Origin of the sequence: Paenibacillus sp. FSL H7-0756, assembly GCF_038006765.1 — a bacterium.
Taxonomy (GTDB): domain Bacteria; phylum Bacillota; class Bacilli; order Paenibacillales; family Paenibacillaceae; genus Paenibacillus_AQ.
In genome coordinates, this window is sequence record NZ_JBBOVT010000003.1 from 1,668,989 (window position 1) to 1,726,659 (window position 57,671).

Here is a 57,671-nt window from a genome sequence, read left to right on the forward strand (position 1 = left end):
GATCGTTTTGAGGAGGAAGTAAGAGGCAGTATTGATAAAAGCTTCGACGGGCCGATGCATGCCATCGCCAGAAGTCTTGCCGGATTGGAAGACAGCCATGAAGCGACTAACAAGGTGCTTCTATACCTGCTGGGCAAGGAGAATGAACCGGCGGTAGCGGAGGTGCTTGAGCATTTTCATGAGCGGTCGGTGTCGGTCTCCAGGCAGTGGATTATCACGGGGCAAAAGTACGGGGTGATTAAAGAAACGGTGAACCCTGATGAGATGGCGGAGCTGTTCGTTCTGCTGTCATTAGGTCTGCGTGTGCGGGCGTCCCTGCGCGCCTCTTCCAGGACCCTTTCTGCGAAAGAAATATCCGGTATTATGGCTGGTATTCTGAAGAATTGAGATGAAGCAATATGAAGTAACAAGAAGGGGAGAGGTTAAATGGTTCCTTTTATAGCGCTCATCGTATCCTTTTTACTGTTCCGGGGAATAGGTCTACTAGGCTTGACGTATTGGAATGACTGGCAAACCGCCCTTCAGTGGGCTGTAGCTGTGATGCTGCTTTTCGGAGCTTCGGCTCACTGGGGACGGCGGCGGCCGGATTTGGTCAGAATGGTGCCGCCTGCTTTTCCGCAGAAAGAATGGATCGTGACGATTACCGGGATGCTGGAAATGGCCGGAGCTATAGGTATCCTGCTGCCCGCTTTCTCAGCAACTGCTTCTGTATGCCTGATCTTGCTTCTTATTGCCATGCTCCCCGCCAATATCTATGCAGCACGCATGAATATGACAATCGGGGGCAAGCCTGTGCCAAAATTACCGGTCCGCATAGGAATTCAGCTCGTTTTTATCACTGCAGTGCTGCTCGCATCCCCATTACTCCACCTGCCTTAATCGTGGATAGACTCCAGCTCCTCTTTTACTAATTGCATCAAAAGCTTCTTGGATGAAGATAGATACTCATCGTTACGTAATTGCAGCAGGCCTACGGGAATGGAGGCTTCCTTCAGCGTGACCTGGAGTCTCACCACATTCGGTGGTAACGGCGTAGATTCGAGGACGGCTCCTACAAAATCGATTTGCTGGACGAAGCCCGCAATGGCAGAGATTTGACTTACGGTATGCAGAAAGGGAGTTTCGGTGTACCGGGAGAACTGCTTCGATAATTGGGAATGATATAGACAGGTAGCTCCCCCGGCAATGATTGGATAACCAAGCAATTCCTCGAAAGCGATCTCATCTTTTGCGGCCAAAGGGTGGTTGTTCCCTGCGATAAAAGATATCCGCTCCTGATACAAGGGTTCGAAGTGATACGAAGATAGGTCAACAGGCTCTCCACAGATGGCAAAATCCAATTGATTCTGAAGCAGGGCATGCGAGAGCGAAGCGGTGTTACCGATCACAAAATGGCAGGATACATTAGGCTTATGCTCCATGAACCGCAGCAGTGACTTTGGTAGTATCTGCTCTGTCAATGATTCCAGCCCTCCGATCCTGAGCGTTCCGATCTCCTCTTTTTGCAGAGCTTTTGCCTGGTCCGCAACATAGTTCCAATGTCGGATCAGACTGTCGATCTCAGCGGCAAATATTCGCCCCGAAGCTGTAAGCTCAGAATCCCAGCCCCGTTTGAACAGCTGGATGCCCAGTTCCTTCTCCAGACGTTGAACCTGATTGGTGATTGTGGATTGTGCGTAGTTCAGTTTGGCGGCTGCTTTAGAGAAGTTTCCTTCTTGCAGGATGGTTTGAAATGTAGTTAGTTCTTTTAGGTCCATTAGCAGATATCTCCATCGGGTAATTTGAATTAATGTATCATTTAATTCAATTATACAGAATAAGAGGCGAGGAGTACAATGAAGTTACACCAGTAAAGGAGTGAAATGACATGCCTTTTGTCAGAGTCAGTTACTTGGAGAACAAATACGATGACCAACAGCTGCCTATCATTAGCCGCGAAATTATGAGTGCTCTAAGGGAATATTTTAACGTGCCGCAAGATGATTTCTTTCAAGTCTACCATGCCCATAAAGCAAGCGAATTTTATTACAGTCCGAATTATTTAAACATAGAGCGAACGGATGGGCTGCTCTATATTCAGATTACGCTCAAATCCGGGAGAAGCAAGGAGCAGAAAAGGGGCTTTTACAGCAAGCTGGCCGAGACGTTGTCGAGCACACTGGGCATCAGGAAAGAAGACGTCTTCGTCGTGCTGGTCGATACAGAATTCGAGGACTGGACGTTTGGCAATGGCATCGCTCAAATGATTGAATGAATGATCATTTAAGGAAGAGAGGTATTGGAATGAAGCATCGGAAAATTGCATCGAATGCTCTTGAAGCATTTGGAGACATTGCTCCTTCGTTCGCGCGTTATTCGGAGGAGGTGCTCTTTGGGGAGGTATGGAGAAGGGAGCAGTTATCGCTTCGGGAACGCAGTCTCCTGACGATATCGGCCCTGGTTGCCGGTGGACTTACCGAGCAGTTACCCTTTCATATCCGTCTGGCCCTGGAGAACGGTCTATCCGAAGAAGAATTGATCGAGGCAATGACTCACCTCGCCTTTTATGGAGGTTGGCCGCGTGCCGCATCGGCGATACAGGTTGCCAAGGGGATTTTTGAGGAAATATAACCAAAAAAAGCGCATGTGAGCGAAAGCTCCGTGCGCTTTTTTTGGTTTAGACAATTTTTTTGATAAGAGGTTAGAAAATCGCTGTTTTTTCATTTTTTTTAGAGCTATACCCCAATTAGGTCCTGATGAATCGGTTTTTGTCGAGAATTGTTAAGAGTTTGTTTAGAGCTGTCTGATAGAATGGGCGCAGAAATGAAATTTTCTAAGGGGGCAGATGCTAGACTCCAGCAGAACTTGCAATATAGCGCACAGGATGAATGAACAAGGGGGAACGATACATTTGTTTAAGGGTAAGGGATTGAAAAAATATTTCTCGTTGTTACTCGTGATCAGCTTGGTTTGGACCGGAGCCTTTCCGGTATATGCGGGTTCAACGGACAATGGTGAGGCAAGCTGGGACAATGTTGGTCCGCTGCCAGACGACATCAACGTAAACGGAGTTGCTATAGGTTCAGATACTTTAGTTGCAGTGGGGGGAGAAGGGAAAATTGTTGCCGCAAGCAGCACTTCGACCTGGGCAGTTAGTAATTCTGGGTTAAGCGAGGATTTGAATAGTATTATTCATAAAGGCGCAGGCGGCGAATTCGTTGCAGTCGGTGACAATGGGATAGTCCTAACGTCAACAGATGGCGTGTCCTGGACACCCTCCGATGGAACCTTCGGTATGAACTGGAATGGAGTCAGTTACGGAGATGAAAAATTAGTTATTGTTGGAGATTCAGGATTTATCATGGAGAAAAGTGACACTGGCACTGACTGGGAGATAGTATACTCAGCCACTAATGAGAATCTGAACGCTGTGGCTTACAACAACGGTACGTTTGTAGCGGTGGGTGATAACGGTACAGTAGTAATGTCCAAAGATGGATCTGATTGGACTAAGGTGACAAGTAAAACAACCAACAAATTGAACGGAATCACCTTTGGCGGTGGAATGTTCGTAGCGATTGGTGCGTCTGGAACTATTATTACTTCTCCGGAAAGTTCGAAAGGCGCAGCAAAGGTCCTTGAATCGAAAGTGAACCTGAATGGAATAACTTTCGGAAACAGCGTATTTATGGCCGCAGGAGATGGAGGGAAAGTGTTTTCCAGCACCGATCTGGGGCAAACGTGGAAGCCAGAGACTACAAACGCAACGGCTAATCTTAACGGTATCGTATTTTTCCAAGGTCTTAATCAATTTATCGCAGCGGGTGATTCCGGAGAAATCATTATGTCTTATGTCATTCCCAACATCCCGCGGGTGCTCAGTCTGACTCCAGGGAATGATGAGACCGATGTAGAAGTAAATGCAAATCTGGAGATCATGTTTAATCAGCCGGTGACGGCAGCCACTGGAGACGACAATAATATTAAAATTTTCAAGGCTGCGGATCTGTTCACTCCGGTTGAAACCATCCCGGCGGATGACACCAGCAGAGTAACAGTAAATCCAGCTACCAATACGGTAGCGATTAATCCGGGCAAAAATTTTGATCCAGGGACGAAATATGCCGTTACAGTTGACGCGAATGCTTTTACTAACGGTGCAAGCGGCAATGCAGCAATCACAGCGGAAGAGTGGAGCTTCACGACAGTTGCTGGGCCGGGTGATACGAAAGCTCCGACTGTAAGTGATTATTCTCCTGTGCCAGGGGCGGTAGGAGTAGCCATTGACACAAATCTGACGCTCACATTCAGTGAGGATGTAACGACAGACAGCGGCAACATTGTGATTTATGACAGTACGGACGAAGGTAACCTAATGGTAATTCCGGTTAACTCAGCGGAAGTTACGGTTAAGGATAACGTGGTAACCATTGTTCCGTATGATGATTTTAAGTACAGTACTACGTACTTTGTAAACATCGATGAAGGAGCTTTCAAAGATCTATCAGACAATGCTAACTATTATGAAGGTATCTCGGATAAGGACACATGGCAGTTCACAACAGAAGAGGCGCCAGATACTGCACCGCCTGTGGTGAGTGGTTTTTCTCCTAAAGATGGAGCAACGAATGAAGAGATTGGCACCAACCTGACTCTTACCTTTAATGAGGATGTACAGAAGGGTGAAGGCCAAATTAAGATAATCAACAGCACGAACAGCGAAGTTCCTCCTGTGACGATCCCTGTTGGTTCTGATGAAGTAATCGTTGACGGCAAAGTTGTAACGATTAACCCCGAGGCTGATCTGGATTATGGTGCAAGCTATTATGTCCAGATTGATAATGGTACATTTACGGATATGTCGGGCAACAGCTATGCCGGTATCACTAACAATACAACCTGGCGCTTTAGTACCACCAGCGAACCGGATACAACCGCGCCAATCGTAAGCACATACTCCCCGGAGAATGGGGCAACAGAGGTAGCTATCGGAGCTAACCTGGAGCTTGCTTTTAGCGAGAATGTACAAGCAGGGGAAGGCAGTATTGTTATCTACAACAACTCGTCTGATAAAATAGCGGCTATCATTGCTGCGAAGGACGTAAGCATTCTGAACAATGTAGTCACGATTAACCCGGCTGACAATCTGGAATATGGTACAAGCTACCATGTACAGATTAGCGGAGATGCTTTCGCAGATCTATCCGGCAACTTGTACTCCGGTATCGCAGACGACACCACGTGGCACTTCACCACAACGGCTGCGCCGGATACTACAGCGCCAACTGTGACTGCATATTCCCCTGTACAAGGGGCAGAAGGTGTAGCGGCAACTACCCCATTGACTCTAACCTTCAGTGAGAGTGTACAGGCAGGGGCAGGCAATATTGTGATTTACAACAGTGCGAATCAAGAACCAGTGGCGAATATTCACGCCATTTCCACGAACGTAACCATTGAGGACAATGTGGTGACCATTCATCCGGCAGATGCTCTGAAGTATGGAACAACCTACAATGTACGAATTGGAAGCGGAGCCTTCCAAGATTTAGCAGGAAATCGTTACGCCGGAATCAAGGACAGCACCACGTGGCAGTTCACAACCACAGATGCACCCGATCGGATCTCGCCAACGGTGATTACCTATTCGCCGGAGCCATGGGCCACAGAAATAGCAGTTAACGCGAATCTGATCCTTACCTTCAGCGAAAATGTACGGGCAGCGGCGGGTACTATTGAGATTTTCCGCAGTACCGATGATATTCATCCAGTCTTGACGATTCCAGCACTTTCGGACATGGTAACCATTCTAAATAATGTAGTCACCATTAATCCGGCTGCCAATCTGGAGCATGGTACCAGCTACTTTGTGCGGGTCTCTGAAGGAGCGTTCACCGATAATGCAGGCAACAGCTATGCCGGTATTGCAGGTATCAACGCCTGGCGGTTTGTGACTACCAGTGCGCCGGATACAGCAGCCCCGGTAGTGACATCTTACAGTCCGGCAGGCAATGCAACGCATGTACCTGTATCGGCTGCACTCACATTGACTTTTAACGAGAATGTGCTTGCTGGAAAAGGCAATATTGAGATTGTAAATGCAGAGAATGGTGAAGTCGTTAAGTCGATTAAAGCGGACGACAAGACGCTAGTTTCGATTGCGAACTCAACCGTCAGCATCAACACGAACGGCCTGCTGAAGCAGGGCGGCAGCTATTACGTGCTTATACAACCGGGTGCTTTTACAGATGAAGCAGGTAACAGTTATGCAGGACTTGCGGATAGTAAGCTCTGGAGCTTCGCAACAGTTCCTGTTCCAGTCACGCCAACTGAATCTCCTACACCGGCACCGGGCGGCGGTTCAGGATCAGGTGGGGGAGCCCCGGCTCCTGTTCCAACACCAAGTCCTCAGACAGAAAGTATTAACGCAAACGTTGAAAACGGGGCTGCTCAAGGCTCCATGGTATCCTCCGTTGTCATTACCCGCACCAAGGATGCGAACGGCGTGAAGAGTGATACTCTTACGTTCACATTGGAGCAGGCGATCCGGGCAGTCAATGAGCTTAAGGCGGCCGGGTCCAATATTGCCAGAATCATCGTGCCTGATAAGAATGATGAAGTTGCCGGAACCAGACTGACCATTCCAGCAGCTTCCAGTAAGCAATTTGCTGATAATCAGATCATGCTGGATCTATTCACAGTGAATGCTGAGGTGAAGGTGCCGGGCAGCTCAATGGCTGGATTCGGTACAGATATTTATTTCAACCTCGTTCCACTGAAGACATCACAGCAGAGCGCAGAGGTTGAAGCACTTGCCAAAGCACAGGTGCAGAGTGTATCCCGCGGTGCGACAGTTACGTTAGTAAGCCGTCCTGTAACGATTGAGACCAATCTGCAGAGCCGTCCGGTTACACTGGTATTGCCGCTTGGCAACTCTTCGTTAACGGCGGAGCAACTGAAGGCACTGGCGGTCTTCATCGAGCACAGCGACGGCACCAAAGAATTGGTCAAGGGAGAGATCGTACCTTTCGGCCAGACCGGAAAGTCAGGCATTCAATTTAGCATCAGCAGATTTAGTACCTTTACCGTTGTACTTGCACAAGATCCTGCGGTACAGGTGAAGGCGTATATGACGGGTTATGCCGATGGTACCTTCAAGCCAGGCAACAGCATCACCCGGGCAGAAGCGGCCAGCATCATTGCCCGCACCTTCAGCCAGTCCGCAGTCACTGCTGGTGTAGCGTATTCCGATGTTCCTGCCGGACACTGGGCAGCAGAGGCTATCGGCCAGGTGACCAGAAGCGGCATGATGAAAGGTTACACGGACCGCAACTTCAAGCCGAACCAGATGATTACCAGAGCTGAGATGGCGACCCTTCTATCGCGCCTGATTACAAGCAGCGAAGGCCAATCGGCCGGCTTCAGCGATATTGCCGGACACTGGGCACAGGCCGCGATTGAGCGGATGTCCCAGGCAGGCATGATTACCGGCTATCAGGACGGCACATTCCGTCCAGACCAGACGTTAACACGTGCGGAAGCCGTAACCATCATCAACCGTGCTCTGAAGATCGCTCCGCTGACCAGCGCGGCCCAGAAATGGACGGATGTCCCGGCGAGCTACTGGGCATTCGGCAGCATCCAGGCAGCATCTGTAGATCATACTGCAGAATAAAATAATTACAGCAAAACAGCCCTTCCATCCGTCTTTGACGGGGAAGGGCTGTTTTGTGTGCGGCTGAAGCTATAGGCTGCCACGAGAGCACGTGGGCCCAATGTAATCGAAAAACCGACCACATTGGTCCGGCGTGGAGCGAGTGGGCCCAATGTAATCGAAAAACCGACCACATTGGTCCGGCGTGGAGCGAGTGGGCCCAATGTAATCGAAAAACCTACCACATTGGTCTGGCGTGAGGCGAGTGAGTCCAATGTGGTCGAAAAACCGACCACATTGGTCCGGCAGAAGGTGGCTCAGCGCTATCGGCCATATCACCCGCCCGCCAGGGGACGTTGTTCCTGATTATGCTGGCCGCTACTTACTCCCCAACTCCCACCGCAGATTCCAGTGGTAACGCTGGTCCAGCTCCTCGTGCCCGCTGAAATACTCTACAAGCCGTTCCACGCTGAAGCTTCCATCTGGCTGGCTCCGAAGCATGACGATGGCGCACATCCCCTTATCGTTGTTATGCTCGTCCAGCTGCACCTTAATCTCCGGCCCGCCCTGCTGGCTGATGGTTATAACGGCGCCAGCTTGCGACCAGTTCGTAACACCTTCATAGATAAAAGCAAAGATGACGATCCGGCTGATCTCGGACAGGTGATGGCCGTTAATCCGCAGATTCTCGCCTGTAGCGATGGAGCCGGTGCGGTCATCCCCGTCTAGGAGGATGTAGGGCGGCCGGTTTAAGCTGCCGAACGATTCGCCGAGCGCCTGGACCGTACCCTTAAGGCCGTTCTTCAGCTCGAACAGACAGCCGAGGTCCAGGTCAATGCCTCTGCTTCCGAACCACCCGGAGGATGGAGTCTGAAGCCAGTTAAGATTGATAAGAATCTCTCCTGCGGCTCCTGCTCCCTGCTGGAGACGGAGGGTCTCCCCGTGCCGCTTGAGTACGATGGTGTCCGGGTTCAAGGGCGAAGCGGAAGGAGCGGAAGGAGCGGCTGGTGCTGCGGGAGGCAATGAATCGACCGGCTTAGGCCGTGACCGCAGCTCCGGAAGAACAAAGGGGGAGTTGCGGGCAGGTTCGGCTGTTCTGGAAGCTTGAACAACGGGCAGGATGTCCTTGACCTGTATTCCGTAGCTGTGGCAGAGCGCGGCTAAGCCTCCCGCATAACCGGAGCCGACCGCGCTGAATTTCCATTCGTTCTGATATCTGTAGATCTCCCCTGCCACAATGGCAGTCTCCACGGAATAACCGCCGCCCAGGCGGTACTGGAGGAGCTCCGTTCCATCCGCAGCGTTCATAATGCGCAGATAGGGATCGGAGAGCAGCGAGAAGCTCTGCTGTCTTGATTCCGCCTCATAGATCGTCAGGGCAAAGGCAATCCGCTCAACCTCCGCAGGAATTAGACTAAGCTCTACAGCAATTTGTGTATCGTCAGCGGGTCCGCTATGGATTCGTTGCGCGGGCGGCAATATCACTACAGACTGGTCCGGGGCCGCAGGATTGCCATAGAAAATAAGATCCTTCTCTGTTGCAACCTTCTGCGACGCGGTAAGTAAAAAAACGGAGAAATCAATCTCGACCCCAGCCCTTGCCTCATTCCAGCCCATGCCTACGATGATGCGGCCGAGGAGAGGATTGTCTTTGGTTAAGCTGCATTTTTGCCCCTTGATAAGCTCAAGTGTCATGAGAACCAGCCTTTCCTATGAGTAGTTCAAGCATGTATAAGTGCGGGTGGCAGACTCAGAATCTGCCCCGGCTTCCGGCATCCAGATTGGGACCATTCAGATCCGTCAGGCGCTCCAGGGATTGCTCGTAGATCCGTACAATATCCTGTATCTTCTGGAACTCGGGGTCCGAGGGGCCCAGGTTGTCCATGAACATGCGCTGTAGAATTTCTTGGTAAAAGGAGATACGGCTCCCCACCAGCTTGCATTCGTAGTCAATGACCTCTTCAATCGAGTGCTGCTGAACGAATTCCATCAGGTCGTCTGCAGGATTACCGCGTGACTCGCGTTCATTGCGTGCGGCAACCGGCGCGCTGACATTATCCAGATTGACCGTGGAGCGTATGTCGGTGAACAGAATCCCTTCCTTGGCCAGCATCACCTGAAAAGGCTTGTGCTTGAACAGCTCCTGCGCAACCAGCGTGCACATTGCCTGATTCCTCAGCAGCATCCCGTCAAACGGATGTAGCACCCACCCGCTGTCATCCCGGAACAGGTTGAATGTAAAATATTCACCCCCATACTCATATCTCAAGTTGATAGCTGTCTCAGATGTAAGCTCGTATTGAAATGCATCCATTCTATTGCGCGCCTCCTGCTTCTACTTTGGATTTCTATTAGCATAGCAGAAAATGGGGAATCTTGGAGAGAGGATTTTAGCCTAAATGGAAGAACCTCTTGCGCCGCAAGAGGTTCTTCCATTCGCTGTCCATCCGTCTTCACGCCAAAGGGGGAAACTGCAGGGTGGCCCGCAGTCCATGGCCGGTGTTGCTCTCCAGAATCAGCTTCCCCTTGTGGGCTTCGGCAATGCGGGCGACCATCGGGAGGCCAAGCCCGTGGCCCTGCCGGACGGGGCGGGTCCGCTTCCCGGAGTAAGGCAGGAGGACCAGCTCAGGCAAAAGCTCTGCTGGAACCCCTGGCCCGTCATCGGATACAGATAGACAACATTCCCGCTCCTCCGGGCTGCGGGAAACCGTTACCGTAATCCCGCACCCATCCGGGTTATGCCGGATGCTGTTCTGGACCAGATTGCTTACTGCACGGTAGAGCAGCTTCTCATCTCCCATCACCTGCAGCCGCTCGTCCATAATGCACAGGTCCAGTGAATAACGCTCCTCCAGGCCGTTATTAATGAAGTCGGATACCACGGTCCGGGCCAGAGCGGATAAGCGTACCGGCTTAAGCTGCAAAGGTTGCATGTCATACTCCAGCATAGAGACGAGGTTCAGGTCGCTCACCAGCGACCTTAGCTGCTCGCCTTGGCGGCGGATAATGGCAGCCTGCTGGCGTTGCTCTCCGGTCAGGTTGTCTTGTTCCTCCAGATTGCTCGCGTAGCCAAGGATCATCGAGAGCGGGGTGCGGATGTCATGGGAGATCCCGGCGATCCAGTTGGATCGGGCTTCATCCCGTGATTTCAGCTGCGAGCTCCTGGTCTGCAGGGTAGCGGAAGCCGAATTAATGCTCTCGGACAAATCACTGAAGAGTCCGGCAGTCTCCAGGTTAACCGGCTTGTCTTTGGCCAGGGCATGAATGCTGTTGATCAGGGGCCGGATATTGCGGATCAGCCGGGTGCCGATGAACAAGGAGAGGGCCACGGCCAGTACCACATTGCAGATCAGGAGCAGCAGCACTCTTAAGGGAAGGGAGCGCAGCCAGTCCGTCATGTATCCGAGCTGATATTTTTCATATGAATATTTAGGATAGCCTACGACAATAAGTCCTTCTGGATGCTCCCAGATATACACAGGATATTCCAGCAAGTAGTAGCGTGAGAACTTCGCCACCTCTACGATGTTGTAAGCGTGCGGAATCTCCGGAGGCAGCTGCTCACTCCATGTCACCTTGCCTTCCGCGTTCAGCAGCATAGCCCAGGCCCGGTTCTGCTGAAGCAGGGCACCCTCCTTGGGATTAAGGGAATACTTGCCGTCAGACCCTTGCAGAGCTGAGGATATCTCCCGTACAACCTTTTCCGGTGAAGCCTCCTGATGCGTTTCCTTGAAGATCAGGGAACCCAGCAGAATCAGATTGAACAGGAGCAGAAGCGTAGAGACCAGCAGGGTAGAACCTACGAATTTGCGTAAAATACGGACCGCGCTGTCCATTAGAGCGCCTCCTGCACCAAGAGCTTATACCCAAGCCCTCTGACCGTCAGCAATTGTACCGGCTTCGAGGGATCGGCTTCGATCTTCTCGCGGATACGCCGCATATGCACCATTAAGGTATTCTCATACCCGTAGCTGTCATCTCCCCATACCGCCAGGCAGAGAGCATCGCTGGTCACAATCCGGCCGCGGTTCTCATAGAGCTTGACCAGAATGGCGTGCTCTTTAGCCGTCAGAGGCAGCTCCTGGCCGTCTCTTCGTACCACAGCGCTGTTCAGATCCACCACCTGCTCACCTGACCTGAAGACAGGCAGCCGTTCTGGAATCGGCGAGGCATATACCCGCTTCAGCACAGCGCTCAGACGCAGCATTAACTCCCTCGGCAGAAAAGGCTTGACGATATAATCGTCGGCTCCCAGGCCCAGCCCCAGCAAGCGGTCCTCATCTTCGCCCCGTGCCGACAGGAAGAGTACCGGCATATCGGAGAAGGTCCGTATGGCGGAGAGGAGCGAGAACCCGTCCCCATCCGGCAGCATCACATCGAGAATGGCGATATCCGGCTTCTCCTGGCGGCACATGGCGAGGGCACTGCTATAATCGCCAGCCGCATAGATGCGGTAATACCCTTCTTTTCGTAAAAAGAGCTCGATCATCTCACGTATTTTTGGCTCGTCCTCAACGATCATTATTTTGCGGTTCTTCATCGTATTCAATCGTCATCACCCATGAATTAGTATACACGATCAGGCGGTGAAGAATGGAGGAACCGGTGTATTTAAGGTAGGCGTAAGGTTATCTTCAGCCTGGAGCAAGGGAAGGCCTCTATGCTTGGAAGCAAGAGCCAACTTGAGAGAAATGGAGCTGAACTGGAACCTATGAACACTCAACCAATTATCGAGACACAGCAATTGACCAAGACCTATGGGGGAACGCCCCGGGTGGATCAGGTAAATCTAAAGGTGCAGCAGGGAGAGATTTTTGGCTTCCTGGGTCCGAATGGAGCAGGGAAGACGACTACGCTCAAGATGCTGCTGGGACTGGTGCAACCCACCCAAGGAACCGTTAAGCTGTTCGGCCAAGAGCTGCGGAACCACCGGCTGGAGATTCTGAACCGGACGGGTTCCCTGATTGAGTCGCCTTCCTATTACGGACATCTGACGGGCCTTGAGAATCTGAGAGTCATGCAGCGGCTGCGCAGCCTGCCTGCCAAAAATATTGATAAGGTATTGCAGATTGTCCGGCTGGATAATCACCGGCACAAGCCTGCCGGGCAGTATTCACTCGGAATGAAGCAGCGCCTGGGTCTGGCTATGGCCTTGCTGGCTTTCCCGAGTCTGCTGATTCTGGACGAGCCTACGAATGGGCTCGATCCTGCGGGGATCGGAGAGATCCGGGAGCTGATTAAATCCTTGCCTGCCCAGTATGACATGACGATTGTGGTATCCAGCCACCTGTTGTCGGAGATTGAGCAGACTGCTACATCGGTTGGCATCATCAGTGACGGCAAGCTGCTGTTCCAGGGGGCGATGGCTGCGCTTCAGGCGCAGAACCGGGCGGCGGTTCACTTTCGGATCGATGATCCCGCCCGGGCAGTCCGGATACTGTCGGAGCACGGGTATAGGCCCATAATGCAGGAGCGGCAGCTGGTGTTCAGCGCCATGCCGGACTCTGAGGTGGCCCGGGTCAATGAGATTCTGGTGTCCGGCCAGATTGCTGTGAGCCGGATCGTGGAGTCGAGGAAGAGTCTGGAGGATATCTTCCTGGATCTTACCGGAAAGGAGCGGAGCCTGTGATGAAAGCCTTGTTCCTGGAATACTACAAAATCCGGAGGAGAAAGGTATGGGCGATGTTGACCCTCTTTCTGGCCGCCGAGCTGGGCTGGGCGGCCATGTCCATGAGCATCTCGATCTCGCGGAGTGCGGACAATGCTACCTGGGAAGCGCTGATTTTCAGCCTCTCGTCCATGAACGGGCTGTTCCTGCCTATTCTGTCGGCGATTGTGGTGTCAAGGATTTGCGACATGGAGCATAAAGGGGATACCTGGAAAATGCTGATGACTACTTCTGTCGGACGCCAGACGGTGTATGCCGCCAAATTCTTCTGTGCCGGAAGTTTGATCCTTTACGGCATTCTGGCCCAGGTTGTTTTTATTGCCGGCTTCGGTATGTTCCATAGACTCGCAGAATCGCTTCCGGCAGGCCTGCTGCTGCAGTTCACTGCGGGTACTCTGATTGCCAGTCTGCTGATTATTGCGATGCAGCAATGGATGTCGCTGGCGGTGAAGAATCAGGCATTTGCCCTGTGTCTTGGCATGCTGGGCGGGTTCCTGGGGACGACCGCAAGCTTGTTCCCTGCCGCTGTCCGTCAGTTAGTCGTCTGGTCTTATTATTTGGATCTCAGTCCGGTGACTTATGTGTATAAGGCTTCATCAGGAACCTATGTTACCGGAAGCATACCTCTGATTCAGTTAAGTGCAGCTCTGATACTGACACTGGTTCTGTATGTTGCCGGGAATACCCATGTCTCCAAACAATCGGTCTAAGGAGGAGAACTTATGCTTAGAAGTGTTGCTGCCGAATGGCCCAAGCTGCGCCGCTCGCGGATGGGACTGGTGCTGGTCAGTCTGCCTGTGGTCAGCCTGATGATCGGCTGTGCTAATTTTGTGATGAACCGGGAGGCCTTGCAGGGAGAGTGGTATAGTCTATGGACTCAGGTAAGCTTATTTTATGGAGAGTTCTTCCTGCCGATTCTGATTGCCATCTGCTGCGCCTTTGTCTGCAGGCTGGAGCATGTGAACCGGAACTGGAACATGATCCTGGCTGCTCCGGTATCCATAACCAGTCTCTTTATAGCCAAGCTTGTTATTGTGGGCATGCTGATTGCCGGAGCGCAGACGCTATTCCTTCTAATGTATTGGGCGGCAGGACAGATGCTGTCTTTGACGGGGGCATTTCCAAAGGACATCATCCTGTGGACCCTGCGCGGCTGGGTGGCTTCGCTGAGTATTGCTGCCCTGCAGCTCGGCTTGTCCATCCGTATCCGCAGCTTTGCCACACCCATCGGAATCAGTCTATGTGCGGTTTTTGTGGGGCTGGGCCTGTATGTGCTCAAGCTGGGGCTGCTGTTCCCATATTCGCTGCTGACCATTGGCATGGGCGTGCTTACCCAGCCCGGACTGACGGCTATGGAGAATCTGCTATTCTTCCTGATGAATGGAGTGTACCTTGTAGTTCTGTCAGTCTGGTCGATTCGCAGATTGAGATATAAGGACGTAGGCTGATGCGGTAGCGGGCAGGCGTAGGAAGCGTTAAGCAGCAGAAAGCGGAGGCCGGGGGCCTCCGCTTATCTTTCGTACCCTATGAGGAAATGATGTGGAGGAGCCGCTCGAAACGCGCGCGTCTTCTTATTTGCTCATATCGTAATCCGGCATTCCAATGGTAGAGAACCACTGGCGGATCTGCTCCTGGTCCTTGGAGAAGGTAAGGCCCAGCTGAAGCAGGATTCTTGCCTTTTGCGGGAGTAAATCGCCTGCGCCGATGATGCCTTTGGCGCCTGTGTCATATACTGCGCCTGAACCCGCGCGTGTTGCACTTACGAATAAGACGCCCTTCTCGATAGCCGCCGTACGGGCTGCCTGCTGTGCGGTGGAGATGCCTCCTGCGCCGTGACCCGCAGTTACGATCCCCTTAACCCCTTCAATAGCCAAGGACGTAATGGGCGCAGCGGAGGCTTCTGTATAACTATACACAACATCGACTTTCGCCAAATCCTCCGGCTGGATCGTACTGAGATCAAAAGGAGTCTTCCACTTCTCCGTACCGGCATCCTTGACGCGGGCTGGCGCACGAACCGCACGAATCCGGTTCTCGTCTACCGTTCCCAGAGCGCCGTACCGGCCCCCGTCAAAGGTATCCAAGCGCAGCGCATCGGTCTTGGTAACTTCCCGGGCTGCAAAGAATTCATCATTCATCATCAAAACTGTACCATAGTAAGTGGTTTTCTGACTTGCAGCCAGCCGGATTGCATTCAGCAGATTAGCTTCTCCGTCGAAGGAGATCGTATTGGATTGTCGCATGGACCCGGTGAAGATAACAGGCTTGGGACTGCGGACAGTGAGATCAGTCCAGTAAGCCAACTCTTCCATGATGTTGGTGCCGGTAGTAACAACTACAGCATGAACAGCCGGGTTGGCCAGTTCCTTGTCGATAGCGATGGTAAGGTTGTATAAGTCCTTGGAGGTGGTTTGCGCCGAGCTGATATTGCTTAACTCAGTACTGGTGACATTGGCTATTTTGGATAGCTCGGGCTGTAGTCTTTGGATAATATCATTAATGGATACCTTTGGCGTGCCATACGTCTGAAACAGCTCTCTGGAAGGAGAAGTGGAGGTGATGGTTCCCCCGACACCGACTATTACGACATTCGGTATGATTCTCCCGGGAGTGGTGACTTCGGCGGCCTTCGTGATAGAAGGGAAGGATAACATGGTGAAGAGAACCAACAGAGCGGTAAAGAGACTTAGACTTCTTTTGTGCATAAGATTCATAAGTGACCTCCTCTTAATTTGATTTCTGTGTAAGTATATATGACATTATTCATAATTGTCAAAATGATAATTTTACTTTTATGTAAAATAAATTCATAAATATGCATAAAAATTTAATAAAAATTAATTTTATGTGATTATACAAAACATATAAATTACACATACATTACATTTAAGTCCGTAACGATGAGCGATCGCCCATCAGGTGTATAGAGGGAATTTCATCTGGAGCTGCAATTGCCGCACAAAAAGGCCGCTTTCATGCTCTTCCCCTCCTTAAAGCTGACGCGGATGGGTAGGGCAATAAAAGCGGCCGCTGCTTCACAACCTGCCTGTGGGAATACGGTCAATCGTCCGGATGTCCATTGCTCATCCAGCTATCCACGCGCAGGTTTCCGACATAGTCTTCACGCGCGGAGATTGCTGCGAGCTTCTGCTCTGCTTCATCACGGGTGGCGAAACCGCCGATGACAGCGGCGAAATCACCAGAGGCTGTCTTCAGGAAGGTAACATCGTCATCCAGATAGATCTCTTCCAGGATAGCCAGTGATTCTCCCGGAGGCATTCCTTCGCTGCGTACATAGTAGACTTCCTTAGATGCAGCGGCCTTGCCCTCTGCTGTCAGCTTCAGCTCAAGCGTACCCGGATTGCTGTACTCGGTAAGGGTATGGCGGGTGCCTTCCTTCAGTTCAACCACGAACCGCATGGCGGAATCATCCAGGATGATATTTCTGTACACATCACTGACCAGCGGTGAGGCCAGTATATCCTGCTCCAGCGCATCGTAAACGAAGCTGCGGACACCGTTAAAGGTAAAGATCAGACGGTTCGGAGCCTGCCTCTGGTCGACTGCATAGGAAGGCACACTTGCGGCTGAGCTTTCAGCTCTTTCACTCCTTTTTTGGCTTCTTGAAGCATTTGATTGACCATTAGACCGTCAAGGGGTGAAAATAGTTTCAACATCCTGCAAAAAGAATAAACCTGCGGGCAAAGAGCCGCAGGCTGTAGAAGCTTCTCGCTGAAACGGTACCGTCCTTTAAAAGGACGGCAAAGCCGTTTCCATTTGTCCCGAAGGATTACCTTGTCTCCAGATAGGCGATGCCCAGCGCCCCGGTGACCGGATTGCGGTAGGTCTCACACTCCACATCGAAGACCTCGCGGATTAATTCCTTCGTTAGAATATCCTCAGGGACTCCGCTGGCCGCGACCCGGCCTTCCTTCATAACATACAGATAGTCGCAGTATTCAGCGGCCAGGGTGAGATCATGGAGGGCGGCGAGAATGCCGATATCCAGCTTTCGGACGATATTCAGAATCTGCAGCTGGTATTTGATATCCAGATGGTTGGTCGGTTCGTCCAGAATCATGAATTCCGGCTGCTGGGCCAGCACACGCGCCAGAATGACCCGCTGCTTCTCGCCGCCGGATAAGGAATTATAGCTGCGGCCAGTATGCCCCTCCAGATTGACCTTGCGGAGTGCGGCCGAGACAATGTCAGCGTCCTGCTGGCTGTCGGTTTCCAGCATGCCTTTGTGGGGCGTCCGGCCCATTGCCACCATCTCACGAACGGTGAAGTCGAAGCTCAGCTCGTTGAACTGGCCGACTACGCCCAGCTTCCGGGCAACAAGCTTCGGGCTGGCCTTGATCACATTAAGCTCAGAGAGGAAGACATCGCCCTGGCGCGGTTTAATGACTTTATAGATGCTCTTGAGCAGTGTCGATTTGCCGCAGCCGTTCGGGCCGATCAGACCGACGAATTGCTTATTTTGCACCCTCAGCGAGACCTCCTGCACAATCTTCGCCTCACCGAAAGAGACGCTTAGCCGTTCAACATTCAGATTCATCAGCTTTTCCCTCCGAAGGCATAGCCTTTTCTAATCAGCATGTACATGAACATCGGCGCGCCAATCAGGGCGGTAATGATCCCGATCGGCAGCTCCACATTCGGTACGATGGTCCGGGCAATGACGTCCGTCCAGATCAGGAAGATCGCCCCGAACAGAATCGACGCCGGCAGCAGTCTGCGGTGGTCCGAGCCCACCAGTCCCCGCACCAGATGGGGGATAATCAGTCCCACGAAGCCGATCATCCCGCAGCTTGCTACCATAACGCCGGTAATCAGCGCTGTGAGAATCATGTAGACTCTGCGGTAGGCACCCAGATGAATGCCCAGCGTAACCGCCGCCTCATCTCCTAGCAGCATGGCATTCAGCACACGGAACTGCGAGAGGAACAGGATAACGGCGAGCAGGACGGTGATTGAGATCAGCGGCAGCTTGTCCCAGCTTGCGGCGGCCAGGCTGCCCATTGTCCAGAAGGTCACGGTCTTGATGCCTTCGGCATTGTTCGCGAAATAGACAATGAAGTTGGCGAAGGCGGTACATAGAGCGTTAATGACCATCCCGGCCAGCACCAGCTTGACGGAGGTCATTTTGCCGCCCGCACTGGCGAGTGTGAGGACCAGCAGAGAAGCGCCAACCGCCCCTGCAAAAGCCCAAAAGGCGACACCCGACTGCCCGAGCAGCCCCATCGAGCCGAAGCCGATCAGGATGGCGAAGGTTGCACCCAGCGAAGCGCCGGAGGAAATACCGAGTATGTATGGATCAGCCAGGGGGTTCTGTACCGCTGCCTGCATGATTGTTCCGCACAGCGTAAGTCCGGCGCCGATGAACATCGCCATCAGGACACGCGGGAAGCGGATTTTCCAGATAATATCGACGAACGAACCGGAGGTCAGGTCCTGCATATCTCCAATCTGAATCCCTGTGATGTGGTGAAGCAGAATCCGGTAGGATTGCGAGACAGGAATGTCCACCTGCCCGAAAGAGACCGCCGCCCCGGCAGACAGCAGGGTAATAATGAACAGGATGCCTATAACAGCCATGAAGCCGTAACGAGAATGGATGAGCGATTGCTTAGGCTGTGAAGGTACGGCTAGATCAGTATGCATTTGCATGTCTGTAATAAAGCTCCTTTATTGAAAGAGAATAAGAACATATAAGTGTTGGGACCCCGGCAAAGTATGCAGGAGAGTCATGAGGAGCATAGGATGTATGCCCGCGGCCAAATGTAATCGAAAAACCGATCACAATTGGACCGAGGGCACCACGTAGGCCAAATGTAATCGAAAAACCGATCACAATTGGACCGGGGGCACCACGTAGGCCAAATGTAATCGAAAAACCGATCACAATTGGACCGGGGGCACCACGTAGGCCAAATGTAATCGAAAAACCGATCACAATTGGACCGGGGGCGCCGCGTAGGCCGGATGTAATCGAAAAACCGATCACAATTGGACCGAGGGCACCACGTAGGTCGGATGTAATCGAAAAACCGATCACAATTGGACCGGGGGCACCACGTAGGCCGGATGTAATCGAAAAACCGATCACAATTGGACCGGGGGCACCGCGTAGGCCGGATGTAATCGAAAAACCGATCATAATTGGACCGAGGGCACCGCGTAGGCCGGATGTAATCGAAAAACCGATCATAATTGGATCGGGGGCACCGCGTAGGCCGGATGTAATCGAAAAACCGATTACATCCGGCCAGATACAAGGCAGCGCGACTACGCAGCGGTAGGGTCTTTTTTAATATACGGTACATTGAGAATGATTGTCAATGATAATAATTCTCATTGACATGTGGCTAAACTTTCTATATTCTACGGAGGTATTCCTTGCAAGGCCATAGGCTTAATGCCATTTCCGCAGGGGAACTAACGTACATACAGAAATGGGGACAAAGAGAATGAAGAAAATATTCAAAAGATATGTACCGCTGCTGGCGGTTCTGGTGATGGCGGTTATGCTGGCGGCTTGTTCTTCCAACGCAGGTAATGAGAAGGAAGCGGCGGCAACGGCTGCACCTGCATCGGCCAGTCCGGCACCGGCGGAGACTGCACCGGCGGCAGCCAAGACGGTATATCCGCTAACCACCCAGAACCACACGAATAACGGGGAAGGCACCGAATGGACGGCTAAATCGCAGACCTTCGATAAGGCTCCTGAGAAGGTAGTAGCGAATACGCAAGGTGCGGCGGAGCTGCTGATTAAGCTGGGGCTTACCGACAAAATGGTCGGAGTAGCGGCTCTCTACGGTGCAGGCGATCCAGCGGTTCAAGAGGAATTCAAGAAGATTCCTGTCATCTCCCAGGACTATGCCAGCAAAGAGCTGGTTGTAGGCGCAAGTCCAGATCTGGTGATGGGGCGCGGCGGCCTGTTCGCAGATGCGGATTGGGGAGTCGGGACGGTAGGCGGACTCAATGAGCTGGGCATCAAGACCTTCGTGCAGAGCACCAGTCTGCAAGGGGCAACGCTAGACAGCCTGTACAAGGATATTGAACAGTTAGGCCAGATCTTCGATGTGCAGGAGAAGGCCACGGCATACATTGCAGAGCTGAAGGAGCGTGCAGCGAAGCTGAAGGAGGGAGCGGCAGCTACTGGTGCCAAGACCTTCGCTTATGTATCTGATGCAGGCAACGGGGCTATCGCTGTCTATAGCGGGAACGTGGATACTTTTGCGGGAGATGTGCTGGGACTGCTTGGACTGACCAACAGCTATGCCGATGTGACCGGTGAGATCAGCAAGGAGCAATTGATCGCGACCAACCCGGATGTCCTGCTGATCTCGGTGTACACAGGCGGTATTGATGCCGACCAGTCGATAAAAGCGTTCTATGCCGATCCGTCACTACAGAGTCTGAAGGCGATCCAGAACAAAGCGATCTATAAGATTGACTTCAACCAGTTCTGGGGCTACAGCTATTCCATCTTTGACGGGGCGGAGAAGCTTGCGTCTGAGCTGGCTGCTGCGAAGTAAGCCGAAGCTAGAAGCTAATAGTAGTCTGATAAAAAAGCAGCCTGAACTGTCACTCTAACGGGTGACGTCCAGGCTGCTTTTGGCATTCTCATAGATATTCATTACGACTTGCTGGATCGGGAGTTCCTTGACGGAAATATCCGAGAAGGCATGCTTGCGGGAGATGCCTTCAATGAACTCGCTGATTGAAATCCGGGCGGTGTCTACCTCAAGCGTAATCTGGAGGTCGGAGGGGCGTTCCATTACCTTGGTCCAGTCATTGTCGAAAAGGGTGTCCCGCACAGACTCGTTAAAGGTAAAGCTTACGCGCTTCTTCTCTCCGAGGAACAGCTTCAGCCGCTGCAGCGAGTCATCAAACACCTTCTCGCCGTGATTAATGACAATCACCCGGTGGGCTAACTCCTCCACATCCTCCAGATCATGGGTGGTGAGAATGCAGGTCATGTTCTGCTGCTTGTTCATCTGGCGGATGAATTCGCGGATTTTGAGCTTAGCGATTACATCCAGCCCGATGGTCGGCTCATCCAGGAACAGGATGTCCGGCTGGTGCAGCATCGCCATCACGAACTCGCATTTCATGCGTTCGCCTAGCGACAGTACGCGGGTGGGCTTCTCCATCACTCCGGAGATATCCAGCAGCGTTGCCAGCTCTTCCAGCCGGTTGCTGAAATCCGTGGCTGAGATGCCATAGATCGCTTTGTTCATCTTGAAGCTGTCGATGGGCGGAATATCCCAGATGAGCTGGGATTTCTGGCCGAAGACCGCTCCGATGGTGCGGACATAATGCTTCCGGTCCCGGGCCGGGGAATAACCGAGTACGTCGATCTCCCCGCTGGTCGGGTAGAGCGCGCCGCAGAGCATTTTGATCGCAGTGGATTTGCCTGCCCCGTTCGGACCCAGCATCCCGCAGATTTCACCCCGCTCAATGGCGAAGCTAATATCGTTCACAGCCTGAACAGAGACCGCTTCACGCCGGAAAAAGCTCGCGAAGGTCTGCCCCATGCCTGCGCCCCGCTTATAGGTGGTATAGGACTTCGTTAAATGCTTGACATCGATCACCGGCATCAGCCGCCAACCCCCTCATATAATCTGATCATGTGCCGGTATACCCAAATGCCTGCCCAGAGAAAGACAAAGCAAGGCAGAATCGCGATAAAATCACCGGCCTGTACCCGGCCGAGCAATGCGGAGGCCGGGAGGTAGCCAACCATCCCCACGGGAATGATCAGCGTAGCTGCCGCCTGCACCGCCTTCGGGAAGATCGGCAGCGGATATTTGCCGACATGCAGCACACTGTCCGCCAGCTCGGAAATTCGTGAATTGCCGACCCATTTGAAGGACATCGCCGCCATCATCAGCGATAATCCGGCGAGTACAGCCGTCCCGGCCAGGAACATTCCAGTGAATTGCAGCCAGGCAAGGGCGGAGATAGCGCCGATATGCATAGCGGAGAAGATGAATAAGGCAGCCCCGCCAAGGAATAATCCGACACTCTCTACAGAGAAGGTAGTTGCAACAATGTAGAACAGCGGATTCAGCGGCTTGAGCAGAATGACCTCGAAGCTTCCCTCACGTACATGCGACATCGTTGTCCATAGCAATCCTCCGAAGACCAGACTGGAGAGACCGCTGGACATGGTGAATATAGATTGAATCAACAGTACTTCGTATAAGCTCCAGCCGGGAAAGCTGGTGCCCGCCCGGTAGATTAACAGCGTCACCAGCGGAAACAGAATGTTGCCTATGAGTGTAATCAGACTGCTGACGATGAAGTTCATCCGGTAGGCCGAAGCGGTCTGGATAGCAGAGTACATACACTGCTTGTATACATCTACATATTTTTTCATAACAGGAACGTTCCTTTCCTTCCGTGTATTCATGCGCCGACCGCCGTGAACTGCTTCATTGCCCGGCGGCGGACCCACTCATTACAGCCGAACATTACCAGTACAGCAGCGGCCTGCATGCCTACAGCTTCGGGAAGGGATAGCTCAAGACCGCCAAGTGAATAATGCCCGGTGAACACCATGGCAGGCATATAAGCAATGTACTGGAAAGGCAGGAACAGCTGGGTGACCTGTAGCCAGTGCGGGAAGAAATCAAGCGGAATCAGCGCCCCCGAGAAAATACCCGATACCAGCAGGAAGGCGCTGCGAATCCCGCCGGATTGCACCAGCCAGAAGGAGGTCAGGCCTATTGTATAATTGACATAGAAGTTCATAAGAAAGGCAAGCAGCACAGATACCAGTGTCCATGGGAGGCTCGCCGGCCGCATATCGATCCCGAAAATATAGATAAAGATCAGCAGGCAGGGCAGGAACTCAAATAAGAAGCCGAGCATCCGGTGCCCCAGCTTCTGGAACAAGGCGAAGGAACGGTGATGCACCGGGCGCAGATGGAAGGTGAGGAATTTGCCGGTGCGCACCAGCATCGACAGATTCCAGTCGGCAAAATCCATAATCAGATACCCGATCAGCGCCGTTGCCCCGAAATAGCGGATCATTTGCTGGAGATCAAGCCCGCCGAGTGTAGTTTGCCCGCCATAGACGGCGGTCCAAATGAAATATTGCACCATGAAATAGACCGGTCCGACAATAACAGAGACCAAGGAATGGGTGCGGTAAGCACTCCATTCCTTGTAAGTAACCTCTGCAACGGCCCGGCAGATGAGCCAGTTATGCTTGAGACGGTTCATTACATCAGTCCTGACCAGATCACATTGGTTACATTGAACAGGGCTTCCGCATACCAGTTATCATCCGTGAAGGGCACGAACCACACGGCCGTGAGCTGCTCCACCGGATCGATGACCATACAGCAGGCGCCGGCTCCTTCATGAAAATAACTGCCCTCGGAATACAGAAATGCGGGGCCTTTGCGCATATCCAGGCCAATGCCATAGCTCCGGTCTTTGACATTGTTACCCCAGCAGTAATCAGGTTTGCCATAGAGTGTGCGGGTGGTGAGCTTCTCTACGGCTTTACGGCCGATAATCCGCGTATCCCCCAAGGTACCCATGCCCAGGAGCATATTGGCGAAGCGGGTGAGGTCCGCAGTAGTAGAGACCAGTCCCCCGCCTGTGCTGGATACGTTCTTCCACAGCTTCTCTGCTGGAGGTTCTTCCTGCTGTACGCCATGGATCAGGTCATGGAGCTGCTTTTCTTTATGTTCATTTCTTATGATGAAGCGCTCCGCTAATTCGGGAGTCGGCTCCCACATCGTATCCTTCATGCCGAGCGGCTGCAGGATCTGCTCCTCTATGTACTGTTCAGCGGAAATACCTGTGACCTTTTTAATGATCTCACCAAGAATACAGAAGCCGAAGGAGCAGTATTGCCATTCCTCACCGGCCGGTTTGTCGATCCCGCAGCTCAGTGCAGCTGTGATCCAGTCCAGCTCGCCGTCCTCCGGATTGTACTTGTCGAAATATTCGCCAATCAGCTGCCAGTAAGACTTGTGATAAGGAATCATGCTGCCCGCACAGTCAGGGAACAGGCCGGAGGTATGGGTCAGCAGGCTGTAGATGTCGATTTTATTGAACGGCTCCACATTAAACGGTTCCAGAAAAGCGCCAACGGGAAGGTCAAACCGCAGAATACCATCTTCTACGAGCTTGGCTATCGCCACAGAGGTAACCGCCTTGGTGATGGATGCGATGCGATGAACGGTTGTCGGCAGCAGCGGGTCCGTCCGGTCCTTGCGGTAGGAGAGGGGGCCGATGGCACCGTTCATGAACGTCTTGCCGTACCGGGAGACGCTGTAAGCGGCGGCCTGGATTTTGTTCTCGTCGATCAATTTTTGAAAGAGGGCATGGAGTACCCCGATTCTTGATGCGTCATAGTGAACCTCTGCCGGTGAGCAGTCGGTAATGCCGGGAGTGTGCAGCATAAGTAGATGATTCCTCCTTAAAGTTAGTAGATAAATGAAAGCACCCTCACTTTTAGTATATATTCCATATAGTGGATAGTTCAATGGGGAGTTTATTTTATAGTCAATTTATCCGGTCAAAAGCAGGGGAGTAGAGGCGCCGCAGAGAAATACACACATATACATATTCACAGAATGGAAGGACAAGGAATGAAGTTATGACAACAAAGCCGTTAACCAAAAGTATTACGTTCATGCAAGCGCTGGCCCTGGTGGTCGGGATGATTATCGGATCGGGGATTTTTTTGAAGCCAGGAATTGTATTGAATCATGCGGGCAGCCCGTGGCTGAGTATTCTGGCCTGGGGTGTTGGAGGGATCATTACCCTGGCTTCGGCGCTGAGCGTGGCGGAGATTGCGGCCGCCATTCCGAAGTCGGGAGGTCTATATACTTATTTAAGTGAATTGTACGGCGGAGTGTTCGGGTATCTGCTCGGCTGGGTGCAGGCGGTCATCTCCTATCCGGCTTCTGTGGCGGCGCTGGCGATTGCTTTTGCTACCTATTCCGGTTACTTCCTGCCGCTGAACGCATGGCAGCAGAAGCTGCTTGCGGTGGGCATTCTGGCCTTCATTCTGCTGATGAATGTCATCGCGACGAAGTTCGGCGGGATCATTCAGACGGTGGCTACGGTCGGTAAGCTGATTCCGGTAGCGGGCATTGTGGGTGTCGGGCTGTTCTCGGATCTGGCTCCCGGCTTCGGAGGCATTAGTACAGCAGTTGTGGGTGCGGGCTTCGGGGCAGCGGTGCTAGGCACACTCTGGGCGTATGACGGCTGGATCAGCGTGACCAATATGGCGGGAGAGATCAAGGACCCGGCCAGAACGCTGCCCAAAGTCATTTCGATCGGTGTTATTTTTGTCATCGCCGTATATGTGCTGTTCAATATAGCGGTGTTCCAGGCGCTGCCCTATGACCAGATTGTGTCATCACAGACTCCGGGAGCCGATGCGGCAGAGGCCCTGTTCGGTAGCGGCGGCGGAGCGTTTATTACGGCAGGCATTATCGTCTCTGTGCTGGGGGCGCTAAACGGTTATCTCATGACCGCAGCGCGGGTGCCGCAGGCGATGGGGGAGCGGGGACAGCTTCCGTTCTCCAGGGTGCTGAGCAGCATTCATCCGAAGTTTCAGACACCGGCGAATGCGCTTGTTTTTCAGAGTGTGCTGGCGGTAGTCTACATCTTCTCGGGAACCTTCAATACGCTGACGGATCTGCTCGTGTTCGTGCTCTGGATCTTCTTCACCATGGGCGTGTTCGGCGTGTTCCTCCTGCGCAGGAAGCTGCAGCCCGTACAAGGCCGCTACCGCGTGCCGCTCTACCCGTTCACCCCGATTCTTGGCGTAGCAGGGGGGCTCTATATTCTAGCCAGTACAATTATCAGTGACCCGCTGCGCTCGCTTATAGGAATTGGCATCACGCTTGCCGGACTCCCGGTGTATATGGTGATGATGCGGAAGAATCGCGTGTAAACAGCAGTTCATAGCTGAGTGTGAGAAAGTTTTAATAAAACAGTTGACAAGCGCCCGTTCAAAAAAGTATACTATGAAAGTACTTTTGAGCGGACGCAGTCAGCTTAGAGATTATCGTCTAGAGAATCATACATAGACACCATACGGACTCTTAGCTCAGTTGGTAGAGCAGTAGACTCTTAATCTATTTGTCCAGGGTTCGAGCCCCTGAGAGTCCATCCCTTAAGAAACGGCAGAAATGCCGTTTTTTTGCTGTTTTGAGAGGTGTGTGCGGTAAACCGAATACATTGGGACCGGGGATGGCGCGTGGGCCGAATGTAATCGAAAAACCGATTACATTGTGGCGTGTGTAGGCGCGTGGCGCTACTGTAATCGAAAAACCGATTACATTGTGGCGTGTGTAGGTGCGTGGCGCTAATGTATTCGAAAAACCGATTACATTAGGTCGTGTGGAGGCGCGTGGTGCTAATGTAATCGAAAAACCGATTACATTATGGCGTGTGTAGGCGCGTGGCGCTAATGTAATCGAAAAACCGATTACATTGTGGCGTGTGAAGGCGTGTGACGCTAATGTAATCGAAAAACCGATTACATTGGGTCGTGTGTAGGTGCGTGGCGCTAATGTAATCGAAAAACCGATTACATTGTGGCGTGTGTAGGCACGTGGGCCGAATGTACTCGAAAAAGCGGATACATTATGCATCCGCAAATTCCGCAAGTAGGCTTACCCCTACATATGCTCGGCAAGCTGCACCTCGAACCCGTCCGGGTCCAGGATATAGAAGAAGCGCAGGCTGGGATTCGGCGCGATGGGGCCGCGGGCGACCGGAATTCCTTCCTTACTAAGTTCCGCCATAGCTTCGTCCAGCGATCTAACCTCGAAGCCTACAGACACTCCGCATTCCGGCTTCACCGGCGGGTCACTGCCCTCAATGAGCTCAAGCTTCGGCTGTCCCTCTATCCCCAGCATGACGATCTGTTTCCCTCTGCTTTCGAATCTGCGCTCCAGCGGAAGCCCTAGAATTCTGTGATAGAAATCAAGGGAAGCCTCCAGATTGCGTACCCTGAGTGTAATCCAATTCATCGTGAGCTCCATCATGATCCATCCTTTACTGTACAATTCAATTGTTGCTAATATTAGCTATCCGCATATTTTAGCACATTAGATCAGGAGGTTATAGTGATGAACAAGCCTCTATGCAGTTCATACTGGAACCGGAAACCCCGGATATGATAAGCTCATGGAATCAGGGCAGTCCTGAACTAAGGAGGGGAAAGATATGAGCAGCTTAATAGCAGGTGAGGTCTATTCCGGGTTTCAAGTGATACGCAAGGAGTACATACGGGAAATCGAATCCTCCGTATACACGCTGGAGCATCAGCAGAGCGGCGCACGGCTGCTCTATGTACAGAATCAGGATGACAATAAGGTGTTCAGTGTTACGTTCCGGACTCCGCCTGCGGACAGCACGGGAGTGTTTCACATTCTGGAGCATTCGGTTCTGTGCGGCTCGGACAAATTCCCGGTGAAGGAGCCGTTCGTGGAGCTGCTGAAGGGCTCGATGAAGACGTTCCTGAACGCTTTTACCTTTGGCGACAAAACGATGTATCCGGTAGCCAGCCAGAATGACCAGGATTTTGCCAATCTGATGGAGGTCTATCTGGACAGCGTCTTTCAACCGAATATTTACAGTCAGCCGGAGATCTTCGAGCAGGAGGGCTGGCATTATGAGCTGCCGCATTCCGGGGATGAGCTCATCTACAAGGGCGTTGTTTACAATGAGATGAAGGGCTCATATTCCTCGCCGGTGACGGTGCTGATTGACCGGATCAAAAAATCGCTCTACCCGGGTACGATATACCGTCACTCCTCCGGCGGTGATCCGCAGAATATCCCTTCCTTGACCTATGAACAGTTTCTGGAGGCGCACCGGAATTATTATCATCCGTCGAACAGTTACTTCTATCTGTATGGGGATCTGAATATCGAAGAACGGCTGCAGTTTATCCACGAGGAATATCTCAGCCGCTATACCCGCAAGGCTATGGATACTTCGATTGCTCTACAGGCACCGGTCGGCATTACCCAGCTTACGGCGGAGTACCCCATTCTGGAGACGGAAACGGCTGCGGACAAGACATACTTGAGCTTGAATTATGTAATAGGAACCTCTATGGACCGGGAGCTGAATCTGGCTTTTGCCATTCTGAAAAGCATGCTGATGGACAGCAACGCCGCCCCGCTGAAGCAAGCGCTGCTGGAGAGCGGCCTGGGCAAGGATGTGGTTGCCTTTTATTCAGATAGTATGGTTCAGCCTATGCTGGGTATTGCCTTGACGCATTCTAACCCTGAGGCTAAGGAAGAATTCGTGAATCTGGTCAGAGCGACGCTGAGCCGCCTTGCAGCAGACGGACTGGATGAGAAGCTGGTGCTGGCTGCGGTGAACAGCAAGGAATTTGAACTGAGGGAAGCCGATTTCAGTCAATATCCGAAGGGTCTAACCTATAATATGGAAGTCATGAAGGCTTGGCTGTATGATGGCTTGCCGTCCACGTATCTGGAGTACGAAGCGGCACTTACGGCGATCCGCGAACAAAGTTCGGGCCGCTATTTCGAGCGGCTGATTGAGACCTACCTGCTGAACAGTAACCACTGCAGTGTTGTTGTCCTCCAGCCCTCTCAGACTCTGGCGGGGGAAAAGGATGCGGCGGTCCGCAGCCGTCTGGCGTCATACAAAGCCTCTTTGGCCCCAGCCCAGCTGGATGATCTGGTGCTTAGCACGCAGAAGCTGCTGGCCCGGCAGAACACTCCTGACCCCGCTGAGGAGCTGGAGAAGCTGCCGAAGCTGACCTTGCAGGATATTAACCCTATCGCTCCGGCGGGGGTACCCACAATGGAGTATGTGCTGGATGGGGTTAAGGTGCTGCATCATGAAGTCGCTGCCGGTGCAATCGCCTATATCAAGCTGTACTGGGACACCAGCGTGCTTGCCGCGCAGCAGATTCCTTATCTGGAGCTGCTGGCGAGAGTGCTTGGACAGCTGGAGACGGAAGCCTACAGTATTGAGGAGCTGACCAGTGAGATTGGGATTTCGACCGGGGGCATCCGTTTTCAGAATGAGGTGTTCGGAGCCGGGAAGTCTGCGGAAGGAAGCTATCAGGCCAAATTCAGCGCGCGGATCAAGGTCATGCAGGGCAACATCGGCGGTTCCCTGAGGCTGCTGCACGAGCTGCTCTACGGCAGCAATCTGGATAATCTGTCCAAGCTGCAGGAGATTGTCCGCCGCGAAGCCTCCGGGATGGAGGCGATGCTGACCCAGAAAGGCAATGAGATTGCAGCCAGCCGGGTGCTGTCCTATTTCTCGGACCGGGGGATGTACGAGGAGCAGCTTGGCGGAGTGGCCTATTACCGCTTCATCAAGGAGCTTGCCCGCACCATTGACCAGCAGGCGGAGGGGCTTGCGGATACCTTGAAGGAAATTTGCGGGGTGTTGTTCAATACGCATAATCTGACGCTCTCCATCACCGGTACGGCGGATTCGTATGCGGAATTCGCCGCACATGTGCAGGAGCTGGACCTGAGCAGCCGGGTGGTAGAGTCCCAGCCGCTCTTGTCTGCACAGGACCAGGCGGTCAACGAAGGCTTCATGTCCGCAAGCCAGGTGCAATATGTAGTCAAAGGCTATGACTACAAGAAGCTGGGATTCGCCTATTCCGGCAAGCTTCAGGTGCTTAAGAAGATTCTCAGCCTAACCTACCTGTGGAATACGGTCCGGGTCAAAGGCGGTGCGTATGGCGGCAATCTGCTCCTGCGCCGTGACGGAGTGATTCTGTTCACTTCCTACCGCGATCCGAACCTGCTGGAGACGCTGGAGGTCTATGACCGGGCCTCTCAGTTTGCCGGAGAATATACGGCAGATGAAGCGGAGATGGAGAGGGCAATTATCGGGACTCTGGCTATGCTTGACCAACCGCTTAGTCCCGGCGCGCAAGGCCGTCAGGCAGACCGGCATTATTTCGAACAGATCACTGCGGAAGACCTTCAGCAGGAACGTAATGAAATCCTGTCGGCCAAAGCTGCGGATATCAGGAGCTATGCCAGTCTGCTTGAGGCGGTAACACAGCAGAATTACTTCTGTGTAGTCGGAGGCGAATCCAAGCTGAAATCGGCCTCCGGTGCCTTTGGCAGCCTGGAGGAACTGGTGAAATAAGCGGGAGCGGCTGCGATCAGCCAGCTAACACATGACGGGGTGCCTTAAGAGCTGTTTACACAGCCGGGGCGCCCTGTTTGCTGCGGGTTAAAGTTTTCTTTGAATATTTAACTATTTAGTTTTAGAATATAAAGATTACTGACTTCTAGGAGGAACAAGACGTGGAACTTGGAATAAGCACCTTTGTCGAGACAACGCCTGATGTGAATACCGGAGTGACTCTAAGCCATGCGGAGCGGCTGCGCGAAGCGGTGGAGGAGATCGTGCTTGCGGATCAGGTGGGACTGGATGTATACGGCGTGGGTGAGCATCACCGGCCTGATTTTGCAGCTTCATCGCCTGCTGTGCTGATGGCGGCGGCTGTACCGCTGACGACCCGAATCCGTCTGACCAGTGCGGTCATGATTCTGTCCTCAGCCGATCCGGTGCGGGTATTTCAGGATTTCGCAACACTGGACGGGATATCGGGCGGCCGTGCCGAGATTATGGTGGGCCGGGGCTCGTTCACCGAGTCGTTTCCTCTATTCGGCTATGATCTGAAGGACTACGAAGAGCTGTTTGACGAGAAGCTGGACCTGCTGCTCAAGCTGCGGGAGCCCGGCAAGGTGAGCTGGAGCGGCAAGCACCGTCCGGCTATTACGAATCTGGAGATCTATCCGCGTCCGGAGCAGCATCCGCTGCCCGTATGGATTGCGAGTGCGGGAACTCCGGAGTCTGCGGTCCGTGCGGGTACCCTGGGTCTGCCCTTTGCCCTGGCAATTATCGGCAATGTGAACCCTTCCGATTATGCCATGCATGTACGGCTTTATAAGGAGGCAGCAGCCAAGGCGGGTCATGATGTATCCAAGCTTCCAATTGCCTCACACTCTCATGGTTATGTTGCGGAGACGGACGAGCTTGCGGTAGAGGGTTTCTTCCCGTCCACACATGCACGTACGAATGTCCGGGCGGTGGAGAAAGGGCTCCCGCCGTATCACCGTGCGGATTACGATGCCGCCCGCAGCTTTGACGGTGCTCTATATGTAGGCGATCCGGACACAGTTGCCCGCAAAATCATCCACCTCTATGAGCATGTAGGGATTAGCCGCTTCCTGCTGCATGTCCCGCACGGCTCCATGCCGCATGCCCAGGTGATGCAGGCCATCCGTCTCTTCGGGACAGAGGTAGCGCCTAGGGTGCGGGAGGGCATTAAGCGGCTTAAGTGAGCATCTCTCCTGCGGAACTTTTATTCGGAATATACAGAAGAGGACCCTGCGGCACTAGGCCTGGGGTCCTCTTCTGTATATGAAGCTATGAGCTTAAATGAGCATGGATCTGATCAAGTAATCGAAGCCTTATATATGGCCTGGATCGATGCAGCGAGAGTGCTATTGAATTCGTCCTCGGATTGCTGATCGCTGAGCCCCTGGGATAAGGCGCGGGAGAAGCTGGCAATCACTCCATGCTGGCGGGCCAGCTTCTCGTTGGCTTCAGCCTGGGTATACCCTCCTGAGAGGGCTACGATCCGAACTACATGGGGATCTGCGGCGAGCCCGCTGTATAAATTATCCTCTGTCGGGATCGACAGCTTGAGCATGACCTTCATGCCATCTGGCAGCTCAGACAAGCGTGCGGCCAGTTCCCGTTTCAGCAATTGCTCTGATTCCTGCTTGTCGTTACTGAGGATATCTACTTCAGGTTCAATAATCGGAACGAGTCCGAAGGCGGCGATCTGCCGGGCCAGCCCGAACTGCTGCTCCACTACCTGCCGGATACCCTCCGGGTTCGCCTCATGGATCACGGAGCGCATTTTGGTGCCGAAGATATGCTTGCTGACTGCCCGCTTCAACAGATCATCGAGGGCGGGAATAGGCTTCATAAGCTGGACTCCGTGCTCAGGAGCGGCCAGTCCCTGGTCTATTTTGAGAAAAGGCACGACGCCCTTCTGCTCCCACAGGTAATCGGCGGTATATTGCCCGTCTATGAGGCGGTCCATCGTGTTCTCGAACAGAATTGCACCGAGAATATGCTCGCCTGTAAAGGCGGGACTCTGAATAATGCGTGTTCTCATGCTGTGAACCATGGTGTACATCTCTTCGTCCCCTGAATAACGGTCTTCCTTAATACCGTATTGCAGCAGCGCTTTGGGGGTGCTTCCTCCGCTCTGGTCCAGAGCAGCTATAAAGCCTTGGCCAGTGTGAATCCGGTCCAATTGTTCGGTATTCATGGTTAGTGTCATTCCCTTCTGCAAGATGAGATGGTTTCTGTACCCTGTCTAGTATAGCACTTGCGCATAAGGACATACATCCGGGTCCGGCAGAGCTTTCCATTTGCGCCTGAGAGATATGGTATGTTACCTTGTTCAATAGGATGGTATGATAGAAAGTGGGGTGAATTTAACTATGACAAACGAAACAACCAATGAGACTACGAATGAGCCGGTCAACGGGGAAGCGGAAGCTGCCGGGAAAGAAATGACCGAAGAGAATTGGAATGAGCTGCTCAAGGCTGTTTTTCATAACGGCATTGTAGCTCTCAAAATGAGCTTCAGCGATGTGGAAGGACAGGTGCTGAACCTGGACAACTACGGCCCGGTATTTGTATTCCGTGTGAAGGATAAAGATAACGCTGATTATTACTGCGGTTTCTTCCTTCGTGAGCTGGCTGGCCGCTTCCAGACCGGCAACAGTCCGGAGATCTGGATGGCATCCTTCTTCCACGAGATGATGAAGACCAAGGGAGGCAACTCCATGCCTAAGCCGCTTGCCAGTGAAGAGGAAGCCAAAGCTGCTGTCGACAATGTGCTGGTTCCGATGTGTATCGCCGCTGTAACGGAGGAGTTCGCACCGGAGCAGGTGCATGCCGGACTGGCCTGGAACGAGGAGCATGGACCGGTCTTTGAAGCAGGCTTCCCTGCAATCACGGACGGAAATAACGTCTGCGCTATCCCGCTCCATCTGCTACTGACGCATCTGCAGCTTAACCGTGATCCTTCGGAGCTGCTCGTGCAAGGGATGTATAAGATCCGCGAGGAGCACGGACTCGAGTAGTACGGCAATCACTCTTTGCAAAAACAGGAACCGCCTCCGTTGGAGAGCGGTTTTTTGCTGTGTTTGGGGGTGACAAGGAGTACTTTCCAAAAGGACAGCCCCTCCTTTCCGCCAGGTTCGCTGAATTGTCAAATTTCTGGTTCTTCCGGGAAGCAAAAGCGATATATATGGGATGTAGCAGAAGAAGGCGCTGCCATATTCATGTCCGAAACCGGTTGGGTAAGGTTTCAACTGCGCGAACGTACGCGTGCATTGAAATAAGCAGGGCAACTTCGAAACGCAAAAAAGGAGGACGAAGATGTTTAGAAGAGGTAAAGTCTTAAGCTTGTTCATGCTGTTCACGTTATTAATCGCACTGGTCCCAGCGGGAAGCGCAAGCGCAGCAACCTGGAATCTGGCCTGGAGCGACGAGTTCGACGGATCTTCCCTGAACACTGCCAACTGGACAGCCGAGATTGGCACAGGCACCGGGGGCTGGGGCAACAATGAATTGCAATACTATACCAACCGTTCACAGAATCTGAAGGTAACCGGCGGCAATCTGGTCATTACTGCGCAGAAAGAATCCTATGAAGGCATGAACTATACCTCGGCGCGGATTAAGACGCAGGGGCTTAAGAATTTCACATACGGCAAAATCGAAGCCAGAATCAAGCTGCCGTCCGGGCAAGGCTTATGGCCTGCGTTCTGGATGCTCGGCTCCAATATTAATACGGCCTATTGGCCGGCCTGCGGTGAGATCGATATTATGGAGCGGGTAAATAATAACGCAGCCGTTAACGGCACGGTGCACTGGGATGCAGGAGGCCATGCCGAATTCGGCAGGGTGTCCGGTAATCTGGACTTCTCTCAATATCATGTGTACAGCGTGGAATGGGATTCCAAGTACATCAGATGGTTCGTGGACGGCAACCAGTTCAATGAATTCTATATTGAGAATGGAACCGGCAATACAGAGGAATTCCAGAAACCGTTCTTCCTGCTGCTGAATCTTGCGGTAGGCGGCAACTGGCCTGGCGCTCCGAATGGAGCAACCAGCTTCCCGGCGCAGATGCTGGTGGATTATGTGCGGGTGTATCAGGCGGGCGCTCCTTCGAGCGGTATTGTCAGCGGCGGAGTCTACACCTTGATGAACAAAGCCAGCGGTAAGGTGCTGGATGTGACGGATGTCTCTACAGCAGACGGAGCCAAAATGCATCAGTGGACTAATTACACCGCCGCCAATCAGCAATTCAGAGTGGAGAGCACGGGAGACGGCTTTTACAAGCTTACAGCGATGCATAGCGGCAAACTGCTCGATGTGCCGAACGCTTCCACGGCAAGCGGAGTCCAGCTCCAGCAGGCGAATGACAACGGCAGTAACGCCCAGCGGTGGAGCATCGTCGATGTGGGCGGCGGATATTACAAGCTGATCTCCAAAGCCAGCGGGCTGGCCATGGATGTCTCGAACTCCTCTACAGCAGACGGAGCGGCCGTGCAGCAATGGACGGACAACGGAACCGACGCCCAGAAGTGGCAGCTTACCAAAATTAATTAGGGAGTGGAAGTTCCAAAGTCCAGATAAATAAGCAAGAAGCCCCGCAAGCCTGTCGGCTGGGCGGGGCTTCTTGCTGTAGTCTATTTCTTTGAGAACAGCTCGATGCTCTGCGTCTCCATAATTGGATTCCAAATGCGCCAGACCGATTGGGTAAGCGGCTGCGGGTAATTTGCAGCTTGACTGCCAAAAGATAAACTCATCTCGACAATTCCCGTACCATCTCTAGAAACCGTGGTTCCGCCGAAGTTGATTAGTGGTGTTTCCCGATTGGTTCTATCATGCACCCGGCCGTTCGCATCGGTGAATTTGTCGTCCAGTCCTACGCCGATGGACTCTGCCTGTACCGCCCCTTGTGAATCGGTATAATAAGACAGGCCGCTCACCTCACGCCGGAGCAGAATCTCTGCCGCCGTTGCATTATGTTCTTTTGTGGAGGTGACTATTTCCCAATCGTTTGTCGGTGCTTCGATCACTTGCTGCTTGTTCGGATCGACCACAAATTTCATACGGTCCGGCTCCAGCGCCGAGATACCGGCAATTTTCAGTGTGGTAGAGTCCGGCTGGTTAAGCCCGGTATACCTGAACACCAGCGTTGCCTGCGAGTTGTCTTTGTACACCTCGGAATTATCGGCCGTGATTCTGCCCGGATATACCAATTTCTCGGTTTGACTCCCGGTTGTTGCGGTCAGAACAGGATTCAGCAGGCTGAAAATCTGTTTGGTATTCGCCTTGTCATACTCCAGATCGACATAAGTATGGAACGGAGTATACTGTACTTGGTGCACTATAATCTGTTGACCGTCCACTGTAAGCGTGCGGTTCACAGGCAGCGTGCGCACCTGGTCTTTGAAATCGTCTGGATCAAGCTGAAACGATACCTCCAGGCTGGTCCGATACTTGTTGCTGCTGGAAGTGAGCGCCTGTTCGGACGTTCCGGTGAGAATTAGAGTGAACTTCAGATCCTTGGAATCAGTGATGGAAGCAGGATAGTTCGTAGAGTAAATAAAACCCTTGGTTTGGCCGGGTTGAATTCTGGAGTCGCCGCCGTACGCTATTTCCAGGGCTGCGCCCCGATGCGGATCTGGAACCTCATAATCACCGAATTGAATTTTCGTATGTGCAGGAGTAACTTCTTGATCCGTACCGTTGTGCACATTGAATAGGATATACACTTTACGGCCATCCGTGACGGCGCCATCCACATCCATACGGTATCCTTTGTTTGTTGCGCTTTGACGGACCGGTTTGACCAGATTTCGTTCCAGGATGTCGCCAAAGAGCCGGTTCGTTAACGGGTGTGTGCGATAGTCCGCAAAATCATTCCAGCTTGTGTTGCTGGACGTCTGCACTGAACCGCCGAGGACGGAACCGTCTGTACCTCCGGCCGGCAAGCCTATGGATGAGACAATCACAAAAATGGCTGCGGCCGCGGCTAATACGGCGCCGGCCCCATAGGAATAGAAACGCCGTTTGCTGCGTTTTTTCCCTTGCGCCATTCCACTGCGCATGGCCTTATAAATTTTCATTTCCTGAATCGTCTGGGCATCAAGATTGACCTCCTGGGCATCCTGTTTCAGAACGCGCTCTTCTTTTTCCAACATTTCTGCCACCTCCCACATACTCACATATATTTCCGCAACTGCATGAGCCCTTGACGCATCCAGGTCTTGATCGTGCCTTCCGGCTTATTCAGGACCTTGGCAATTTCGGCGTTCGTCATATCCTGGTAATACTTGAGCATCACGGCATGCCGGTATTTCGGCTTCATCCGCTTCATCGCCCGCTCCAGATCGAGACGATCGCTGCTCCTCATCTCCTGGGCTTCTTCCTCTTCAAGCTTCTCCGTCAGCACGACGCGTTTTTTACGCCTTAGCTCATCCATGCAGCAGTTGATGGTAATCCGGAGCAGCCAAGGTGTGAAGGCCTGCTCGTTCTTAAGCTGTTTGCGCTTCATCCAGGCCCGGCACGAGGCTTCCTGCACCGCTTCCAGGGCATCTGCTTCTGAGCGCAGATAGCTGTACGCGAGCGCATACAGTTTACGGTGCTCACTTGCAAGCCGCTCATAGAACACCTCTTCATCCATCAGCGCCAGCTCTGCTGTATTGGCTTTTTTCATTGTCTTCCCCCCATTCACCATCCCCTCTTCCTTGTTATGTTGGTCTATGGAAGAAGTCGTCCTCGAAATATGTTTTCATAAGTAAGACGCAGCAGACCGGAAAAACGATTGATTTTTTATTAAAACACATATAAGATAGGCCATCCAGTAGTTGCTGGCTGACTTAATAATACATAGACAACATAATTGTTCTACTATTAATATCCAGTTCCATGATATTGTTTATTGTAAGCGCTACGATTGTAGCGGAGAACGGGAGGCGGCCGATATGAAAGGTTCTCGAAGCTCCAGACTGTATCTGCTTCTGATCATACTGTGTATAATGCTGGCAGGTTGTTCACGGAACTCAGGCGAAGACTCTGAAGGTGCTCCAGACAAGGTTGAGACGGCACCGCAGCAAAGTCCCGGCGTTCAAAATCTAATTTTTTACAGTGAGGCCCTGGACCGGGAGATGCGGCTTAGTGCCTATCTTCCCGCAGGGTACAAGGCTTCTCAGCGTTATCCGGTGCTCTATTTCATCCATGGCTATGGCAGCAAAGAAACAGATATGTGGGGCGGGCTGGAGCTTCAGCAGAATGCAGACCGACTGATTGAGAACGGTCAAATCGAGCCGCTCATTATCGTCGCTCCCCAGATGGACAACAGCTATGGACTGAATGCTATAGCTAATCCGGGTGATCCCACAGCGCTGGGTGGTGAACGGTATGAGGATTATTTGGTGAAGGATGTTGTGAAGTATACAGATACGCATTTCAATACTCTGGCTGAGCGCGGTTCCCGCTATATTGGCGGCATATCGATGGGCGGTTTTATCAGCCTGCATTCTGCGTTCTTGCATAGAGACGTGTATAGCAGGGTTGGCGGGCATAGCCCGGCGCTGTTCCTGGATGACTGGTCTCTTGCCGGAGGGGAGAACGGTCTGGTCCAGTTTCTCTATCCGACGGAGGCGCTGCGGCAGGAGCGTGATCCGCTTCTTTTGGCGCAGAATAGGGACTTATCGAACTTGAGTATCTACCTGGACTGCGGAGCGGAGGACAGCTACCGGTTCTATGAAGGCACGGAGCGCCTGTATACCCTGCTTAAGGGGAAGGGCGTGCCGGTGGAATATCACCTCAGGGCAGGCCAGCATGACGGGGACTATTGGAAGAGCCATATGGACGAATATTTGAAATTCTATGCCGGGAGGACGAAGGAATCATGACGCTTACGCATTATAATTTGAATTTGGAAAAGCTGTGTGCTACATATAAGTTGGGCTTACTTAACTACGCCTATGAACCAGCCCAAGGGAGATGAAGCCGAAGTGGACAAGAATAAAGTTACCTATGAATCGGTTGACCAGTATATTGCGGACTTTGCGCCGGAGGTCCAGGAGCTTCTGCAGACCTTGCGTAAGGTCATTTCGGAAGCTGCGCCGGAGGCAGTGGAGAAGATCAGCTACCAGATGCCGACCTGGTTCCTGCATAAGAATCTGGTGCATTTTGCCGCCTACAAGACGCACATTGGGTTCTACCCGGCACCCAGTGGAATCGAAGCCTTCAAGGAGGAACTGGCGCAGTATAAAGGGGCCAAAGGGTCGGTACAGTTCCCCATCAAGGAGCCGCTCCCCTATGAGCTCATTGCCAGAATCGTCAAATTCAGAGTGGAAGAGAACAAGCAGGAGGCTGCAGAGAAGGGGAAGAAGAAGTAGCAAGTCAGTAGAAGTAATGAAAAGATTAATTTCATTGCAGGAGGTTCGAGATGAGAAACGAAGAATGTTGTCCAGAATGTGGAGGGACAAAATGGGGGGAGGGCAAGTCGCACGGCGAAGCTAGGGTGTATCCTATGAAAAAGATGCTAACATTAGGATCAGATGTTACTCATGTAATTTGTATAACGTGTGGATTTATTTTAAAAAGTTTTGTTAAAGAGCCACATAAATTTGAGGATAAATAAAATGAAGATCAGTAAAGAGCTGTCCCAAGTAGCCGTTTGATGGCTTTGGGACAGCCCCTAATCTTAGTTAGTTGGGGCGTTAGCGGTCAGTAGCTGCATAACCGCAGGTATTACTACCATTAGACTGGAGCAAAACAAGCATCAATTTCAGTCCCTACAGCGCCTTATCGTCTATGCTGTTCAGCCAGCCCTCAATCTCACCGATGACGGAGCCGATGCAGCCATCCTCGAACGGGGAGGTTAATCCGGCAAGCTTCACCAGCTCGGTGAAGGAGCGGCTGCCTCCGGCCTGGCAGAGCTTCAGATAATCCGGCCAGGCCGAGGTGAAGTCCTCGTTCGAGCGTTTCCAGAACTGGAAGGCGCAGAGCTGGGCCAGGGTATAGTCAATATAGTAGAACGGGGAGCGGAAAATATGGGCCTGCTTGTGCCAGAAGCCGCCTTGTTCCAGATAAGCATTACCGTCATAATCACGGTGCGGCAGATATTTCCGCTCAATGTCCCGCCAAGCCTGCTTGCGTTCCTGCGGCGTAGCTTCCGGATGCTCGTACACAAAATGCTGGAATTCATCGACAGATACGCCGTAAGGAATGAACTCCAGACTGTCAGCCAAGTGGTTGAAACGGTACTTGTCCGCCTCCTCCTTGAAGAACAGGTCCATCCATGGCCAGGCGAAGAACTCCATACTCATCGAATGAATCTCAGCGGCTTCGGAGGTTGGGAATGCATATTCAGGGACCGCCATATTCCGGCTGGAATACACCTGGAACGCGTGCCCGACCTCATGGGTCAGCACATCGATATCCCCGGCGGTTCCATTGAAGTTGGAGAAAATAAACGGAGCACGGTAGTCGCTGAAGAAGGTGCAGTAGCCGCCGAATTCCTTGCCTTTTTTGCTGACCAGATCCATCAGCCCGTTCTCCTGCATGAAGGTGAAGAATTCACCGGTCTGCGGGGACATCTCCTGGTACATCTTCGCACCATTCGCCACGATCCAGTCCGGGTCTCCCTTAGGGGTCGCGTTGCCGGAATTGAACTTAATGCCCTCATCGTAAAATTTCAGTCCGTCCAGCTGAAGGCGTTCGCGCTGGCGCTGCTTCAGCTTCCCCGCAACCGGCACGATATGCTCATGCACCTGCTTGCGGAAGCCCGCCACCATCTCAGCATTGTAATCGGTACGTCCCATCCGGTCATACCCGAGCTCCACGAAGCTCTTGTACCCCAGCTTGGCAGCGATTCCTGCCCGGACCTTCACCAGCTCGTCATAGATCCGGTCGAATTCGGGTTCATGCTCTGCCATGAAGGCATTGCGGGCCTCGAATACACCTTTACGAACTTCACGGTCCGTGGAAGAATCGAACGGAATCAGCTGTGCCAGCGTGCGTTCTTCGCCCTGGAACATGATTTTGGCGGACGCGATCAATTGGGAATATTCGGAGGACAGCTTATTCTCCAGCTGCAGATCTTCAATGACTTCAGGGCTGAAGGTGCGCAGTGAGATCTCGGCCAAGCTTAGGAGCTGTGTTCCCCATTCCTGCTCGAACTCGGCTCTATACTTGGAGTTGACGAGGGCTCTGTAATAATCCGTGATATACTCCTGGATCACCGGTCCGGTCTCGTCCATATAGTCCTGCTCTGCCTTGTAGAATGCATCCTCCGTATCGATGGAGTGGCGGACACTCACGAGGGTCTCCATCGTATCGAAGCGGCTGCGCAGCTTATTGATTGCTGTCACGGCAGCCTTTTGCTCCTCCAGATTGCCTGTCTCCAGGTCCTTCAGCAGAGTGGTGAACTCCTGCTTGAATTGAGCCACATCCGGTCGTTCGTATACATATTCTGAGAATTTCATTTGCTGCATCGCATCCTTTCTTTACCATATAGTTTCTATTATATAATCGGCGCGCGCAAAAAACTAATGTTCTTCCGGTAATATTTGATTATAGCTAAACGCTATACTCCTGGTACCGCAAACATCCGTTGTTGAACCGATATGGAGATTATTTTAGAATAGAGTTAATCTGCACCAATTATTGAATCCCGGGAGGTGATGGCCATGTTTCGGATGAGTCAGTATGTGAACGGCACGCTCCATGCAAAGCCTGTGGAATAACTAAGGCGAAAGCTTGGCATGGAGCGGATTTATTCGCCTGAAGTATGTTTTATGTAATACAGTTATTTACACAGGCTTTGCCCTTAAAAGATTAATATATTTTAAGGAGCGAGCCAGATATGCAATGTGTAAATGCAGCAAAGCTGTTGCCAGACCACCTGCTGAAGGAGATTCAGCAATATATTCAAGGGGAAGCCCTGTATATCCCGACCTGCAAGAGCAAACGCAAAAAATGGGGCGAAAGCTCAGGGGCAGCCGATTACTATAAAGTCCGCAATGCTGAGATCCGTAGCCGCTTCCAAGAAGGTGCAGAGTTGGACCAATTGTGTGAGCAATACGGGTTATCGATAGATAGCATCCGCAAAATCGTATATTCCAGGAACCCGCAGAGCTGATCTGCGGGTTTTTCAGGCTTGGGGAGGCGGGGCTGACCTGACCGGGAAAAGGGCGGGGCGGATGCAGTGTATGGTCAAGTGTGCATCGGCAAAAAGACAGCGTGTGATCAAGGGCATCGGCTAAACTGCTATGGCCAAGTGTTCTAAGCGGCTGCGGACTGAGATTCCGCTATTGTGGATTTTCAGGGCCAAATGGACCTTTGGCGGACTGACAATCCGCTATTGCTGTTCAAACAGGCTGTTTGGGTGACTTCTAGGTCGGATAGCGGAATCTCTGTCCGCGAAGCGCAGAAAAACCTTATTTTTAGCAAAATAGGCGCTTCTCAGTCCACGCCGGCAGACTCGTCCACCAAAAGCGGGGGGAGTCAAGATTAGCGGTTCTTACCAAAGTTAGACCCGGAGCTTATACGTGCGAATCCGCGTAGAACCACTCGCCACCTCCAGGATTTGCAACTCAACGAGATGATGAAGAATGCGCCTGGCTTGACGGTCACATACCCGCAAATGCGCCGCCAGCTCCAGCGGTGTCAGCGGGCGCAGAACGCGACGGGCCAGGCGGACAGTTTCTGCCTCCAGCCAGGATAAGGATGCGGTTACATCAGTAGCAGCGAATCTGCCAATGAACGCAAGCACGAGCTGCTGGCAGAGCTGAGGCTCTTCTGTAATAGACGGATAGGCGATGGGCAAAAAAGTCCAGCCGTCCAGCGCTAATAGACAATGCCGTCGGCATAAGTCTTTGAACCGCCCTGACATCAAGATCCCGTGCATGCGGACCAAAGCCTTGAATCTCAATGCCGCCCTTAGCACCGCCTGGCATATACGCCAGATCTAAGTAACGGTAACCGTTGTTGAAATCACGGACCTCCCACTCCGCATACAGAGACTTGAAATTGCCGACAGCGGGAAACCAGATGGAGCGCAGAAACTCTACGGTCCCGTGCCCCAACCCCTTATTAAGAAACTCCAACCTTATTGAACTTGTCTCCGCATGAATTTGTTCCTGAAGCCATTCCTCATATTGCTGCTCGAATCTCGACAATGAAGCTTCCCCTTTACAGTAGATTGGCCGTGAATCCGCAGTGAATCTGCAGTGAACCCGAAGCCGAACACAAGAAAAGCCGCCCCGATACAACGTATCCAGAGTCAGCTCCAGATAAACGTTCTATTGAGACGGCGTGTTCTTCACGGCCTATACCGGTATTATATCGTATTTCCCTTTATAACCGTTACCTTATATTGCAGAAGAGCCAACGAAGGAGTTGGACTTGGTTGCACCTTGTTGGACTTGGTTGCACTTTGTTGGATTTGGTTGGATTTGGTTGGACCAGCTTGAACCTGCCAAACCTGCAGCTTGAACCCGCTAAAGTGCAGCTTGCGCAAAGGCCATTGTATAAGTCTTTTGACAAAAATATACTGTAGCTGTAGGGAGAGAAGGCAGGAGGCGGTGGCGGTGGCGGTGGCGGTGAAAATCACGATTGAGCAGGTTCCGGAGGGCGGTGAGCCTGAAATTATTCTCAGGTGCAATGACCCGGATGAAGGCTTGCTGGCGCTGCTCTATTCGGTGAACGCAGGCGCAAGGAAGCTGATCGGTATGACCGGGCTACAGATGCACATCATCCATCCGCGTGACGTCTATTATTTCGAGGCGGTAGATCATAAGGTGTTCATCTACTGCCAGGAGAAGGTGTATGAGTCGAGGCTGAAGCTGTATGAGCTGGAGACGGAGTATGAGTCTGGCGATTTTTTCAGGGCCTCCAAATCCAGTATCCTGAATGTGGCGAAGATTGAGTCGCTCCGTCCGGTGCTCTACGGAAGATACGAAGCGCTGCTGCACAACGGTGAGAAGGTCTACATCTCCAGACAATATGTCCCGGTGCTGAAACGGAAGTTAGGGTTATAGCTGCGTCATCAAGACTCAAATAGGAGGAAAGCTCATGATTACAACCAGAAAGTATGTGTCTTTGTTCGTGAAGGATCTGCTGGTGGCTTGCGGGGGGCTGATGGTGCTTGCAGCGGTTGTGCTGGCTCTGAATGCTACGGAGATGATCCGGGGCTCGCTGCTGGTGCAGCTGTTCCTGGGGGCGGCGGCTTTTACCTGCTTCCGGTATGCGCTGGTGAATACGTATGAGGTAGATCCCAAAGTGCAGACGGTCAGCTTCTATCTCTGCTTCATCCTGGCCGATGTGCTGGTCATTCTCTGGCTGTGGCTGTTCGCGGACGGCCCGCTGATGGATAAGGGAGTGCTGGTGCCGTTCGTCATCGTTATTCTGGTGGTCAAAAGTATGGTGTACGCGATGATGCACATCGACGGGAAACGGGAAGCCAGGCAGCTTAATCAGAAGCTGAATGAGTATAAGCAGGGCGGAGATCAAACCAACGAAGAGCTTTAGGAAGCACTGGAGCCAGGGAGCATGAAAGCCATCTTGGAGGGGAAGCGGCCCGGGTGGCTTTTTGAGCATGAGTATGAGTATGAGAAAACCTAGGAATTTCTGTTACCTTTTGCTGACTGAACCGTAATAAGCCAAATGCTATACATAATCTTCCATGGAGATGATCTTATGCTGCTTCACAAGGTATCCCTGACAGAAATGATGAGCCGGATTCAAGAGCCCGGATATTCACCTGAAACTGTGCTTGACCCGTACTTGGAGCGTTACAGACAGCTTGAGCCGCATATCCATGCGTTTGTCCCTGAGGATGGGATTGAAGGGCGTCTGGATTCGGAAAAAGCTTTGCTGCAAAGGATTTACAGCGCAGATGAACGAAAACCGGCCCTATTCGGCATTCCTGTAGCCATTAAGGACCTGCTCCACGTGGACGGCTTGCCGACCCGGGCGGGATCGCAGCTATCCGCTGAGCGGTTAACCGGCGCCCAGGGGTCTCTGGTTACCAAGCTGCGTGCCCTCGGGGCCGTGATTGCAGGCAAGACGGTGACCGAGGAATTTGCTTACAACGGACCGATTGCAACGCGTAACCCGCATAACACCGCACATACTCCCGGCGGGTCCAGTGCAGGCTCCGCCGCAGCGGTGGCTGCAGGGCTCTGTCCGCTGGCTGTGGGCACACAGACGCTGCGTTCGGTGATCGCTCCGGCGTCCTTTTGCGGGGTGGTCGGGTTCAAGCCCAGCTATGACCGGGTTCCGCTGGATGGGGTGCTGCTGTTCTCGCCGTCTTTTGACACGGTAGGGTTCTTCACGCAGAATTTGCCTGATATGGAGGCAGCGGCGGCCTTGCTTGTCCCAAGTTGGCAGAACCGCTCTGCCGAAGTCTCCCGCAAGCCGGTTCTGGGTATCCCTAAGGGAGTCTATATGGAGCTGATGAGCGCAGAAGTCAAAGGGGTGTTCCAGGCTCAGATCTCAGGGCTTGAACAGCTTGGATATGAAGTCCGTTACGTCCAAATGCCGTGGGAGGATGAACTCATCTACGGAAATGCCATGCTGCGTTTCATTGAGGGGGAGCTGGCACGGGAGCATGAAGATAGATTCGCGGAACATAGAGTAGAATACGGCGTTCCCGTGCAGGAAGCGATCCTTAGAGGACAGCAGATTCCGGAGGAGGAGCTGGAGCAGTACCGCACCCGGCAACGGGAGCTGCGGCGTGATCTGATGGAGCTTATGGAGCAGGAGGGGATCGACCTGTGGGTCTCTCCGGCCCAAGGGGGGACTGCGCCGAAGATCGAGGAGCGGAATACGGGCTGGGCTGGGATGCCTGCGGTCTGGGGGTTCGCGGGAGTGCCTACGGTCAGTCTGCCTGCGGCAACGCTTGAAGGCCTGCCGCTCGGCTTCCAGTGCATAGGAAGATATGGAGAAGACGAGCTGCTGTTAGCCTGGGCGCGCCAGCTATGGCCGCAGCTGGCTGAGGAGTAACCGCTCCCCGTGAAATAAGGAGCGGTTACCAGGCGGGATATTTTGTTTTGGGGAGCTAAAGTCTCACTTTGTGGGGTTTCTTGGGCGAGCAGCGCCGCTTCAGGAACCGTACGTCAATCTCCCCGCTGCCGCCGGTATTCGGCTTCAGGCGGAGAGGGAAAGCATTACGCTTCAGCAAGAGCTTCACCTGGCGCGGCGTGAGGCAAGGACGGAGCTGCAGCAGTTGCGCGGCGGCACCGGACACGATGGGCGTGGAGATGCTGGTGCCGGACAGCTTGAAATACCGCTTGCCGACCTTATTGCGCGGCAATTCACGGACCAGCCAGGAGCCGGGGGCGCGCAGCGAGATCACTGAATCGCCGGGGGCGACCAGATCCGGCTTCACCCTGCCGCCGGGAGCGGGCCCGCGGCTGGAATAGACGGCAATCCGGTCATCCTTCTGCGTCAGCGTCCGCCGGTCATTGACGGCTCCGACGGTGATCGCGGAGGGGCTGATCCCGGGGGACTCGACGGTCCGGCGCCCAGGGCCGGCGTTGCCGGCGGCGATGACTACGGTGAGGCCGGCTTTGACGGCTTTTTCAACGGCCTGAACGAGAAGGTCATCCTTGACATGCGGAGCCACCGGTCCGCCGAAGGACATGGAGAGGATGCGCAGCTTCAGCTTTTTGCGGTGGGTGATGCAGTATTCAATGGCCTTGATAATGGTGGAGTCATAGCCGTCTCCATACTTATCGAGCACCTTGATTCCGACAATACCCGCTTCCGGCGCGGGTCCCCGGTACTTGCCCCGGCTGGACCAGCCGTTACCGGCGGCATCCCCGGTGATATGGGTGCCGTGTCCGTTGTCATCATACGGGCATTTCCGGTGATTGATATAATCCTTGAACGCCAGAATGCGGTTCACCGGCCGGGTCAGATCGGGATGCGGATAGACTCCGGTATCGAGCACAGCGATGTTGATGCCTTTGCCGGTAAGCCCTCTTGAGCGTCTAACCGCTGTAGCGCCTATGGATGGAGTTGCAATGTTGAGCGTAGCCTTCTTAATGCCGTCCAGATAGACTTTATGGACTCCATTCCAGCGGCATAAATGCTCCAGACATTTCAGGGATACCTGTGAAGCCACGGCCTGGTGCAGCCGCAGATGATGCTTGACCGGGAGGACATGCCGTCCCAAATGCTTCCTAAGTTCGCGGAGTCCCGCCGGAGTAAGCGGTTGTCTGAACTGTATAATCACCGGTATAGCAGCAGTTGAGGCAGCAGTGGAATAGGCTCGGCGGATCTTATGCTTCAGGGGCCGGTTGAGCTTGGCGGTGTGACGCCTGACCCATGATGGTTCACTCTTCATAATGTAATCACCTCTATGAAGCAGTGTATGCGGCCAGCTGCTCGGTGGGTACGAAACCAGGAATGAGTACAGCGATACATTTATGTAACTAACAGGCAATAACGCGTTTCGGCTGATTCTTCTCTTGCATTTACTACTGTATTCCAATAGAAAGTGGTGAAGCAAATGAAAGAATCAGAGAAGAAGGCATTGCTGGCAAAACGTCAATGGATGGCTAAAAAAGCAAGAGCAGCGGCGGTAGTAAGACCCAAAAGACGGCGGATCAGACAGGTGCTTAATAATTTCATCGTGCTTGCCGTGAACAATAACAATGTCCCATATGAAACGCAGGACTGGAAGGCTACACTGACCCGGAGCTCCGGCACTGTGATCACGGCTCAATTCGATGAATTCGGCGTCGCCCAGTTCAATACGATCAGTACGCTGACAACGGTCAGCTACACGCTCCGGATTATCGATGCGGATAATGTGCAGCGCACACAGAAGTTCGTCCCGTCGAACCGCGAGTTTTTTGTAGCACGCTTCTAAGTAACAACAGCGCGCCCGGATTTATTGAGGGCGCGCTGCTTTATGGTCATGTCTGAAATAATAGATGCTATAGAGAATCACCGGAATGATCAGGAAGTTGGCTAGCTGGATATAGAGCAGGTAATCGAGCAGCTTGAACATATTGACTGCCCGGTCCGCCTCGAAGTTCTTTGGGGGCGTTTGGCTTAGCGTAACGGACCCAGGGGCTCTTATCCGGGAAGAAAGTCGTCACTTGGGCGATTAACGGACCGCAAGGACCTTATCCCCTGCCATTCAGCTCCAAAACGTCTCGCAGAAAGACGATAAGGTCGCCTGAGTCCGTTACGCTGCACAAGGTGGCGTTCTCGTGGGGATAAGGTCTCTACGGTCCGTTAGATTTTTTGGGATCTTCTGTGGTGCCGCGCCAGCGGCACGGATGGCTTTGTGGGATTATTTTGCGGATGCGTGTTGAATAATATTCCGTTTGTCAAGCATTAAGGGGAGTTGGCGTTAAAATATTGGCTCCATGTACAATCCCGTTCACCGAATTCAGCTCTTATGACAATAAACCTTCCATCAATATTCAAAAGCGGGGGCATACCCTATATAATATCGCCATAGATGTATATCAGGGATTGTGAAACAGGATATAGTGAGCGGCAGCTATGCGCTGAAGATGCTCCGGAAAGGTCTGAGGAATGATGAGCCTGGAAGCCTTGAATGAACGTGTGAACACGGATCTCTCGTACCTCGCCTATGGCGGCGCGGACTGGGTTCGCCCTGTGGAGCATGCCGAAGGCCATGTCTATGATGTCGTCATTGTGGGCGGGGGCCAGAGCGGGCTTGGTGCGGCTTTTGGCTTGCTGCGCGAACGGATCTCGAATCTGCTGATTATCGATGAGAATCGTGACGGGCTGGAGGGGCCTTGGGAGACCTACGCCCGGATGGTGACGCTGCGTACGCCCAAAGCTCTGACCTCGATTGATCTCGGCATCCCGTCGCTGACCTTCCGTTCCTGGTGGGAGGCTCAGCATGGGGCGGAGGCCTGGAGTGAGGTGGACAAAATCCCGCGCGGGCAGTGGATGGAGTATCTGCGCTGGTACCGGCAGGTTCTGAAGCTCCCGGTACGTAATGAGGTGCGGCTATTGCTGGTCGAGCCTGGTGACGATGGGATCTACCGTCTGCAGGTTACAGGAGCGGGTGCGCAGGCCGGAACACTGCTGGCCCGTAAGGTGGTGCTGGCTACCGGCATTCAAGGCGGAGGGCAGTGGCATGTTCCGCCGATGATTGCAGATCATCTGCCGGAGCACTTGTATGCCCATACCTCCCGGCAGATTGATTTCGCCGCCCTTCGCGGCAAGCGGGTGGGGATTCTCGGCGGCGGGGCGTCCGCCTTCGACAATGCGAATTATGCGCTTCAGGAGGGCGCGGCGGAGGCCCAGGTCTTCGTCCGCCGGGCGCAGCTTCCGGGGGTGAATCCGATCCGCCAGATGGAGGGCTCGGGCATGATTGAGCGGTTCCATACCCTGGCGGATGCGGACAAATATGCGGTCATCTCGCATTTCTTCCAGTATAATCAGCCGCCGACGAGCGATACCTTCCGCCGCGCAGCGGCATGGCCCGGCTTCCGGCTGCATCTCGGCTCGCCGTGGCTGAAGGTGGAGGCTTCAGGGGAGCAGGCGGTGGTGACTACGCCCGCCGGAGAGTTCAGCTTCGACTATCTGATCGTCAGCACGGGCCTGCTCAGCGATCCTGCCCTGCGGCCGGAGCTGCGGCAGGTGGAGCCTCATATTGCCCGCTGGAGCGACCGGTACACAGCACCTGCGGGAGCGGCGAATCCGCTGCTGGACGCACACCCGTACCTTAGCCCCGGCTTTGCACTTCAGAGCCGGGATGAAGCAGGCCGCAAGCGGCTGCATGGCTTATTCGTGTTCAACTATTCCGCTCTGGCCAGCTGCGGGTTATCGGCATCGGCCATCTCGGGCCTGCGGAATGCGATTCCGAGACTGGTCAGCGGTGTGGCTGACCAGCTCTTCCAGGATGACCGGCAGCAGATCCTCCAGGCTTATTATGATTACGATGAGATTGAATTTACAGGCCAGTAAGACGGCCTGAAGAGGCTGTACCTGAGGCGGGCAATGACCTCTGGTGCAGCCTCTTGGCGTGCAGAGCGAATAGATGGGCCAGTGCCTGAGAGCTGACTGGCAGACGGGTCAGGCAGTAATTCTGGCGTACAGCGTGAAGAACAGCGCCAGCTCGCCCATGATCAGGACATCCGGTACATGGACTACAAGATCCAGCACATAGAAGCGGGCCAGAATGAGGGTCAGCAGGGCCAGCGGCTTCATTCCCAGCCGGTGCTGCTTATGCCTGTAGACCTGAAAGACCAGTGCCGTGGAAGCGAAATAGAGCAGCACGGAGCCGAACAACAGGTTCAGCATCTGCCCATAATGAAGCTGATCCAGGAACAATAGCTGGATTGACGCAGCAAGCATACATAGCGACAGATAAATGAACAGATGCCCGTAGATAATCGTCTGTCCGGCAGTCTGGATATGCATATCGACCTTCTTCTCCAGGTTGTCATAATACTGCCACCAGATGGCGATGATCAGCACAAAGGTGAGCGCAGCGAAACCGACAGATGGTCCGGTCCAGCTGCTGGACTGCAGCACGGCGAGGATACTGACCACGGATTCGCCGAGCAGGATCAACGCGAACAGGGAGAAGCGCTCCAGCAGATGATGGGTATTGGCGGGAGTCTTCACCAGAATCCTCCGTCCCGTCAGCGGGAGAATGATGTCCAGGATAATCCCGGCGTATAGTACCGCATACCTGAGCCAGGAATCGAAGAACAGGGAGCAAGCCGAAATCGCAAGTCCAATCCAGAAGCGTGATCCCAGATAACGGGCTGTGTTGCGTAAATGTCCGCTTTCTCTGGAATGGCTGTAATGATACTGGACCGCTGTCATGATCCGGAGCCCCAGGTAGCCGATCAGAAACGGCAGATAGTTGGCATCGAAATCCACAGACAGACTGGCCGTCATGATCAGCACGAAGAATAATTGAATGATCAGAAACACGCGGTGCGGGACGGTATCCTTCCCATAGCGGTTAACGAAGAGTGTCTGCCCGACCCAGGCCCACCAGATCGGAATGAAGATCAGTACGAATTTGCCGAGTGTCTCAAGGGACAGCGTCTCGTGTTCTACATGCAGCAGCACATGGCTGGCTTTGGAGACCGCAGCGACAAACAGCAGATCGTAGAAGAGCTCAAGCCAGGTAACCTTTTTGATGATCATTGCGTTAGTCCCCTTTGCCGTTTGTATGCCCGGAGCCGTCCGGTTTACAAGTATAATAATAGCTCTCCGCAGAAGAAGGCAAGAATATTTGTGATAACTGGAGAGGTTGCCCTGGCGGCAATTGACCTGACGGACACACTCATTGATAATAAAGAGGTTCATATTCTTGAGAGAATGGGAGTAGAAGCATGTCATATCGCACTATGGAAGAATGTATTATTGACCTGGAGAAGCACGGGCATTTAATTCGCATACATGAAGAGGTGGACCCGCATCTGGAGATGGCGGCGATACATATGAAGGTCTACGAGGCAGGCGGTCCCGCTCTGCTCTTCGAGAAGGTCCGGGGCTCGAAGTACCGTGCGGTCTCGAATCTGTTCGGAACGATTGAGCGCAGCAAGTTCATTTTCCGCGACACGTGGGAATCTTCGCAGGCGGTCATCGCCTTGCGCAGCAATCCCATGAAGGCGCTCAAGCAGCCTTTAAGGTATATCGGGACAGGCCTTGCCGCCCGTAAAGCGCTGCCGATCAAGAAGGGCAGCGGTGTGCCGGCCGGATTCGAGGAGATTAGGATCTCCGATCTTCCGCAGATTAAGCACTGGCAGGGCGACGGAGGGGCGTTCGTCACGCTTCCGCAGGTGTACTCCGAAGATCCCGATAAGCCGGGCATTATGAACTCCAATCTGGGGATGTACCGTATCCAGCTTAGCGGCAATGAATATGAGCTGAATAAGGAAGTGGGCGTCCATTACCAGATTCACCGCGGCATCGGCATTCATCAGGCCCACGCGAACAGACGCGGCGAGCCGCTTAAGGTTAGCTGCTTCATCGGCGGCCCCCCTGCGCATACGCTCTCGGCGGTGATGCCGCTGCCGGAGGGCTTAAGTGAAATGACCTTTGCCGGGCTGCTCTCGGGGCGTCATTTCCGCTACAGCTATGTAGACGGCTTCTGCGTCAGCAGCGATGCCGACTTCGTGATTACCGGAGAGATTCATCCCGGGGAGACGAAGCCGGAGGGGCCGTTCGGCGATCATCTGGGCTATTATAGCCTGACTCACCCGTTTCCGGTGATGCGAGTACACAAGGTTTATGCCAAAAAAGGGGCCATCTTCCCCTTCACAGTGGTCGGCCGTCCGCCACAGGAGGACACTGCCTTCGGAGAGCTCATCCATGAGCTGACCGGCGGGGCGATCCGCTCGGAGATTCCCGGCGTGAAGGAGGTACATGCGATAGATGCTGCGGGAGTGCACCCGCTGCTGTTCGCGATCGGCAGTGAACGGTATACCCCGTATCAGCAGCTTAAGCAGCCTGCAGAGCTGCTGACGATCAGCAACCGGATTCTCGGAACCGGCCAGCTCAGTCTGGCGAAATATCTGTTCATCACGGCAGAAGAGGACAAGCCGGTCAGCACGCATGATATCGCCGGGTTCCTGACTTACATCCTGGAGCGGATCAATCTGCGCCGCGATATTCACTTCCAGACGAACACAACGATCGATACGCTGGATTATTCCGGCACCGGGATCAACAGCGGAAGCAAGGTGGTCTTCGCAGCCGTAGGGGAACAGAAGCGGAGCTTGTGTACGGAGGTGCCTGAGGTTCTTCAGCAGGTAGACCGGGGCTGGGGTCCGGCGGCCATGATTATGCCGGGGATTGCCGCCATGCAGGGGAAGCCGTTCCGGGATTACGCCTCGGCGGCAGAAGAAATCTCCGCACTGAGTGCTGCCATTGCAGCGCAGGGGGCGCTTGATTCCTGCCCCATGATTATTCTGTGCGATGACAGCAGCTTCATGTCAGAGTCGCTGAACAACTTCCTGTGGGCGACCTTCACCCGCAGCAATCCTTCCCATGACATCCATGGGGTGAACAGCACGGTGGAGCATAAGCACTGGGCCTGTGATAATGTGATCATCGACGCCCGGGTGAAGCCGCATCAGGCGCCGCCGCTAATTCCTGACCCTGAGGTGCAGCGGAGGATTGAGCGGGTATTTAGTGAAGGAGCAAGCTTGGGTGGACTGCGGCGACGGTAAGGGGTGAAGCTGCCATTCCATAACCGCTGAAACCGCTGAAAAGAGGGGTTGTATGGCTGAGCTATTCGGAATGCTTTTCGAAGTTATGCTGGATCTTCTGCTCTACCGTAAGGACCGCAAGCGGAGGAGAGAACGAAGAAGAGAGCGAAGAATGGAGCGGAGAATGAAAAGGCAGGGGCGTTTGTAGACGCCCTGCCTTTCATTTGCCGGCGGCTGGATGGCAGGCGCATAAACGTCATTTTTTATATGATGACGTTTATGCGCTTTTTTGTCGTGGCCGAAAAAATGTTTGCGAAAAACCGAATTCATCGAATGTGAAGTGCAGCTGCTCAGTTCTGGCTGCCCGGCAGCGTATATGTCTGCACGATATTTTGACTGCCATCCATTCTGTGGATGTTGAAGCTCAACACATTGTCTTTGCGCCCGGTGAAGTAGATATAGTCTCCCGGGAACATGAAGTCGGGCTGCTCTACCTCGCGCTGGCGCTCCGAACTTAGCAGTTGCTTGTATAACAAAGTCTGCTCACCGCTAGCACGGTCAACGAGGGTCAGGAAGGCGGTGTCTGTAGGGCGGACCAGCAGAACATCGGGGTAGACGGCTTCGACATTGTAGTAGACATCCTGGGTAACGGTTGCACCCAGCAGCTTCGGTATATCTACCGTCTCGCTGACTGCTCCGGTTCCATCCTCAATGAGCCTTAGCGTGCGGCCGTCATTGAATACCAGCTTATCGCCGGCCCAGACCGGGGCTGTGCCGAAGGAGGTGTGGATATCCGTATGCCCCTGACGGATTACACTATTGTTCTTCACTAGATAGGTGTAGTACTCCGCATGCACATGGGGCTCGCCATAGGAATTGACGACTTGAAGCAGCGTCAGACCGGCAGGTGTGCGCTCGAAGGTGAAATCTACTACATCCAGTCCTCTACCGAGAACAGCAAGCTTATGCTTAGTGTTCTGCTTCGTTGTCAGATACAGCTCGCCGCTGTCCAGCGACAGGGAGTACACTCCGCCGTCGAACACTTCTGAATAACCGCGGTACATATGCAGACCGTTGGCCCGTATCGTATTCGTGGCGGCATCCCATCTTACGGGTCCGCCTTCAAGGGCCGCTACTACAAATTTGACAGGCACATACAGCTGCTTATCAGCCATATAAGGTGTGCCTCCAAGGGAGACCTTCTTCCCGTCCAGTACGCCGGTGGATTGACCAAGCTTCACACTGAAGCTTTTGTTCCACCCGCTGAAGGCAGCGGTTTTGTCCGCATTATTCCACTTGACCTCAAGACCCATGATTGTGGCCAGGTTAGCCGGCATATAAGAGATGCCGTTCTTGATCTGTGCGGTGCCTCCGGCCATGCCCGATAACCCGCTTCCGTTACTGTAGGTTAATTGGAGCTGCACGCCTGGGGCAGGCTTGGCCGAAGCCGGAACGGCTTCAGTTCCTCCGGTCAAGGCCAGTGCGAGTGCGGCGAGGACTAACATTCTCCGGTTGATCTTCATGTTCATCATCCTTTCTGGGGTGCAGCCGCTGCTGGATCAGCCGTCCCCCGTCCCGTGACCCATAGGCTGAACCACGGATTGTACAGCAGCCTCTGTAACAGATTCATACCCCCCCAGGGGCTGAATGGCTATAAACGCCAAGCTACATGAAACTAGAAGCATAATCATTTTTCTTATCATTGGATTCTTGCACCTCTCCAATCAGAAGTCTGTATTGTTCTGTCTGTTCCTCAGTGGCTTGATGCCGGAATTGTTCAAACAGATTCACACATTTAATGATTATGCTATCACTCTTTATTTTAGCAGAAGATTCCAGACTTTGGAGCAGGAAGCCCATTCCTTCCAGGCGGTGATTGCGTAAATAATACTTGGCTAATTCCGCGAGAAAGGTAGAGTACTGGTCAGCCAGGATCTGCTGGTTGTGAAGCTCCCCGAAGTCCTTCAGGTTGGTCCGGTAAGGGATATAGGAAGGGAACTGTTCAAGCACCTCATCGACATTCCAGGAGAAACGGTTGGCTGAGATCATAATATGGTACAGGGCTACAAAGATCTCACTGGCATGCGGAGCAATATAGGCCACATATTCAGGCAGCACTTCATAGTCGCCGGACATCATCCGGTAGAGAAGGGTATTGGCCGTGCCCCATTCCTGGAATTGGTCCAGGATGTGCCGGGTGTCTTCATCTTTTTCGCGTATCCAGCTCCTATCCATATATAGTGCTACGTATTTCAGCGCCGATTCATAGTCCCGGAATTCTTCGCACACACTTGCCCGCATCAGATGCGAATACAGCGCATAGAAGAAAACCGGCTTCTCCGGGCTTTTATCCTGGCGGTCCCTGCGCTGCGACCGGTGCAGATGGTGGTAGCTGAGCATGGCAAGACGGTGCATCTCCTGGGCCAGCGCATCCACCTTGTCCCACTTGTGCAACGAGTAATAGACATGCATCAGGGTCTTGAGTCCATCGAGCTGATCCGGCACCTCAAGCCGTTCAATATAACATTCGAATAAAAGAGCAGCCTGGAGGTTGAGTGTCTGGCTGTCTCCGAGGGTGATACGGAACAAACGGTACTGGCAGAGGGCCAGCCGCTCCGAATGCTGATACTTCTCGCTTGCGCTGATATTCTTGTAGAGCACGGCCGCGGCCTGCCAGTGATGCTCCTGAAACAGGTCCTCGGCCACTTCAAAAAGCATCGGAGCGTAGGTTAGGTTGTCCAGCAGATTTTTGGCTACAAGCTCAATACAGTCCAGCCGCCCCAGCTCCGCCGAATTCAGGATGAAGGGGCGCAGCCGCCGCCAGGTTGGTGCCGAATATAAGAAGCACTCATCGACATACATGCTATAGAAATGATCCTCCGGCAATGACATGCCCCGGGTAATCAATTTCAGGTGGTTCATCGCAATCGGCTGCTGGCCGCTAAGGATACGGCTTAAGGTGCCGGAATTAACGCCGGACTGAATGGAGAACTGGTTGATGGACAACTGCTGGGAATAGAGATAAGCCTCAAGATGACTCCGGATCGTTGTGAGAGGCTTCAATTGATCACCGCCTGACTGAATTCCATATTTTGGATTATTGTATATGTGTATAATATAAGTCATTATTCCAATGGTCAATAGAGCGATGGGGAGAAACCGTGAACAATGGAAAAAAGCATTCCCGTGGTCCCGGGAACGCTTAGTCTTCATAGGCGGGCAGACAGCCGCTCAGGCGGTGTAAATCCCTGCTTCATTCTTGATCCTGCGGCGCTCGATGACCTCTTCATAATCCTTAATCAGCCTGTCAAAAATCTGCTCCCAGGAGCGCTGGAGAGCTTGGCGCCGCCCTTCGCGGCCCATTGCGCTCCGCAGCAGATGCCCGGCGGCGGCAGTGCAGATCTGCTCTGCCATGGCTGCCGGACTGCGGGGGTCGAACAGCATGCCGGTGACACCGGGTGCGACCAGTTCCCGCGTTCCGCCAGCATCTGCGGCGATGACAGGGAGCCCCGACGCCATGGCTTCAAGCACGACATTGCCGAAGGTCTCCGTGCAGGAGGGGAAGACGAACAAATCGGCGGAGGCGTACAGCTCTGCCAGCTCTTCGCCGTGCCTGGCACCGGTGAAGGTGACATTGTCCGGTGCCTGCGATTTCAGTTCAGGCAGCAGCGGCCCATCGCCGACAATCACCAGCTGAACCGCTACACGCACGGACTCCGGCAGGAGCGGCATGGCCTGAAGGAGGGTGGTGAGATCTTTTTCCGGGGCAATCCGTCCGACATAGAGCATCATCAGTGCTGCTCCCTTGCTGTAACGCTCCCGCACTTCTTCGCTTCGTCTCTCTGGCGAGTATAGGGTGCAGTCCACGCCTCTGGACCACAGGCGCAGCTTGGTGAAGCCCTCCATGCGTAAGCTGGTTAGGGTCTCGCGGGAAGGGGCCAGGATGGCATCGCAGGACCGGTGATACCACTTCATGTATTTCCAGTAGAGCGGGAGGATTCTTCTCATTTTGTAGTATTCGAGGTAACGGTCGAAGTGGGTGTGATAGGAGGCGACATGGGGGAGCTGCTGCTTGCGGGCATACCGGAGGCCGGTTAGGCCGATATTGAACGGGGTGGCGAGATGGAGCAGGTCGGGGGCGAAGGCAGCCAGTTCACTCTGCATGGAGGACATGCCGGGCAGGGCCAGCCTGCACTCGGGATACAGGAAAAAGGGGATGCTGGCCACGGGTCTGACAGGATCGGGGTAGCTGCTCTCCGGGGCTGATTTTGGCGTGAACAGCAGATGTTCTATTCCCCGGCGGTGCAGATGGCCGGTCAGCCGGCTGAGTGTGCGGGCAACGCCATTCGTCTGCGGAAGAAAAGTGTCCGTGAATAGTGCCAGACGCATCGGTATCCCTCCCAGTAATCTTGTTGCTTTGATCTTAACAACCAACTATTACTTGGAGATCAACCGCAGGTTAAACATCTCGCACGAAGGAGGGATTTTGCAGGGAGGGTCGGAGGGAATTCGTGAGGACCCGTGAGGAGTAGGGAGGACGAGGGGGGAGTAGGTAGGAGTAGGGAGGAGTAGGGAAGACTAGGGAAGACTAGGGAAGACTAGGGAAGACTAGGGAGGACCAAGGAGGAGGAGGGGGGAGTAGGGAGGACAAGGGGGGCTAGGGCAATAAGGGAAGACTAGGGAAGACTAGAGAAGACTAGAGAAGACCAGGGGAAGACTAGGGCAACAAGGTTAAAGGAGGAGCGGATCGGGTATACATGAGGTATCAGGAATGAAGGAGGTATAAGGAGATGAGTAAAGATCTGCCGCCAGAGGTTCCGCCGAAGGTTGTCCCGGATGTAAAGCCGGATATCCTCCCGGAGCCGGTTGTGATCCCGCCGGAGATTGTGCCGGAGAAGCATCCCGAAATCGTACCGCCGGAGCAGCCCGAGATTATTCCTCCAGCCCCGCCGGAGATTCTTCCGAATGCTGATCCGCTGTAAGCTGGAATGCTATCTGACATAAGGATAATGTATAGATTATGCTGAGCGCCCGGGGAACCGGGCGTTTTTGTGAAAATATATAGGAGACTATAGAT

48 protein-coding genes, 1 tRNA gene and 1 pseudogene (1 of these 50 cut by a window edge) are annotated in these 57,671 nt (G+C 53.2%); 26 read left to right on the top strand and 24 right to left on the bottom strand.

The features are described 5' to 3' along the window. Positions 1-387: the 3' portion of a TetR/AcrR family transcriptional regulator gene (locus NST04_RS33055; protein ID WP_341187983.1), read on the top strand. Its footprint begins 207 nt before the window's first position; 387 of the gene's 594 nt are visible here — the last part of the coding sequence; its start codon lies beyond the left edge, outside the window; the stop codon is at positions 385-387. 39 nt (positions 388-426) lie between these two features. Beyond that, entirely contained in the window at positions 427-879 is a 453-nt protein-coding gene (locus tag NST04_RS33060; protein WP_340954484.1) for a DoxX family protein, read from the top strand. On the opposite strand, the gene NST04_RS33065 is transcribed toward NST04_RS33060, so the two are convergent. Then, complete coding sequence (locus NST04_RS33065; protein WP_341187984.1) at positions 876-1,757, bottom strand: LysR family transcriptional regulator; 882 nt, start codon at positions 1,755-1,757, stop codon at positions 876-878. The two genes, NST04_RS33060 and NST04_RS33065, sit on opposite strands and share 4 nt — an antisense overlap. Before the next feature lie 110 nt (positions 1,758-1,867). On the opposite strand from NST04_RS33065, the gene NST04_RS33070 reads away from it, so the two are divergent. The 3 genes from NST04_RS33070 to NST04_RS33080 all read left to right on the top strand — a co-directional run bounded on the left by NST04_RS33070 (position 1,868) and on the right by NST04_RS33080 (position 7,654). Beyond that, a complete protein-coding gene (locus tag NST04_RS33070) occupies positions 1,868-2,254 on the top strand; it encodes a tautomerase family protein (protein WP_339313451.1) in 387 nt (128 codons plus the stop codon). A gap of 29 nt (positions 2,255-2,283) precedes the next feature. Next, on the top strand, positions 2,284-2,610 hold the full coding sequence (locus NST04_RS33075) for a carboxymuconolactone decarboxylase family protein (protein WP_339313452.1): 327 nt from the start codon (positions 2,284-2,286) through the stop codon (positions 2,608-2,610). 325 nt (positions 2,611-2,935) lie between these two features. Further along, a complete protein-coding gene (locus NST04_RS33080; RefSeq protein ID WP_341187985.1) occupies positions 2,936-7,654 on the top strand; it encodes an Ig-like domain-containing protein in 4,719 nt (1,572 codons plus the stop codon). Positions 7,655-8,011: 357 nt separating this feature from the next. On the opposite strand, the gene NST04_RS33085 is transcribed toward NST04_RS33080, so the two are convergent. The 4 genes from NST04_RS33085 to NST04_RS33100 all read right to left on the bottom strand — a co-directional run bounded on the left by NST04_RS33085 (position 8,012) and on the right by NST04_RS33100 (position 12,173). Next, complete coding sequence (locus NST04_RS33085) at positions 8,012-9,328, bottom strand: TerD family protein (protein ID WP_341187986.1); 1,317 nt, start codon at positions 9,326-9,328, stop codon at positions 8,012-8,014. 55 nt (positions 9,329-9,383) lie between these two features. Beyond that, entirely contained in the window at positions 9,384-9,947 is a 564-nt protein-coding gene (locus NST04_RS33090) for a hypothetical protein (RefSeq protein ID WP_209874654.1), read from the bottom strand. A gap of 139 nt (positions 9,948-10,086) precedes the next feature. Next, positions 10,087-11,469: a sensor histidine kinase gene (locus tag NST04_RS33095; protein WP_341187987.1), complete on the bottom strand. Its 1,383-nt coding sequence runs from the start codon at positions 11,467-11,469 to the stop codon at positions 10,087-10,089. Next, positions 11,469-12,173 (bottom strand): response regulator transcription factor, encoded by a 705-nt coding sequence (locus NST04_RS33100; RefSeq protein ID WP_445253487.1) that lies wholly within the window; start codon positions 12,171-12,173, stop codon positions 11,469-11,471. The genes NST04_RS33095 and NST04_RS33100 overlap by 1 nt, the downstream gene beginning before the upstream one ends. A gap of 171 nt (positions 12,174-12,344) precedes the next feature. Here NST04_RS33100 and NST04_RS33105 point away from each other — a divergent pair, with 171 nt between their 5' ends. Genes NST04_RS33105 through NST04_RS33115 form a run of 3 tightly spaced genes read left to right on the top strand, consistent with a single transcriptional unit; the run spans position 12,345 to position 14,749 of the window. Continuing rightward, positions 12,345-13,262, top strand: coding sequence for an ABC transporter ATP-binding protein (locus NST04_RS33105; protein ID WP_036725544.1), 918 nt, complete (start codon positions 12,345-12,347; stop codon positions 13,260-13,262). Further along, positions 13,259-14,011: an ABC transporter permease gene (locus NST04_RS33110; protein WP_341187988.1), complete on the top strand. Its 753-nt coding sequence runs from the start codon at positions 13,259-13,261 to the stop codon at positions 14,009-14,011. Before NST04_RS33105 ends, NST04_RS33110 begins: the two co-directional genes overlap by 4 nt. A 12-nt stretch (positions 14,012-14,023) precedes the next feature. Beyond that, on the top strand, positions 14,024-14,749 hold the full coding sequence (locus NST04_RS33115; protein ID WP_341187989.1) for an ABC transporter permease: 726 nt from the start codon (positions 14,024-14,026) through the stop codon (positions 14,747-14,749). Positions 14,750-14,872: 123 nt separating this feature from the next. On the opposite strand, the gene NST04_RS33120 is transcribed toward NST04_RS33115, so the two are convergent. The 4 genes from NST04_RS33120 to NST04_RS33135 form a co-directional block, all read right to left on the bottom strand. Next, positions 14,873-16,015, bottom strand: coding sequence for an asparaginase (locus NST04_RS33120; RefSeq protein ID WP_341187990.1), 1,143 nt, complete (start codon positions 16,013-16,015; stop codon positions 14,873-14,875). Positions 16,016-16,361: 346 nt separating this feature from the next. Then, positions 16,362-16,880 carry a hypothetical protein gene (locus tag NST04_RS33125; protein ID WP_341187991.1) on the bottom strand — a complete coding sequence of 173 codons (519 nt, stop codon included), beginning with the start codon at positions 16,878-16,880 and terminating at the stop codon, positions 16,362-16,364. Between the two features lie 211 nt (positions 16,881-17,091). After that, positions 17,092-17,859 (bottom strand): ABC transporter ATP-binding protein, encoded by a 768-nt coding sequence (locus NST04_RS33130; RefSeq protein ID WP_339255152.1) that lies wholly within the window; start codon positions 17,857-17,859, stop codon positions 17,092-17,094. Next, positions 17,859-18,965, bottom strand: a complete 1,107-nt coding sequence (locus tag NST04_RS33135; RefSeq protein ID WP_341188132.1) for a FecCD family ABC transporter permease — start codon at positions 18,963-18,965, stop codon at positions 17,859-17,861. Before NST04_RS33135 ends, NST04_RS33130 begins: the two co-directional genes overlap by 1 nt. 806 nt (positions 18,966-19,771) lie before the next feature. Between NST04_RS33135 and NST04_RS33140 the strand changes: the two genes are divergently transcribed. After that, positions 19,772-20,842, top strand: a complete 1,071-nt coding sequence (locus tag NST04_RS33140) for an ABC transporter substrate-binding protein (RefSeq protein ID WP_341187992.1) — start codon at positions 19,772-19,774, stop codon at positions 20,840-20,842. 54 nt (positions 20,843-20,896) lie between these two features. On the opposite strand, the gene NST04_RS33145 is transcribed toward NST04_RS33140, so the two are convergent. From NST04_RS33145 to NST04_RS33160, 4 genes are read right to left on the bottom strand one after another with little or no spacing between them, the layout of a single operon-like run. After that, positions 20,897-21,907 carry an ABC transporter ATP-binding protein gene (locus tag NST04_RS33145; protein WP_341187993.1) on the bottom strand — a complete coding sequence of 337 codons (1,011 nt, stop codon included), beginning with the start codon at positions 21,905-21,907 and terminating at the stop codon, positions 20,897-20,899. Then, positions 21,907-22,689 (bottom strand): ABC transporter permease, encoded by a 783-nt coding sequence (locus NST04_RS33150; protein WP_341187994.1) that lies wholly within the window; start codon positions 22,687-22,689, stop codon positions 21,907-21,909. The genes NST04_RS33145 and NST04_RS33150 overlap by 1 nt, the downstream gene beginning before the upstream one ends. Before the next feature lie 29 nt (positions 22,690-22,718). Then, positions 22,719-23,537, bottom strand: coding sequence for an ABC transporter permease (locus NST04_RS33155; RefSeq protein ID WP_341187995.1), 819 nt, complete (start codon positions 23,535-23,537; stop codon positions 22,719-22,721). Next, complete coding sequence (locus NST04_RS33160; RefSeq protein ID WP_341187996.1) at positions 23,537-24,730, bottom strand: serine hydrolase domain-containing protein; 1,194 nt, start codon at positions 24,728-24,730, stop codon at positions 23,537-23,539. The genes NST04_RS33155 and NST04_RS33160 overlap by 1 nt, the downstream gene beginning before the upstream one ends. A gap of 197 nt (positions 24,731-24,927) precedes the next feature. Here NST04_RS33160 and NST04_RS33165 point away from each other — a divergent pair, with 197 nt between their 5' ends. Then, the gene (locus NST04_RS33165) at positions 24,928-26,235 is read left to right on the top strand and encodes an APC family permease (protein WP_341187997.1); all 1,308 of its coding nucleotides are present in this window, start codon (positions 24,928-24,930) and stop codon (positions 26,233-26,235) included. A 145-nt stretch (positions 26,236-26,380) separates the two neighbouring features. Beyond that, a tRNA-Lys gene (locus NST04_RS33170) sits at positions 26,381-26,453 on the top strand. A gap of 512 nt (positions 26,454-26,965) precedes the next feature. Here NST04_RS33170 and NST04_RS33175 read toward each other — a convergent pair. Then, a complete protein-coding gene (locus tag NST04_RS33175; protein ID WP_341187998.1) occupies positions 26,966-27,334 on the bottom strand; it encodes a VOC family protein in 369 nt (122 codons plus the stop codon). A gap of 181 nt (positions 27,335-27,515) precedes the next feature. Between NST04_RS33175 and NST04_RS33180 the strand changes: the two genes are divergently transcribed. Further along, positions 27,516-30,446: an insulinase family protein gene (locus tag NST04_RS33180; RefSeq protein ID WP_341187999.1), complete on the top strand. Its 2,931-nt coding sequence runs from the start codon at positions 27,516-27,518 to the stop codon at positions 30,444-30,446. A 161-nt stretch (positions 30,447-30,607) separates the two neighbouring features. Then, complete coding sequence (locus NST04_RS33185; protein WP_341188000.1) at positions 30,608-31,651, top strand: Atu2307/SP_0267 family LLM class monooxygenase; 1,044 nt, start codon at positions 30,608-30,610, stop codon at positions 31,649-31,651. Positions 31,652-31,764: 113 nt separating this feature from the next. Here NST04_RS33185 and NST04_RS33190 read toward each other — a convergent pair whose 3' ends face one another. Beyond that, positions 31,765-32,652, bottom strand: coding sequence for a fructose bisphosphate aldolase (locus NST04_RS33190; protein WP_341188001.1), 888 nt, complete (start codon positions 32,650-32,652; stop codon positions 31,765-31,767). A 175-nt stretch (positions 32,653-32,827) separates the two neighbouring features. Between NST04_RS33190 and NST04_RS33195 the strand changes: the two genes are divergently transcribed. Together NST04_RS33195 and NST04_RS33200 are read left to right on the top strand one after the other, a co-directional pair. After that, positions 32,828-33,475, top strand: a complete 648-nt coding sequence (locus NST04_RS33195; protein WP_341188002.1) for a hypothetical protein — start codon at positions 32,828-32,830, stop codon at positions 33,473-33,475. 298 nt (positions 33,476-33,773) lie between these two features. Then, a complete protein-coding gene (locus tag NST04_RS33200) occupies positions 33,774-35,012 on the top strand; it encodes an RICIN domain-containing protein (RefSeq protein ID WP_341188003.1) in 1,239 nt (412 codons plus the stop codon). 80 nt (positions 35,013-35,092) lie between these two features. Here NST04_RS33200 and NST04_RS33205 read toward each other — a convergent pair whose 3' ends face one another. Together NST04_RS33205 and NST04_RS33210 are read right to left on the bottom strand one after the other, a co-directional pair. Then, positions 35,093-36,613, bottom strand: coding sequence for a DUF4179 domain-containing protein (locus NST04_RS33205; protein ID WP_341188004.1), 1,521 nt, complete (start codon positions 36,611-36,613; stop codon positions 35,093-35,095). Positions 36,614-36,633: 20 nt separating this feature from the next. After that, positions 36,634-37,128: a sigma-70 family RNA polymerase sigma factor gene (locus NST04_RS33210; RefSeq protein ID WP_341188005.1), complete on the bottom strand. Its 495-nt coding sequence runs from the start codon at positions 37,126-37,128 to the stop codon at positions 36,634-36,636. A 268-nt stretch (positions 37,129-37,396) separates the two neighbouring features. Between NST04_RS33210 and NST04_RS33215 the strand changes: the two genes are divergently transcribed. The 3 genes from NST04_RS33215 to NST04_RS33225 all read left to right on the top strand — a co-directional run bounded on the left by NST04_RS33215 (position 37,397) and on the right by NST04_RS33225 (position 39,063). Then, complete coding sequence (locus tag NST04_RS33215; protein WP_341188006.1) at positions 37,397-38,329, top strand: alpha/beta hydrolase; 933 nt, start codon at positions 37,397-37,399, stop codon at positions 38,327-38,329. A 102-nt stretch (positions 38,330-38,431) separates the two neighbouring features. Then, complete coding sequence (locus NST04_RS33220) at positions 38,432-38,818, top strand: iron chaperone (RefSeq protein ID WP_341188007.1); 387 nt, start codon at positions 38,432-38,434, stop codon at positions 38,816-38,818. A 50-nt stretch (positions 38,819-38,868) separates the two neighbouring features. Next, positions 38,869-39,063 (top strand): transcription initiation factor TFIIIB, encoded by a 195-nt coding sequence (locus NST04_RS33225; RefSeq protein WP_341188008.1) that lies wholly within the window; start codon positions 38,869-38,871, stop codon positions 39,061-39,063. Between the two features lie 154 nt (positions 39,064-39,217). Here the strand turns inward: NST04_RS33225 and NST04_RS33230 are convergent, their stop codons facing one another. After that, positions 39,218-40,909: a M3 family oligoendopeptidase gene (locus NST04_RS33230; RefSeq protein ID WP_341188009.1), complete on the bottom strand. Its 1,692-nt coding sequence runs from the start codon at positions 40,907-40,909 to the stop codon at positions 39,218-39,220. Positions 40,910-41,289: 380 nt separating this feature from the next. Between NST04_RS33230 and NST04_RS33235 the strand changes: the two genes are divergently transcribed. Continuing rightward, entirely contained in the window at positions 41,290-41,565 is a 276-nt protein-coding gene (locus tag NST04_RS33235; protein WP_341188010.1) for a CD3324 family protein, read from the top strand. A 390-nt stretch (positions 41,566-41,955) separates the two neighbouring features. On the opposite strand, the pseudogene NST04_RS33240 reads toward NST04_RS33235, so the two are convergent. Then, positions 41,956-42,604 (bottom strand): annotated as a pseudogene (locus tag NST04_RS33240) (transcriptional regulator). Positions 42,605-43,015: 411 nt separating this feature from the next. Here NST04_RS33240 and NST04_RS33245 point away from each other — a divergent pair. The 3 genes from NST04_RS33245 to NST04_RS33255 all read left to right on the top strand — a co-directional run bounded on the left by NST04_RS33245 (position 43,016) and on the right by NST04_RS33255 (position 45,431). Continuing rightward, on the top strand, positions 43,016-43,465 hold the full coding sequence (locus NST04_RS33245) for a LytTR family DNA-binding domain-containing protein (RefSeq protein ID WP_341188011.1): 450 nt from the start codon (positions 43,016-43,018) through the stop codon (positions 43,463-43,465). A gap of 34 nt (positions 43,466-43,499) precedes the next feature. Beyond that, the gene (locus tag NST04_RS33250; protein ID WP_341188012.1) at positions 43,500-43,955 is read left to right on the top strand and encodes a hypothetical protein; all 456 of its coding nucleotides are present in this window, start codon (positions 43,500-43,502) and stop codon (positions 43,953-43,955) included. 168 nt (positions 43,956-44,123) lie between these two features. Further along, positions 44,124-45,431 (top strand): amidase, encoded by a 1,308-nt coding sequence (locus NST04_RS33255; RefSeq protein ID WP_341188013.1) that lies wholly within the window; start codon positions 44,124-44,126, stop codon positions 45,429-45,431. A 55-nt stretch (positions 45,432-45,486) separates the two neighbouring features. On the opposite strand, the gene NST04_RS33260 is transcribed toward NST04_RS33255, so the two are convergent. Then, positions 45,487-46,776, bottom strand: coding sequence for a S8 family peptidase (locus NST04_RS33260; RefSeq protein WP_341188014.1), 1,290 nt, complete (start codon positions 46,774-46,776; stop codon positions 45,487-45,489). Between the two features lie 210 nt (positions 46,777-46,986). Between NST04_RS33260 and NST04_RS33265 the strand changes: the two genes are divergently transcribed. Next, a complete protein-coding gene (locus NST04_RS33265) occupies positions 46,987-47,304 on the top strand; it encodes a hypothetical protein (RefSeq protein WP_341188015.1) in 318 nt (105 codons plus the stop codon). A gap of 680 nt (positions 47,305-47,984) precedes the next feature. Next, a complete protein-coding gene (locus NST04_RS33270) occupies positions 47,985-49,388 on the top strand; it encodes an NAD(P)/FAD-dependent oxidoreductase (protein WP_341188133.1) in 1,404 nt (467 codons plus the stop codon). A gap of 108 nt (positions 49,389-49,496) precedes the next feature. Here the strand turns inward: NST04_RS33270 and NST04_RS33275 are convergent, their stop codons facing one another. Then, a complete protein-coding gene (locus tag NST04_RS33275) occupies positions 49,497-50,585 on the bottom strand; it encodes a low temperature requirement protein A (RefSeq protein ID WP_341188016.1) in 1,089 nt (362 codons plus the stop codon). A gap of 188 nt (positions 50,586-50,773) precedes the next feature. Here NST04_RS33275 and NST04_RS33280 point away from each other — a divergent pair, with 188 nt between their 5' ends. Continuing rightward, a complete protein-coding gene (locus NST04_RS33280) occupies positions 50,774-52,615 on the top strand; it encodes a UbiD family decarboxylase (RefSeq protein ID WP_341188017.1) in 1,842 nt (613 codons plus the stop codon). Positions 52,616-52,944: 329 nt separating this feature from the next. Here the strand turns inward: NST04_RS33280 and NST04_RS33285 are convergent, their stop codons facing one another. From NST04_RS33285 to NST04_RS33295, 3 genes are all read right to left on the bottom strand, one after another. Beyond that, positions 52,945-54,117, bottom strand: a complete 1,173-nt coding sequence (locus NST04_RS33285) for a copper amine oxidase N-terminal domain-containing protein (RefSeq protein ID WP_341188018.1) — start codon at positions 54,115-54,117, stop codon at positions 52,945-52,947. A gap of 142 nt (positions 54,118-54,259) precedes the next feature. Further along, a complete protein-coding gene (locus NST04_RS33290) occupies positions 54,260-55,657 on the bottom strand; it encodes a transcriptional regulator (protein ID WP_341188019.1) in 1,398 nt (465 codons plus the stop codon). 168 nt (positions 55,658-55,825) lie between these two features. After that, positions 55,826-56,983, bottom strand: a complete 1,158-nt coding sequence (locus NST04_RS33295; RefSeq protein WP_341188020.1) for a glycosyltransferase family 4 protein — start codon at positions 56,981-56,983, stop codon at positions 55,826-55,828. A gap of 401 nt (positions 56,984-57,384) precedes the next feature. Between NST04_RS33295 and NST04_RS33300 the strand changes: the two genes are divergently transcribed. Beyond that, on the top strand, positions 57,385-57,576 hold the full coding sequence (locus NST04_RS33300; protein WP_341020282.1) for a hypothetical protein: 192 nt from the start codon (positions 57,385-57,387) through the stop codon (positions 57,574-57,576). The last annotated feature ends 95 nt before the right edge of the window (positions 57,577-57,671 follow it).

Excerpts from the sequence above, each read along its gene's own strand:
- NST04_RS33060 (WP_340954484.1), top strand. The coding sequence starts at position 427 with ATGGTTCCTTTTATAGCGCTCATCGTATCCTTTTTACTGTTCCGGGGA.
- NST04_RS33065 (WP_341187984.1), bottom strand. The coding sequence starts at position 1,757 with ATGGACCTAAAAGAACTAACTACATTTCAAACCATCCTGCAAGAAGGA.
- NST04_RS33070 (WP_339313451.1), top strand. The coding sequence starts at position 1,868 with ATGCCTTTTGTCAGAGTCAGTTACTTGGAGAACAAATACGATGACCAA.
- NST04_RS33075 (WP_339313452.1), top strand. The coding sequence starts at position 2,284 with ATGAAGCATCGGAAAATTGCATCGAATGCTCTTGAAGCATTTGGAGAC.
- NST04_RS33085 (WP_341187986.1), bottom strand. The coding sequence starts at position 9,328 with ATGACACTTGAGCTTATCAAGGGGCAAAAATGCAGCTTAACCAAAGAC.
- NST04_RS33090 (WP_209874654.1), bottom strand. The coding sequence starts at position 9,947 with ATGGATGCATTTCAATACGAGCTTACATCTGAGACAGCTATCAACTTG.
- NST04_RS33095 (WP_341187987.1), bottom strand. The coding sequence starts at position 11,469 with ATGGACAGCGCGGTCCGTATTTTACGCAAATTCGTAGGTTCTACCCTG.
- NST04_RS33100 (WP_445253487.1), bottom strand. The coding sequence starts at position 12,173 with ATGAAGAACCGCAAAATAATGATCGTTGAGGACGAGCCAAAAATACGT.
- NST04_RS33105 (WP_036725544.1), top strand. The coding sequence starts at position 12,345 with ATGAACACTCAACCAATTATCGAGACACAGCAATTGACCAAGACCTAT.
- NST04_RS33115 (WP_341187989.1), top strand. The coding sequence starts at position 14,024 with ATGCTTAGAAGTGTTGCTGCCGAATGGCCCAAGCTGCGCCGCTCGCGG.
- NST04_RS33120 (WP_341187990.1), bottom strand. The coding sequence starts at position 16,015 with ATGAATCTTATGCACAAAAGAAGTCTAAGTCTCTTTACCGCTCTGTTG.
- NST04_RS33130 (WP_339255152.1), bottom strand. The coding sequence starts at position 17,859 with ATGAATCTGAATGTTGAACGGCTAAGCGTCTCTTTCGGTGAGGCGAAG.
- NST04_RS33135 (WP_341188132.1), bottom strand. The coding sequence starts at position 18,965 with ATGCATACTGATCTAGCCGTACCTTCACAGCCTAAGCAATCGCTCATC.
- NST04_RS33140 (WP_341187992.1), top strand. The coding sequence starts at position 19,772 with ATGAAGAAAATATTCAAAAGATATGTACCGCTGCTGGCGGTTCTGGTG.
- NST04_RS33145 (WP_341187993.1), bottom strand. The coding sequence starts at position 21,907 with ATGCCGGTGATCGATGTCAAGCATTTAACGAAGTCCTATACCACCTAT.
- NST04_RS33150 (WP_341187994.1), bottom strand. The coding sequence starts at position 22,689 with ATGAAAAAATATGTAGATGTATACAAGCAGTGTATGTACTCTGCTATC.
- NST04_RS33155 (WP_341187995.1), bottom strand. The coding sequence starts at position 23,537 with ATGAACCGTCTCAAGCATAACTGGCTCATCTGCCGGGCCGTTGCAGAG.
- NST04_RS33160 (WP_341187996.1), bottom strand. The coding sequence starts at position 24,730 with ATGCTGCACACTCCCGGCATTACCGACTGCTCACCGGCAGAGGTTCAC.
- NST04_RS33165 (WP_341187997.1), top strand. The coding sequence starts at position 24,928 with ATGACAACAAAGCCGTTAACCAAAAGTATTACGTTCATGCAAGCGCTG.
- NST04_RS33175 (WP_341187998.1), bottom strand. The coding sequence starts at position 27,334 with ATGATGGAGCTCACGATGAATTGGATTACACTCAGGGTACGCAATCTG.
- NST04_RS33180 (WP_341187999.1), top strand. The coding sequence starts at position 27,516 with ATGAGCAGCTTAATAGCAGGTGAGGTCTATTCCGGGTTTCAAGTGATA.
- NST04_RS33190 (WP_341188001.1), bottom strand. The coding sequence starts at position 32,652 with ATGAATACCGAACAATTGGACCGGATTCACACTGGCCAAGGCTTTATA.
- NST04_RS33195 (WP_341188002.1), top strand. The coding sequence starts at position 32,828 with ATGACAAACGAAACAACCAATGAGACTACGAATGAGCCGGTCAACGGG.
- NST04_RS33200 (WP_341188003.1), top strand. The coding sequence starts at position 33,774 with ATGTTTAGAAGAGGTAAAGTCTTAAGCTTGTTCATGCTGTTCACGTTA.
- NST04_RS33205 (WP_341188004.1), bottom strand. The coding sequence starts at position 36,613 with ATGTTGGAAAAAGAAGAGCGCGTTCTGAAACAGGATGCCCAGGAGGTC.
- NST04_RS33210 (WP_341188005.1), bottom strand. The coding sequence starts at position 37,128 with ATGAAAAAAGCCAATACAGCAGAGCTGGCGCTGATGGATGAAGAGGTG.
- NST04_RS33215 (WP_341188006.1), top strand. The coding sequence starts at position 37,397 with ATGAAAGGTTCTCGAAGCTCCAGACTGTATCTGCTTCTGATCATACTG.
- NST04_RS33225 (WP_341188008.1), top strand. The coding sequence starts at position 38,869 with ATGAGAAACGAAGAATGTTGTCCAGAATGTGGAGGGACAAAATGGGGG.
- NST04_RS33230 (WP_341188009.1), bottom strand. The coding sequence starts at position 40,909 with ATGAAATTCTCAGAATATGTATACGAACGACCGGATGTGGCTCAATTC.
- NST04_RS33235 (WP_341188010.1), top strand. The coding sequence starts at position 41,290 with ATGCAATGTGTAAATGCAGCAAAGCTGTTGCCAGACCACCTGCTGAAG.
- NST04_RS33250 (WP_341188012.1), top strand. The coding sequence starts at position 43,500 with ATGATTACAACCAGAAAGTATGTGTCTTTGTTCGTGAAGGATCTGCTG.
- NST04_RS33255 (WP_341188013.1), top strand. The coding sequence starts at position 44,124 with ATGCTGCTTCACAAGGTATCCCTGACAGAAATGATGAGCCGGATTCAA.
- NST04_RS33260 (WP_341188014.1), bottom strand. The coding sequence starts at position 46,776 with ATGAAGAGTGAACCATCATGGGTCAGGCGTCACACCGCCAAGCTCAAC.
- NST04_RS33265 (WP_341188015.1), top strand. The coding sequence starts at position 46,987 with ATGGCTAAAAAAGCAAGAGCAGCGGCGGTAGTAAGACCCAAAAGACGG.
- NST04_RS33270 (WP_341188133.1), top strand. The coding sequence starts at position 47,985 with ATGAGCCTGGAAGCCTTGAATGAACGTGTGAACACGGATCTCTCGTAC.
- NST04_RS33275 (WP_341188016.1), bottom strand. The coding sequence starts at position 50,585 with ATGATCATCAAAAAGGTTACCTGGCTTGAGCTCTTCTACGATCTGCTG.
- NST04_RS33280 (WP_341188017.1), top strand. The coding sequence starts at position 50,774 with ATGTCATATCGCACTATGGAAGAATGTATTATTGACCTGGAGAAGCAC.
- NST04_RS33285 (WP_341188018.1), bottom strand. The coding sequence starts at position 54,117 with ATGAAGATCAACCGGAGAATGTTAGTCCTCGCCGCACTCGCACTGGCC.
- NST04_RS33295 (WP_341188020.1), bottom strand. The coding sequence starts at position 56,983 with ATGCGTCTGGCACTATTCACGGACACTTTTCTTCCGCAGACGAATGGC.
- NST04_RS33300 (WP_341020282.1), top strand. The coding sequence starts at position 57,385 with ATGAGTAAAGATCTGCCGCCAGAGGTTCCGCCGAAGGTTGTCCCGGAT.